Source organism: Pseudomonas sp. P5_B3 (assembly GCF_056400405.1).
On record NZ_JBFULI010000007.1, the window covers coordinates 57,672 to 114,305 of the forward strand.

54 protein-coding genes and 1 pseudogene (2 of these 55 running past the window's edge) are annotated in these 56,634 nt (G+C 59.0%); 28 read left to right on the plus strand and 27 right to left on the minus strand.

Annotation, left to right across the window (positions count from 1 at the left end; translation table 11 throughout):
* Together AC1DRN_RS06675 and AC1DRN_RS06680 are read right to left on the minus strand one after the other, a co-directional pair.
* Positions 1 to 8: the beginning of an FxsA family protein gene (locus AC1DRN_RS06675; RefSeq protein WP_223459973.1), read on the minus strand. Its footprint begins 469 nt before the window's first position; 8 of the gene's 477 nt are visible here — the first part of the coding sequence; its start codon is at positions 6 to 8; its stop codon lies beyond the left edge, outside the window.
* A 66-nt stretch (positions 9 to 74) separates the two neighbouring features.
* On the minus strand, positions 75 to 806 hold the full coding sequence (locus tag AC1DRN_RS06680) for a HugZ family pyridoxamine 5'-phosphate oxidase (RefSeq protein WP_223459971.1): 732 nt from the start codon (positions 804 to 806) through the stop codon (positions 75 to 77).
* 162 nt (positions 807 to 968) lie between these two features.
* Here AC1DRN_RS06680 and AC1DRN_RS06685 point away from each other — a divergent pair, with 162 nt between their 5' ends.
* Positions 969 to 1,727 carry an SDR family oxidoreductase gene (locus tag AC1DRN_RS06685; RefSeq protein ID WP_223459968.1) on the plus strand — a complete coding sequence of 253 codons (759 nt, stop codon included), beginning with the start codon at positions 969 to 971 and terminating at the stop codon, positions 1,725 to 1,727.
* A 121-nt stretch (positions 1,728 to 1,848) separates the two neighbouring features.
* Here AC1DRN_RS06685 and apbC read toward each other — a convergent pair whose 3' ends face one another.
* Entirely contained in the window at positions 1,849 to 2,943 is a 1,095-nt protein-coding gene (gene apbC, locus AC1DRN_RS06690; protein ID WP_223459966.1) for an iron-sulfur cluster carrier protein ApbC, read from the minus strand.
* A 184-nt stretch (positions 2,944 to 3,127) separates the two neighbouring features.
* On the opposite strand from apbC, the gene metG reads away from it, so the two are divergent.
* The 8 genes from metG to AC1DRN_RS06730 all read left to right on the plus strand — a co-directional run bounded on the left by metG (position 3,128) and on the right by AC1DRN_RS06730 (position 10,135).
* The gene (metG, locus tag AC1DRN_RS06695; RefSeq protein ID WP_223459964.1) at positions 3,128 to 5,179 is read left to right on the plus strand and encodes a methionine--tRNA ligase; all 2,052 of its coding nucleotides are present in this window, start codon (positions 3,128 to 3,130) and stop codon (positions 5,177 to 5,179) included.
* A 268-nt stretch (positions 5,180 to 5,447) separates the two neighbouring features.
* Complete coding sequence (locus tag AC1DRN_RS06700) at positions 5,448 to 6,017, plus strand: electron transport complex protein RnfA (RefSeq protein WP_223459962.1); 570 nt, start codon at positions 5,448 to 5,450, stop codon at positions 6,015 to 6,017.
* Positions 6,014 to 7,027, plus strand: coding sequence for an electron transport complex subunit RsxB (gene rsxB, locus AC1DRN_RS06705; protein ID WP_223459960.1), 1,014 nt, complete (start codon positions 6,014 to 6,016; stop codon positions 7,025 to 7,027). Before AC1DRN_RS06700 ends, rsxB begins: the two co-directional genes overlap by 4 nt.
* Entirely contained in the window at positions 7,014 to 8,000 is a 987-nt protein-coding gene (locus AC1DRN_RS06710; protein ID WP_223459958.1) for an RnfABCDGE type electron transport complex subunit D, read from the plus strand. The genes rsxB and AC1DRN_RS06710 overlap by 14 nt, the downstream gene beginning before the upstream one ends.
* Positions 7,997 to 8,608, plus strand: coding sequence for an RnfABCDGE type electron transport complex subunit G (locus tag AC1DRN_RS06715; protein ID WP_223459955.1), 612 nt, complete (start codon positions 7,997 to 7,999; stop codon positions 8,606 to 8,608). Before AC1DRN_RS06710 ends, AC1DRN_RS06715 begins: the two co-directional genes overlap by 4 nt.
* Positions 8,601 to 9,185 (plus strand): Rnf-Nqr domain containing protein, encoded by a 585-nt coding sequence (locus AC1DRN_RS06720; RefSeq protein ID WP_223459953.1) that lies wholly within the window; start codon positions 8,601 to 8,603, stop codon positions 9,183 to 9,185. The genes AC1DRN_RS06715 and AC1DRN_RS06720 overlap by 8 nt, the downstream gene beginning before the upstream one ends.
* 25 nt (positions 9,186 to 9,210) lie before the next feature.
* Entirely contained in the window at positions 9,211 to 9,849 is a 639-nt protein-coding gene (gene nth, locus AC1DRN_RS06725; protein WP_223459951.1) for an endonuclease III, read from the plus strand.
* A gap of 106 nt (positions 9,850 to 9,955) precedes the next feature.
* Positions 9,956 to 10,135: a PA3496 family putative envelope integrity protein gene (locus AC1DRN_RS06730; protein WP_223459949.1), complete on the plus strand. Its 180-nt coding sequence runs from the start codon at positions 9,956 to 9,958 to the stop codon at positions 10,133 to 10,135.
* Positions 10,136 to 10,215: 80 nt separating this feature from the next.
* Here AC1DRN_RS06730 and AC1DRN_RS06735 read toward each other — a convergent pair whose 3' ends face one another.
* Positions 10,216 to 10,842, minus strand: coding sequence for a response regulator transcription factor (locus AC1DRN_RS06735; RefSeq protein ID WP_008053528.1), 627 nt, complete (start codon positions 10,840 to 10,842; stop codon positions 10,216 to 10,218).
* Between the two features lie 471 nt (positions 10,843 to 11,313).
* Between AC1DRN_RS06735 and AC1DRN_RS06740 the strand changes: the two genes are divergently transcribed.
* The gene (locus AC1DRN_RS06740; RefSeq protein ID WP_223460065.1) at positions 11,314 to 12,018 is read left to right on the plus strand and encodes a hypothetical protein; all 705 of its coding nucleotides are present in this window, start codon (positions 11,314 to 11,316) and stop codon (positions 12,016 to 12,018) included.
* A gap of 149 nt (positions 12,019 to 12,167) precedes the next feature.
* Here AC1DRN_RS06740 and AC1DRN_RS06745 read toward each other — a convergent pair whose 3' ends face one another.
* Both AC1DRN_RS06745 and AC1DRN_RS06750 read right to left on the minus strand, forming a co-directional pair.
* Complete coding sequence (locus tag AC1DRN_RS06745; RefSeq protein ID WP_007985864.1) at positions 12,168 to 13,385, minus strand: argininosuccinate synthase; 1,218 nt, start codon at positions 13,383 to 13,385, stop codon at positions 12,168 to 12,170.
* A gap of 129 nt (positions 13,386 to 13,514) precedes the next feature.
* A complete protein-coding gene (locus AC1DRN_RS06750; protein ID WP_223459946.1) occupies positions 13,515 to 14,420 on the minus strand; it encodes a flagellar protein MotY in 906 nt (301 codons plus the stop codon).
* A gap of 159 nt (positions 14,421 to 14,579) precedes the next feature.
* On the opposite strand from AC1DRN_RS06750, the gene pyrC reads away from it, so the two are divergent.
* Positions 14,580 to 15,626: a dihydroorotase gene (pyrC, locus tag AC1DRN_RS06755; protein ID WP_223459944.1), complete on the plus strand. Its 1,047-nt coding sequence runs from the start codon at positions 14,580 to 14,582 to the stop codon at positions 15,624 to 15,626.
* The gene (gene rnt / locus AC1DRN_RS06760) at positions 15,623 to 16,300 is read left to right on the plus strand and encodes a ribonuclease T (RefSeq protein ID WP_046043606.1); all 678 of its coding nucleotides are present in this window, start codon (positions 15,623 to 15,625) and stop codon (positions 16,298 to 16,300) included. The genes pyrC and rnt overlap by 4 nt, the downstream gene beginning before the upstream one ends.
* A gap of 211 nt (positions 16,301 to 16,511) precedes the next feature.
* On the opposite strand, the gene AC1DRN_RS06765 is transcribed toward rnt, so the two are convergent.
* Positions 16,512 to 17,114, minus strand: coding sequence for a peroxiredoxin (locus AC1DRN_RS06765; protein WP_093226492.1), 603 nt, complete (start codon positions 17,112 to 17,114; stop codon positions 16,512 to 16,514).
* Between the two features lie 311 nt (positions 17,115 to 17,425).
* Here AC1DRN_RS06765 and AC1DRN_RS06770 point away from each other — a divergent pair, with 311 nt between their 5' ends.
* Both AC1DRN_RS06770 and bfr read left to right on the plus strand, forming a co-directional pair.
* Positions 17,426 to 17,644, plus strand: coding sequence for a bacterioferritin-associated ferredoxin (locus AC1DRN_RS06770; protein ID WP_008053520.1), 219 nt, complete (start codon positions 17,426 to 17,428; stop codon positions 17,642 to 17,644).
* 198 nt (positions 17,645 to 17,842) lie between these two features.
* Positions 17,843 to 18,319 carry a bacterioferritin gene (gene bfr / locus AC1DRN_RS06775; protein WP_223459941.1) on the plus strand — a complete coding sequence of 159 codons (477 nt, stop codon included), beginning with the start codon at positions 17,843 to 17,845 and terminating at the stop codon, positions 18,317 to 18,319.
* A gap of 181 nt (positions 18,320 to 18,500) precedes the next feature.
* On the opposite strand, the gene grxD is transcribed toward bfr, so the two are convergent.
* Together grxD and AC1DRN_RS06785 are read right to left on the minus strand one after the other, a co-directional pair.
* On the minus strand, positions 18,501 to 18,839 hold the full coding sequence (gene grxD / locus AC1DRN_RS06780; protein WP_223459939.1) for a Grx4 family monothiol glutaredoxin: 339 nt from the start codon (positions 18,837 to 18,839) through the stop codon (positions 18,501 to 18,503).
* Positions 18,840 to 18,936: 97 nt separating this feature from the next.
* Positions 18,937 to 21,045 (minus strand): molybdopterin oxidoreductase family protein, encoded by a 2,109-nt coding sequence (locus AC1DRN_RS06785; protein ID WP_223459936.1) that lies wholly within the window; start codon positions 21,043 to 21,045, stop codon positions 18,937 to 18,939.
* Positions 21,046 to 21,585: 540 nt separating this feature from the next.
* Here AC1DRN_RS06785 and argF point away from each other — a divergent pair.
* The gene (gene argF, locus AC1DRN_RS06790; protein ID WP_223459934.1) at positions 21,586 to 22,506 is read left to right on the plus strand and encodes an ornithine carbamoyltransferase; all 921 of its coding nucleotides are present in this window, start codon (positions 21,586 to 21,588) and stop codon (positions 22,504 to 22,506) included.
* Positions 22,503 to 23,612: an ABC transporter ATP-binding protein gene (locus AC1DRN_RS06795; RefSeq protein WP_223459932.1), complete on the plus strand. Its 1,110-nt coding sequence runs from the start codon at positions 22,503 to 22,505 to the stop codon at positions 23,610 to 23,612. Before argF ends, AC1DRN_RS06795 begins: the two co-directional genes overlap by 4 nt.
* A gap of 128 nt (positions 23,613 to 23,740) precedes the next feature.
* Here the strand turns inward: AC1DRN_RS06795 and AC1DRN_RS06800 are convergent, their stop codons facing one another.
* Positions 23,741 to 24,523, minus strand: a complete 783-nt coding sequence (locus AC1DRN_RS06800) for a PhzF family phenazine biosynthesis protein (RefSeq protein WP_223459929.1) — start codon at positions 24,521 to 24,523, stop codon at positions 23,741 to 23,743.
* 89 nt (positions 24,524 to 24,612) lie between these two features.
* Entirely contained in the window at positions 24,613 to 25,083 is a 471-nt protein-coding gene (gene ybaK, locus AC1DRN_RS06805) for a Cys-tRNA(Pro) deacylase (RefSeq protein WP_223459928.1), read from the minus strand.
* A gap of 348 nt (positions 25,084 to 25,431) precedes the next feature.
* Here ybaK and AC1DRN_RS06810 point away from each other — a divergent pair, with 348 nt between their 5' ends.
* The 4 genes from AC1DRN_RS06810 to glpD all read left to right on the plus strand — a co-directional run bounded on the left by AC1DRN_RS06810 (position 25,432) and on the right by glpD (position 30,452).
* On the plus strand, positions 25,432 to 26,283 hold the full coding sequence (locus AC1DRN_RS06810) for an MIP/aquaporin family protein (protein WP_108214995.1): 852 nt from the start codon (positions 25,432 to 25,434) through the stop codon (positions 26,281 to 26,283).
* A gap of 74 nt (positions 26,284 to 26,357) precedes the next feature.
* Positions 26,358 to 27,863: a glycerol kinase GlpK gene (gene glpK / locus AC1DRN_RS06815; RefSeq protein WP_223459925.1), complete on the plus strand. Its 1,506-nt coding sequence runs from the start codon at positions 26,358 to 26,360 to the stop codon at positions 27,861 to 27,863.
* Between the two features lie 95 nt (positions 27,864 to 27,958).
* Positions 27,959 to 28,714 (plus strand): DeoR/GlpR family transcriptional regulator, encoded by a 756-nt coding sequence (locus AC1DRN_RS06820; protein ID WP_007971301.1) that lies wholly within the window; start codon positions 27,959 to 27,961, stop codon positions 28,712 to 28,714.
* Between the two features lie 199 nt (positions 28,715 to 28,913).
* A complete protein-coding gene (gene glpD / locus AC1DRN_RS06825) occupies positions 28,914 to 30,452 on the plus strand; it encodes a glycerol-3-phosphate dehydrogenase (protein ID WP_223459923.1) in 1,539 nt (512 codons plus the stop codon).
* A 67-nt stretch (positions 30,453 to 30,519) separates the two neighbouring features.
* On the opposite strand, the gene AC1DRN_RS06830 is transcribed toward glpD, so the two are convergent.
* From AC1DRN_RS06830 to AC1DRN_RS06840, 3 genes are all read right to left on the minus strand, one after another.
* On the minus strand, positions 30,520 to 31,626 hold the full coding sequence (locus AC1DRN_RS06830) for an NADH:flavin oxidoreductase/NADH oxidase (RefSeq protein ID WP_223459920.1): 1,107 nt from the start codon (positions 31,624 to 31,626) through the stop codon (positions 30,520 to 30,522).
* 276 nt (positions 31,627 to 31,902) lie between these two features.
* On the minus strand, positions 31,903 to 33,612 hold the full coding sequence (recJ, locus tag AC1DRN_RS06835; protein ID WP_223459918.1) for a single-stranded-DNA-specific exonuclease RecJ: 1,710 nt from the start codon (positions 33,610 to 33,612) through the stop codon (positions 31,903 to 31,905).
* 66 nt (positions 33,613 to 33,678) lie between these two features.
* Positions 33,679 to 34,221, minus strand: coding sequence for a YaeQ family protein (locus AC1DRN_RS06840; RefSeq protein WP_223459916.1), 543 nt, complete (start codon positions 34,219 to 34,221; stop codon positions 33,679 to 33,681).
* A gap of 147 nt (positions 34,222 to 34,368) precedes the next feature.
* Between AC1DRN_RS06840 and AC1DRN_RS06845 the strand changes: the two genes are divergently transcribed.
* On the plus strand, positions 34,369 to 35,568 hold the full coding sequence (locus AC1DRN_RS06845; protein WP_223459914.1) for a CaiB/BaiF CoA transferase family protein: 1,200 nt from the start codon (positions 34,369 to 34,371) through the stop codon (positions 35,566 to 35,568).
* Between the two features lie 4 nt (positions 35,569 to 35,572).
* A pseudogene (locus AC1DRN_RS06850) lies at positions 35,573 to 35,767 on the plus strand (TIGR02285 family protein); the annotation flags it as partial.
* Positions 35,768 to 35,936: 169 nt separating this feature from the next.
* Here the strand turns inward: AC1DRN_RS06850 and AC1DRN_RS06855 are convergent.
* The 11 genes from AC1DRN_RS06855 to ffh all read right to left on the minus strand — a co-directional run bounded on the left by AC1DRN_RS06855 (position 35,937) and on the right by ffh (position 46,325).
* Complete coding sequence (locus AC1DRN_RS06855) at positions 35,937 to 36,224, minus strand: DUF3509 domain-containing protein (protein WP_223459912.1); 288 nt, start codon at positions 36,222 to 36,224, stop codon at positions 35,937 to 35,939.
* A gap of 160 nt (positions 36,225 to 36,384) precedes the next feature.
* Positions 36,385 to 37,740, minus strand: a complete 1,356-nt coding sequence (locus AC1DRN_RS06860; protein ID WP_223459910.1) for a transporter substrate-binding domain-containing protein — start codon at positions 37,738 to 37,740, stop codon at positions 36,385 to 36,387.
* Between the two features lie 119 nt (positions 37,741 to 37,859).
* Complete coding sequence (gene thrC / locus AC1DRN_RS06865) at positions 37,860 to 39,269, minus strand: threonine synthase (RefSeq protein ID WP_223459908.1); 1,410 nt, start codon at positions 39,267 to 39,269, stop codon at positions 37,860 to 37,862.
* Between the two features lie 66 nt (positions 39,270 to 39,335).
* Positions 39,336 to 40,640, minus strand: coding sequence for a homoserine dehydrogenase (locus AC1DRN_RS06870; protein WP_150672390.1), 1,305 nt, complete (start codon positions 40,638 to 40,640; stop codon positions 39,336 to 39,338).
* Positions 40,641 to 40,771: 131 nt separating this feature from the next.
* Positions 40,772 to 41,503, minus strand: coding sequence for a bifunctional protein-disulfide isomerase/oxidoreductase DsbC (gene dsbC, locus AC1DRN_RS06875; protein WP_007971283.1), 732 nt, complete (start codon positions 41,501 to 41,503; stop codon positions 40,772 to 40,774).
* A 255-nt stretch (positions 41,504 to 41,758) separates the two neighbouring features.
* Entirely contained in the window at positions 41,759 to 42,655 is an 897-nt protein-coding gene (gene xerD / locus AC1DRN_RS06880) for a site-specific tyrosine recombinase XerD (protein ID WP_223459906.1), read from the minus strand.
* Positions 42,656 to 42,754: 99 nt separating this feature from the next.
* Complete coding sequence (gene rplS, locus AC1DRN_RS06885; RefSeq protein ID WP_003175895.1) at positions 42,755 to 43,105, minus strand: 50S ribosomal protein L19; 351 nt, start codon at positions 43,103 to 43,105, stop codon at positions 42,755 to 42,757.
* Between the two features lie 45 nt (positions 43,106 to 43,150).
* Positions 43,151 to 43,903 carry a tRNA (guanosine(37)-N1)-methyltransferase TrmD gene (gene trmD, locus AC1DRN_RS06890; protein WP_149419047.1) on the minus strand — a complete coding sequence of 251 codons (753 nt, stop codon included), beginning with the start codon at positions 43,901 to 43,903 and terminating at the stop codon, positions 43,151 to 43,153.
* 1 nt (position 43,904) lies between these two features.
* Complete coding sequence (gene rimM, locus AC1DRN_RS06895) at positions 43,905 to 44,441, minus strand: ribosome maturation factor RimM (protein WP_150754524.1); 537 nt, start codon at positions 44,439 to 44,441, stop codon at positions 43,905 to 43,907.
* A gap of 5 nt (positions 44,442 to 44,446) precedes the next feature.
* The gene (gene rpsP / locus AC1DRN_RS06900) at positions 44,447 to 44,698 is read right to left on the minus strand and encodes a 30S ribosomal protein S16 (protein WP_007972721.1); all 252 of its coding nucleotides are present in this window, start codon (positions 44,696 to 44,698) and stop codon (positions 44,447 to 44,449) included.
* A gap of 250 nt (positions 44,699 to 44,948) precedes the next feature.
* Positions 44,949 to 46,325 carry a signal recognition particle protein gene (ffh, locus tag AC1DRN_RS06905; RefSeq protein ID WP_056726162.1) on the minus strand — a complete coding sequence of 459 codons (1,377 nt, stop codon included), beginning with the start codon at positions 46,323 to 46,325 and terminating at the stop codon, positions 44,949 to 44,951.
* Positions 46,326 to 46,535: 210 nt separating this feature from the next.
* Between ffh and AC1DRN_RS06910 the strand changes: the two genes are divergently transcribed.
* The 5 genes from AC1DRN_RS06910 (at position 46,536) to rlmF (ending at position 54,467) form a co-directional block, all read left to right on the plus strand.
* Positions 46,536 to 47,348, plus strand: a complete 813-nt coding sequence (locus tag AC1DRN_RS06910; protein WP_223459904.1) for a cytochrome C assembly family protein — start codon at positions 46,536 to 46,538, stop codon at positions 47,346 to 47,348.
* Between the two features lie 12 nt (positions 47,349 to 47,360).
* The gene (locus AC1DRN_RS06915) at positions 47,361 to 48,593 is read left to right on the plus strand and encodes a transporter associated domain-containing protein (protein ID WP_223459901.1); all 1,233 of its coding nucleotides are present in this window, start codon (positions 47,361 to 47,363) and stop codon (positions 48,591 to 48,593) included.
* A gap of 261 nt (positions 48,594 to 48,854) precedes the next feature.
* Positions 48,855 to 50,171, plus strand: a complete 1,317-nt coding sequence (locus AC1DRN_RS06920; protein WP_477786659.1) for an MFS transporter — start codon at positions 48,855 to 48,857, stop codon at positions 50,169 to 50,171.
* A gap of 239 nt (positions 50,172 to 50,410) precedes the next feature.
* Positions 50,411 to 53,257 carry a valine--tRNA ligase gene (locus AC1DRN_RS06925; protein WP_223459896.1) on the plus strand — a complete coding sequence of 949 codons (2,847 nt, stop codon included), beginning with the start codon at positions 50,411 to 50,413 and terminating at the stop codon, positions 53,255 to 53,257.
* A gap of 178 nt (positions 53,258 to 53,435) precedes the next feature.
* Positions 53,436 to 54,467: a 23S rRNA (adenine(1618)-N(6))-methyltransferase RlmF gene (gene rlmF / locus AC1DRN_RS06930; protein WP_223459893.1), complete on the plus strand. Its 1,032-nt coding sequence runs from the start codon at positions 53,436 to 53,438 to the stop codon at positions 54,465 to 54,467.
* 128 nt (positions 54,468 to 54,595) lie between these two features.
* On the opposite strand, the gene AC1DRN_RS06935 is transcribed toward rlmF, so the two are convergent.
* Entirely contained in the window at positions 54,596 to 55,045 is a 450-nt protein-coding gene (locus AC1DRN_RS06935; protein ID WP_223459891.1) for a DUF3757 domain-containing protein, read from the minus strand.
* Between the two features lie 213 nt (positions 55,046 to 55,258).
* Entirely contained in the window at positions 55,259 to 55,540 is a 282-nt protein-coding gene (locus AC1DRN_RS06940; RefSeq protein WP_007905514.1) for an HU family DNA-binding protein, read from the minus strand.
* A gap of 396 nt (positions 55,541 to 55,936) precedes the next feature.
* On the opposite strand from AC1DRN_RS06940, the gene yejK reads away from it, so the two are divergent.
* Positions 55,937 to 56,634 carry the 5' portion of a nucleoid-associated protein YejK gene (gene yejK / locus AC1DRN_RS06945; RefSeq protein ID WP_008018580.1) on the plus strand. Its footprint extends 307 nt past the window's final position, so only the first 698 of its 1,005 coding nucleotides appear in the window; the start codon lies at positions 55,937 to 55,939; the stop codon falls past the right edge of the window.

The following is a 56,634-nucleotide window of genomic DNA, read 5'->3' on the forward strand; positions in this document are numbered from 1 at the left end:
GGGCGCATCAAATGGTTCCTCAACGCAAGAATGCCTTGCCAGTTCACCTTAGATGACGTCGCCGTTTCGTGAATTCAAGCATCGGCCACTTCATTTTTCGGCCAATGATCGGCGTGAGCCAGAGAAACCAAGGCTTCGCGGACTTGTGTCGGGGTATTACAAGGCGCTTGAAACGGCAACCAGTACAGGCTTTGACCGATACGCAGGTGCATGCCTTCGCTGTCGATACCGGCCATTTGCGCTGGCACGTTTTTCGGCAGCCCGGCCAGATCGACGTAATGGGCGATGGCCTTGGCGTGATCGGCGTTCATGTGCTCGACCATGCTCACTTCGGCCTTGCCGGCGAACGGGTTGGCCAGTGTCAGGTCGTTGACCCAATGAATGGCGCCAAAACCGCCGATATAACGGTGGCGTACAGGCTTGAGCACCCATAAGTCGAAATCGTGAGCCTTGTGATAACCCTGCGACTCGGGAAAGTAGCGGTAGTAACGTTCGGAGCCGGCCTCGATAGCTGCTTCATCTTCAAGCTGCTGCGCCTCAGCCAGGTAAGTCAGTCGACCAACAGCCTGGACATCTTCGGCGCCACGTTCGCCGACAAAGAGCGAACACTTCGGATCTTTCTGCAGATTATGAGTGTGCTGGGCGATGCGGCTGATCAGGATCAGCGGCCGGCCCAGCTCGTCCAGGCAGTACGGAACCACGGAGCCGAACGGAAAACCGGGCATCGATTTGGAGTGCGTCGAGAGCACCCCACGGTATTCCTTGAGGAGCAATTCTCGTGCATGCTTAGCCGCTTCAACGCTCAATTTATGACTCCTTAAATAGAATCCGTCAGAAAAACGGACGAGCTGCTGGTGAAAGTCCCAGCACGCCATCGGGGCAGTTCTCATGTGCAGCCAAGCCAGGTCAGGCGCAGATCGAGAGGCTCTCTAAAGGAAACCACTCAGACCTGCTACCGGGGCATGCGAATGCAACTCACTGACAAAGTAATCATTATCACTGGCGGTTGCCAGGGTTTAGGCCGCTCCATGGCCGAGTATTTCGCAGGCCTGGGCGCGAAACTCGCGCTGGTGGACCTCAATCAGGAAAAACTCGACGATGCCGTCGCGGCCTGCAAGGCCCAGGGTATCGAGGCACGCGCCTACCTGTGCAACGTGGCCAATGAAGAGCAAGTGACCCACATGGTCGCCCAGGTCGCCGAAGACTTCGGCGCGATCCACGGCCTGATCAACAATGCCGGGATCCTGCGCGACGGCCTGCTGCTCAAGGTCAAGGATGGCGAAATGACCAAAATGAGCCTGGCCCAGTGGCAGGCGGTCATCGACGTCAACCTGACCGGCGTGTTCCTGTGCACCCGTGAAGTCGCGGCGAAAATGGTCGAGCTGAACAACAGCGGGGCGATCATCAATATCTCGTCGATTTCCCGCGCTGGCAACGTCGGTCAGACCAACTACTCCGCCGCCAAGGCCGGTGTCGCGGCGGCAACCGTGACCTGGGCCAAGGAACTCGCACGCTACGGCATTCGTGTCGCCGGCATTGCACCGGGCTTCATCGAAACCGAAATGACCCTGAGCATGAAGCCTGAAGCCCTGGAGAAGATGACCGCCGGGATCCCGCTCAAGCGCATGGGCAAGCCGGAAGAGATCGCCCATTCGGCGGCGTACATCTTCGAGAACGACTACTACACCGGTCGGATTCTGGAGATGGATGGCGGGTTGCGGATCTAAGACGCGACAAAGAACAACTGTAGGAGCGAGCCTGCTCGCGAWGGTGTATCAGTCGACACCGCGGTGCCTGACACACCWTCGCGAGCAGGCTCGCTCCTACAGGGATTCGTATTTCAGCTTATTAGTCGTCGCTGACGCTGATATTCGGCATCGCCGGCGTCAACGCTTCCTGCAATACGATCCGCGCACCGACATGGCGAGCCAGTTCCTGGTAGACCATGGCGATCTGGCTGTCAGGCTCGGCGATCACCGTTGGTTTGCCGCCATCGGCCTGTTCGCGGATGACCATCGACAGCGGCAACGAGGCCAGCAGCCCGACGCCATACTGGTTGGCCAGTTTCACGCCACCGCCTTCACCGAACAGATGCTCGGCATGTCCGCAATTGGAGCAGATGTGCACGGCCATGTTTTCCACCACGCCCAATACCGGGATGTTGACCTTGCGGAACATTTCCACGCCCTTGCGCGCGTCCAGCAATGCCAGGTCCTGCGGGGTGGTCACGATGACTGCACCGGCCACTGGCACTTTCTGCGCCAGGGTCAACTGGATGTCACCGGTGCCCGGCGGCATGTCGATGACCAGGTAGTCCAGGTCGCCCCACGCAGTCTGGGTCACCAATTGCAGCAAGGCGCCGGAGACCATCGGACCGCGCCAGACCATCGGCGTGTTGTCGTCTGTCAGGAACGCCATGGACATCACTTCGACGCCATGGGACTTGAGCGGAACGAACCATTTCTGATCCTTGACCTCAGGACGGGTGCGCTCGGGGATGCCGAACATGATGCCCTGGCTTGGGCCGTAGATGTCTGCATCGAGAATCCCGACCTTGGCACCTTCGCGGGCCAGGGCCAGGGCCAGGTTGGCCGCCGTGGTGGATTTGCCCACGCCGCCCTTGCCGGACGCCACAGCTACCACGTTCTTGACGTTGGCCAGCCCCGGAATCTGTGCCTGGGCCTTGTGTGCGGCGATGACGCTGCTGATGTCGACACGGGCGGATGCCACGCCGTCCAGGCCTTCGATGGCCATTTGCAACATCTGCGCCCAGCCGCTCTTGAACAGACCGGCGGCGTAGCCCAGTTCGAGCTGAACGCTGACGCGGTCGCCCTGGATCTCGATGTTGCGCACACACCCGGCGCTGACCGGGTCCTGGTTCAGGTATGGGTCGGTGTATTGGCGAAGGACGGCTTCCACCGCTGCGCGATTGACGGCGCTCATGGGCAACTCCGAAAACAGGACTTGGAAAAGATGGAGAGTATCGTACCTGTTCTAAGCGTCAGGCGGGATGCTCAAAAGATTGCATCGACCCGTTACTCATCCAATGAAACAGGCCCACAGGGTGAAAAATATGCGCCAGCGCTTTATAGTGGCCGACCTCCGTTTCATCAAGTAGCCGAGCCCCATGTCCGAGCCACGCAAGATCCTCGTCACCAGCGCCCTGCCCTATGCCAATGGTTCGATTCACCTCGGCCATATGCTGGAATACATCCAGACCGATATGTGGGTGCGCTTCCAGAAGCACCGCGGCAATCAATGCATCTATGTCTGCGCCGACGACGCCCACGGTTCGGCGATCATGCTGCGCGCGGAAAAGGAAGGCATCACCCCGGAACAACTGATCGCCAACGTCCAGGCTGAACACAGCGCCGACTTTGCCGACTTTCTGGTGGATTTCGATAACTTCCACTCCACTCACGCCGAAGAAAACCGTGAGCTGTCGAGCCAGATTTACCTGAAGCTGCGTGACGCCGGGCACATCGCCACGCGCTCGATCACCCAGTATTTCGACCCGGAAAAGAAAATGTTCCTGGCCGACCGCTTCATCAAGGGCACCTGCCCGAAATGCGGCACCGAAGACCAGTACGGCGACAACTGCGAAAAATGCGGCGCGACTTACGCGCCAACCGACCTGAAGGATCCGAAGTCGGCGATCTCCGGCGCCACCCCGGTGCTCAAGGATTCCCAGCACTTCTTCTTCAAGCTGCCAGACTTCCAGGCCATGCTGCAGACCTGGACCCGCAGCGGCACCCTGCAGGACGCCGTAGCCAACAAGATCGCCGAATGGCTGGACGCCGGCCTGCAACAGTGGGACATCTCCCGCGATGCGCCGTACTTTGGTTTTGAAATTCCCGACGAGCCGGGCAAATACTTTTACGTGTGGCTGGATGCACCGATCGGCTACATGGCCAGCTTCAAGAACCTGTGCAACCGTACGCCGGAGCTGGACTTCGATGCGTTCTGGGGCAAGGACTCGACCGCCGAGCTGTACCATTTCATCGGCAAGGACATCGTCAACTTCCACGCCCTGTTCTGGCCAGCCATGCTCGAAGGCGCAGGCTACCGCAAGCCGACCGGGATCAACGTGCACGGCTACCTGACCGTCAATGGCCAGAAAATGTCCAAGTCCCGTGGCACCTTCATCAAGGCCCGGACCTACCTGGACCACCTGTCGCCGGAATACCTGCGCTACTACTACGCGGCCAAGCTGGGCCGTGGCGTCGACGACCTCGACCTGAACCTCGAAGACTTCGTACAGAAGGTCAACTCCGACCTGGTGGGCAAAGTCGTCAACATCGCCAGCCGTTGCGCCGGCTTCATCAACAAGGGCAATGCCGGCGTGATGGTCGACACCAACGCCGCGCCGGAACTGACCGAAGCCTTCCTGGCCGCCGCGCCGAGCATCGCCGACGCCTATGAAGCCCGCGACTTCGCCCGCGCCATGCGCGAGATCATGGGCCTGGCCGACCGCGCCAACGCCTGGATCGCCGACAAGGCGCCGTGGTCGTTGAACAAACAGGAAGGCAAGCAGGATGAAGTCCAGGCCATCTGCGCCACAGGCGTCAACCTGTTCCGCCAGCTGGTGATCTTCCTCAAGCCTGTGCTGCCATTGCTGGCCGCCGATGCCGAGGCGTTCCTCAACGTCGCGCCGCTGACCTGGAACGACCACGCGACCTTGCTCAGCAATCACCAGTTGAACGAGTTCAAGCCGTTGATGACCCGAATCGACCCGGTCAAGGTGCAAGCCATGACCGACGCCTCGAAAGAAGACCTGACCGCCAGCCAGACCGACACCGGCGCAGCCGCACCTGCCGGCAATGGCGAACTGGCCAAGGATCCGCTGTCGCCGGAAATCGAGTTCGACACCTTTGCCGCCGTCGATTTGCGCGTCGCGCTGATCGTCAAGGCCGAACACGTGGAGGGCGCCGACAAGCTGTTGCGCCTGACCCTGGACATTGGTGACGAGCAACGCAACGTGTTCTCCGGGATCAAGAGTGCCTACCCGGACCCATCCAAGCTCAATGGTCGCCTGACCATGATGATCGCCAACCTCAAGCCACGGAAAATGAAGTTCGGCATCTCCGAAGGCATGGTGATGGCCGCCGGCCCTGGTGGCGAAGAAATCTACCTGCTCAGCCCTGACAGCGGCGCCAAGCCAGGTCAGCGCATCAAGTAAATTTCTGCGCTGAACCGATCCCACAGCCGTGCCTGACGCGACTGTGGGATTTTCATGTCTGGCCCACTCTCCCGCCTTGCCGGATAATGCCTAAGCTTTTCAGACCATCTCCTGTAGGAGCGAGCTKGSTCCGGGCGGCGTTCCGACGATGGTCGTTAACGATAATGCGTGCCCACAGGTTGAACGTGGCGCTCTTGAGTCCATCGTCGGAACGCCGCCCGGASCMAGCTCGCTCCTACAAAAACTACTGTTCCTGCCGGCACGAACAATGACCGAAATCCTGCTTACGCTCATCAGCGCTGCCCTGATCAACAACCTCGTGTTGCACTGGCCGTTGGCCGTCGATCCGTTGCTGGTCGGCCAGCACCGTCAGGTCCATGCCTTGGGCATTGCGACGACGTGCCTGATGCTGGTCGTGGGCATGCTCGGCTACGCGCTCTATCACTGGCTGTTGGTGCCGCTGCAATTGACGCCGTTGCGTCTGTTTGTGTTTCTGCCATTGAGCGTGCTGCTGATCAGCCCGTTGCTGAAGTTTCTGGCGCGGTTGTTTTCGACACTGCCGTTTGAAGGCCTCTGGCCGTTGCTGCTGGGCAATGCCGGCGTGCTCGGCGTAGCCTTGCTCAATGCTCAGGAAGACAAGGGTTTCTTTCACGCCACAGCCTTGGGCCTCGGTGCAGGGCTGGGCTTCTGGCTGGTGCTGAGCCTGTTCGTTGATTTGCGTGAACGTACGGCCGGCAACGATGTTCCCCTGCCCTTTCGCGGCCTGCCGATCGACCTGATTGGTGCCGGCCTGATTGCAGTGGCTTTTCTCGGATTCAGCGGACTGATCAAAACATGAGTCTGATTCAACGCATCGACGCACTCTTGCCGCAAACCCAATGTGGCAAATGCGGCCACCCCGGGTGCAAGCCGTACGCCGAAGGCATCGCCAGCGGTGAGCCGATCAACAAGTGTCCGCCCGGTGGCAAGGAAACCATCGCGGCCCTGGCCGAGTTGCTGAAGGTGCCGGTGCTGGAACTGGACATCACTCGCGGCTCGGCACCTGCGCAGATCGCCTATATCCGCGAAGCCGAGTGTATTGGTTGCACCAAGTGCATTCAGGCCTGTCCGGTCGATGCCATTGTCGGTGCAGCCAAACTGATGCACACGGTGATCATCGATGAGTGCACCGGTTGCGATCTTTGCGTGGCACCGTGCCCGGTGGACTGCATCGAAATGCGCCCGCTGCCAATGGACACCGTATTGCCGGTTGTCGGGGGCCTGGCCCTCACACCGCAAGCACGGCAGGCCCGCACCCTCAAGCGCGATCACGCACGGCGCAGCTTCGAACAACGCAATGCCCGCTTGCAGCGCGAAGAACAACAGAAAATCGCCGAACGCCAGGCCCGGCAACGTGCCGCGCAACCTGCCGAGGCGGCTGTCGACCCGGTGCAGTCCGCCCTCGAGCGTGTTCGCGCACAGAAAGCCGCCAATGCCGATGCCGCGCTGAAAAAGGCGAAAATCGATGTCGCGATGAGTCGGGCGCAGCTGCAAAAATCGCTGAAGGCGTTCGGGCATCCGCCAACCTTCGAACAGCAATCGCAGTTGATCGTCCTGCAACAGCAGTTCGAAGCCGCCGAACAAAACCTGGCGCAACTGGAAACCATCACCCCACCAGCCCCTGCGCCGGCGGTCGCAGCGGTGTCGTCAAATGACGCCGATCTGAAACGGGCCAAGATCCAGTTGGCCATGCGCCGCGCCGAACTCAAGAAGGCTCAGGCCAGTGCAGCACCGGCGGAACAAATCGAAGCCCTGGAGCGCGCACTCGGTGAAGCCGAACGCCAGGTGGACGCCCATGCCAGCCCTTGAAGCGGTTGATGATCGCCTGCAACAGGCGATGAAACTGGTGCTGCTGGCCACGCTGCCAGGAATACTGGCGGCGTTCTGGCTGTACGGCTGGGGCGTGTTGATCAATCTGGTTCTGGCGACCGCTGCTGCGCTGGCCGTCGAGGCCGCCGTCGTGCAATGGCGCAGGCGGCCGCTACAACCAACCCTGAGGGACGGTAGCGCGTTGGTCAGTGCCACCTTGCTGGCTCTGGCGCTACCGCCTTACTGCCCATGGTGGCTGACCCTCAGTGCTGCCGCTTTTGCCATGGTGTTTGGCAAGCACTTGTATGGCGGTGTCGGCTCGAATCCTTTCAACCCGGCGATGCTCGGTTTTGCTCTGGTGCTGGTGACCTTCCCCCAACCAATGACCCATTGGCCATCGTCCCATGGCATGGATCTGCCGAGTGGTTTGCAGCAAGTGTTCGGTGTCGGCCAGGCGCCGGATGCATGGGTGCAGGCCACGGCACTGGACAGTCTGCGGATCAACAAAAGCCTGACCATGGATGAACTGTTTGCCGGCAACCCGGCATTCGGCCACTTCGGCGGCCGGGGAGTGGAATGGATGAGCCTGGCGTTTCTGGCAGGTGGATTGTTTCTCCTGCAACGGCGGGTGATCAGTTGGCATGCCCCGGTCGGCATGCTGGCCAGCCTGTTCATCATCAGCTTGCTGTGCTGGAACGGGTCGGGCTCCGACTCCCATGGTTCACCGCTGTTTCATCTGCTTAGCGGCGCAACCATTCTGGGGGCGTTCTTCATCATCACCGAACCGGTGTCCGGCGCCAGAAGCCCAGGCGCGCGACTGCTGTTCGGCGCTGGCGTCGGACTGCTGACTTATCTGATCCGTACCTGGGGCGGCTATCCGGACGGCATCGCCTTTGCCGTGCTGTTGATGAACCTGTGCGTGCCGGCGCTGGAGAGGTTCGTGGCGGCCAGACAACAGCCGGAGGCACCATGAGCCGGACGTCAAGCATCGCGCTTCTAGTGCTTTTGACCGCACTGGGCCTTGGTGTGACGTACTTCGTGCAGCTCGGCAGCGCGCCGCGCATTGCAGCCGAACAGCGCCTGATCGACAGCCGTAATCTGCTGGACCTGATCGCGCCGGACAGCTACGACAATCAACCACTCGAACACCCCATCAGGGTCGAATCAACTGCCCTGACCAACAGCGCCTTGCTCGGTGGCTATCTGGCGACCCGGACCGATCAACCCGTCGCAGTGTTGCTGCGCAGTCAAACCCTTGGCTACGCGGGTGCCATCGACCTGTTGATCGCTGTCGACGCCAATGGCAGGTTGCTGGGCGTCAAAACCCTCAAACAGTCGGAAACCCCTGGACTGGGTGCGCGGATCGCCGACTGGCCCAATGTCTGGCTTCAGGTTTTTTCCGGCAAGTCTCGAACAGAACCGGGCGACAGTGGCTGGGCGTTGAAAAAGGATCAGGGGCAGTTCGATCAGATTGCAGGTGCGACTATCACCTCAAGGGCGGTGATCAATGCCGTCCACGATGCGTTGCGCTACTTCGATGAACACCGGCAACAACTGCTCGGAAACCCTGCCCATGGATAACTCATCGACTCCGCGCAACGCCTTGATGCTGACGCCGCTGATCGGCGCTAGCGAGTCGCTGATGGCCGCACTTGGCCTGTGCCTGATGTTCATGGTAGTGACCCAGTTGTTCAGCCTGGCCATGGGCGCCCTGCGATCCCGACTGGTCCCGGCGAACCGTTTGCTGGCCAGCATCCTGTTGGCAACCACGCTCACCAGTTGCGCGGAACTCATGGCACAGGCCTGGTCGCTGCAATGGCAGCAGCATCTGGGGTTTTATGGCGCTTTGATCGCCTTGCAATGCGTCGTACTGGAACACACGGGATTCTTTCAGAACAGCTGGCACACACGCCTGCGACTCAATGGACAGTTTGTCGTGCTGATGATCGCACTGGGCCTGCTGCGCGAACTCATCGGCAACGGGACACTCGGAAATCACCTGGCGTGGCTGATCGGCGCTACGCAAACTGACTGGCAAGGCTGGGTACTGATGGCCGATGGCGGGCTGCGCCTGGCCACATTGGTCCCTGGCGGGTTCATTCTGCTCGGATTGCTGATCGCCGCCTGGCAGGCCTGGCGACCCAGCTCCACACATTGATCGTCTTCGAGGAAACGCACTGCCCATGAATGCCGCAAAACGTCTGGAAATTTTCCGCAGGCTGCACGAGGACAACCCGGAACCAAAGACCGAACTGGCCTATTCCTCACCGTTCGAATTGCTGATTGCCGTGATTCTCTCGGCGCAGTCGACCGATGTCGGCGTCAACAAGGCCACAGCCAGGCTGTTCCCGGTCGCCAACACCCCGGCAGCGATCCATGCCCTGGGTGTCGAAGGACTGTCGGAGTACATCAAGACCATCGGTCTGTACAACAGCAAGGCAAAAAACGTGATCGAAACCTGCCGCCTGCTGGTCGAGCGCCACGCCGGTGAAGTGCCACAAACCCGCGAAGAGCTGGAAGCACTGCCCGGCGTCGGCCGCAAAACCGCCAATGTGGTACTCAATACGGCATTCCGTCAGCTGACCATGGCCGTCGACACGCATATCTTCAGGGTCAGCAACCGGACTGGCATTGCTCCCGGCAAGAATGTGATTGAAGTCGAGAAAAAGCTGATGAAATTCGTGCCCCGGGAGTACCTGCTCGACTCCCATCACTGGCTGATCCTTCACGGCCGCTACGTTTGCCTGGCCCGCAAGCCCCGATGCGGGAGCTGCCGGATCGAGGACTTGTGCGAATACAAGCACAAAACCTCCGACGATTGAGGCGCTATTAGGTTTATTGAATTGTCGATTGAAAAAATCTTTTTTACCCGCCGGGAGATTGTCGATATAAGGAGCGCCAAAGGCCTTCTTAGCCTGGAGTAACTAAATGAGTACTGGCAAAGAGCAATTGGACGTAGAAGACGACTTCACCACCGCCGAAACCGATGACGCTGAGCCGGTGGTTGAAGCAGCGAAAACTAATCTGAGCAAACGCCGCACCATCGACAATCTGCTGGAGGAGCGCCGACTGCAAAAGCAATTGGCCGATTACGATTTTGACTTATGACACCTGAGAGCCTCCCGAAACGGAGGCTTTTTTTCAAGTGCCATACTCTGGTGGACGCCCCTTGTCGCACAATTACGTCATCACACCAGACCATTGCGTTGTGCCAACTCGATCAAATCGACCAGAGACCTCGCATTCAGTTTGAGCAACAGGCGGGTCTTGTAAGTACTGACTGTTTTATTGCTGAGAAACATTCCATCGGCAATCTCTTTATTGGTCTTTCCTCGGGCCAACTGTTGCAGGACCATCATTTCCCGCCCCGACAATCGATCAACCATATCGGCCTCGCTGGCGTTCCCCAAACTGCAACGCACGGTATGCAAGGCTTGATTAGGAAAGTAACTGTAGCCTGACAACACGGCCTTTATCGCACTGAGCAACTCCGTCAGGTCTTGTTGCTTGCAGACATAACCGGCCGCACCGGATTGCATGCAACGCATTGAAAAATGCCCCGGCGCCTGGGAAGTCAGGATCAGAACTTTCATCGGCATTGAGGTCGAAGACAAACGCGCGATGACTTCCAACCCGTCCAGCTTCGGAATCCCGATATCCAGAATGACAATATCCGGCATAAGTTCACGGGCCAGTTGCAGTGCATCCACACCATTATCGGTTTCTGCAATAACTTCGTAGCCATGACGTTCCATTAGCATACGTACCGCAAGACGAATGACGGGGTGATCATCCACGATCAGCACTTTATTCATGGGCAAGTCCAATTTTCGCTGTTCGAATTTTTAGAGCCCGCACAATAGCCTAGTCGTTTCACCCATGGCATGTCGCCCCTCCCAGCCACCCACACCAAGAGACATCCCCTACAAACAACACGGATTCCTCCTACAAAAATCCCTCGAACGGAATGAGTTGAAAACTGTGTCAGCGTCAGTGTGTCGCACTTTCCAGCCGTCACCTCTATCGATTTACGACCAAAATTTTCCGAGAGCCCGCCTGAGCGGTCGCGCCCTGACAAACATAAGCCTCTACCCCCTGTTAAAACGTAACTGATATTTTCGCACTAAACATTCACACCAGAAATATCACACATCAGGCATCCAATTACTCTTACAGCAAATAATATTTTTTGAGCAATCATTAAAGCACCACCAACACCCAAAGAACCGAAGAAAACACAACGACCACTACATAAAACCATTCGAAAAAGACAATAGAGCATGAATATGGAACATAATAAAAAACGAATCACCAACCCGATGACAATTATCGCGATATTCGCAGCACTCTCTGAGACATCGGCAGCCATTTCTCTACCCTTCCTCGACCAAGAGGAAAGAGAACTCTATGTCTGGTTTCTGATCAGCTTTCCGTTTTATTTACTTTTGCTTTTTTTCGTGACACTCAACTTCAACTACAAATCCCTTTATGCGCCCTCCGACTTTGAAAAAGGAAAACACTTCATGAGGGTCATGGATGTTGCCGGGCGGCCGGAAAAAAAAACGTCCGGGAAGTCCTCTGGGAGTTCCGCTCTGGAAACGTCGACGAATGACCGGCGGTCAGCTCGGACGCCCTGCGGCGCACAGGGCCCGCCAACGGAAATTGGCCTGCAAAGCACCGTATTTGTTCAGCATCGACTTCAGTTACCGGAGTTTATAAAAGACCTGTACATCGTGGATGCACGCTGGATGAGCAAGGAGGTCGAGTTTGGAGCGCTGCTGGAAAACCTCCAGAGGCCACGGGAAAAGACGGCGTACGTGATTCTGTTTGTCACCTGTGCCGTTTCGGAGACTTTACTGAAAGCCAGTGCGCTTAAATATTCAAAGCAGGCCAGGAAGCGCTGTGCCGCCTTTTATGTTGCCTACAATCTGGACTCGCACAGGTTGTCGGTCATTGATCAGGCCGGGCAACCGGCAAACAACAATGTGTAGTACAGGTCAGACCATTGGAAGGAGAAAAACAGGAAATCATCAGGGCAAACGAAAACACCCGACAACGTAGCAACTGGCGTCACACCCCGTTTTCAGGTACCTGACCTCATCGAGGACGAGGTCAGGTATCCATCACGATCTCAAAGGTCTCAGAACAGCTTCCGGCCTTTATTCGCCGCAATGCGCATGCGCAAGGCGTTGAGCTTGATGAAGCCCGCCGCATCCGCCTGGTTGTACGCGCCGCCATCTTCTTCAAAGGTCGCGATGTTGGCGTCGAACAGCGAGTCGTCGGACTTGCGGCCAGTGACGATCACATTGCCCTTGTACAGTTTCAGGCGCACAACGCCGTTCACGTTGACCTGGGACGCATCGATCATTTGTTGCAGCATCAGACGCTCAGGGCTCCACCAGTAGCCGGTGTAGATCAGGCTGGCGTACTTGGGCATCAGCTCGTCTTTGAGGTGCGCCACTTCGCGGTCCAGGGTGATCGATTCGATCGCACGGTGGGCACGCAGCATGATGGTGCCGCCCGGGGTTTCGTAGCAGCCGCGGGACTTCATGCCCACATAGCGGTTCTCGACGATGTCGAGACGGCCGATACCATGTTCGCCACCGATACGGTTCAGCGTTGCCAACACGGTGGCCGGAGTCATTTCGACGCCGTCCAGCGCGACGATGTCGCCGTTGCGGTAGGTCAGTTCCAGGTACTGCGGCTTGTCTGGAGCGTTTTCCGGGGAAACGGTCCAGCGCCACATGTCTTCTTCGTGCTCGGTCCAGGTGTCTTCCAGCACGCCGCCTTCATAGGAGATGTGCAGCAGGTTGGCATCCATGGAGTACGGGGATTTCTTCTTGCCGTGGCGTTCGATCGGGATCGCGTGCTTATCGGCGTAATCCATCAGCTTTTCACGGGACAGCAGGTCCCATTCGCGCCAAGGGGCAATCACTTTCACACCTGGCTTCAAGGCGTAGGCACCGAGTTCGAATCGAACCTGGTCGTTACCCTTGCCGGTGGCGCCATGGGAAATGGCGTCAGCGCCGGTTTCGTTGGCGATTTCGATCAGGCGCTTGGCGATCAGCGGACGAGCGATGGAAGTACCCAGCAGGTACTCGCCCTCGTAAACGGTGTTGGCGCGGAACATCGGGAAAACGAAATCGCGCACGAACTCTTCGCGCAAGTCATCGATGTAGATCTCTTTGACGCCCATGGCCTGAGCCTTGGCGCGTGCCGGTTCGACCTCTTCGCCCTGACCCAGGTCAGCGGTGAAGGTCACCACTTCACAGTTATAAGTATCCTGCAGCCACTTGAGGATCACCGAAGTGTCCAGGCCGCCGGAATACGCCAGAACGACCTTGTTTACGTCCGCCATGCCATCACTCCACGGGATTCTACGGAAAGCCGGGAAGTCTACCGCTCATGCAGAATAATTTACAGTGGCGCGACAGCTTATGACGACGAAGCGACAGATTCTGTCGAGAGCGCGACGATGACCGGAGAGTCAGGAAGTTGCCGAGATGGCCGCTTTCGTCGCTTGTGGAGCGACTTGTTCCGTAGGTGCTCCGCGCTCCAGGCGTACCGCTACCCGACGGTTCTTCGCACGGTTGGTGTTGCTGGTATTAGGCGCCAACGGATAACGTTCGCCATGGAAACGCACAGTGATTTGCGACTCCTGGATGCCGTTGGCCTTGAAGAAATCCATCACTGCCAGGGCTCGGCGCCGCGACAGGTCGCGGTTGGTCAGGCGGTTGCCGCTGTTGTCGGAGTGACCGTCGAGTTCGATGTGATTGACCGTCGGATCGGCCTTCATGTACTCCAGCATCACCTGCAACTTGGCCTTCGCGGCGCTGTCGAGTTCGATTCCGCCGCCGGGGAAGCCGATTTCGGATCGCTTCACCTGTTCGAAGTTCTGCGGCAACAGTTTGGCCACGCAGCTTTGATAATCGGCAAACGCCTTGGTGAACCTGACCGGCAGCAAGCGCACTTCCGACACCCGGCCATCCCCCGAAGAATGGCGAACCACCGGGCTGCGACCGTCCATCAGTCCGCTGATCAGGCGCCCGGCCTGAACCTGTGAACTGTTGAACAACACGTTGCCGCTGCCGATTCTCACCGTTCCCAGGTTGATATCGTCACGCCCCGGTTGCCACGGTGCCGCAGCGGCCAGCAAGGTCGCCGAGCCCCCGCCCATCATCGGGTTATAGGCTTTCAGACGAAACGTTGCCTGCTCACCGGCCTTGCGCACGAACTCGCCCGAACCGAAGTCGGTAATCGGCTGAGCCAGGCGGCATTCGAACTTGTCACCTTCGACCGTCCACTCAATGCTCTCCAGACGAGTCTGGAAAGTGAGCGCCATCGCGGGAAGGCTGGCAAACACACTGAGCAAGGCTAAATAACGCTGGCGCACGGGAGGCTCCACTGGCTTCTACAACAAAAAGACCGACACACACATGTTTACGGCATACCTGTTGGATATCGGAAGCTTCCTGCAAAACTTGATAGCGAGTGCCTGCAAGAGTCTTTTCCGGTAGCATTCCCTTGAGTTTGACCMGCCTGGAATCCCCTCATGTCCGACCGCCTGACCCTGCTGCGTCCCGACGACTGGCACATTCATCTTCGAGATGGTGCCGTGTTGACCAATACCGTCGCGGATGTCGCGCGCACCTTTGGCCGCGCGATCATCATGCCCAACCTGGTTCCACCAGTGCGCAACGCGGCCGAAGCCGACGGCTATCGCCAGCGGATTCTCGCTGCCCGCCCGGCCGGCAGCCTGTTCGAGCCACTGATGGTCCTGTACCTGACCGACCGCACCCAGCCCGAAGAAATTCGCGAGGCCAAGGCCAGCGGATTCATTCACGCCGCCAAGCTGTACCCGGCCGGCGCGACTACCAACTCGGATTCTGGCGTCACCAGCATCGACAAGATCTTTCCTGCACTCGAGGCCATGGCCGAAGTCGGGATGCCGTTGTTGATCCACGGTGAAGTCACCCGAGGCGATGTCGACGTTTTCGATCGCGAAAAAATCTTCATCGACGAGCACATGCGTCGTGTGGTCGAGCGTTTCCCGACCCTCAAAGTGGTGTTCGAACACATCACCACCGCGGACGCCGTGCAGTTCGTCAACTCGGCTTCGGCCAACGTCGGCGCGACCATCACGGCTCACCACCTGCTGTACAACCGCAACCACATGCTGGTGGGCGGGATTCGGCCGCACTTTTATTGCCTGCCGATCCTCAAGCGCAATACGCACCAGGAAGCCCTGCTCGACGCCGCCACCAGCGGCAGCGACAAGTTCTTCCTCGGCACCGACTCGGCGCCCCACGCCCAGCACGCCAAGGAAGCGGCCTGCGGCTGCGCCGGTTGCTACACAGCCTTTGCTGCCATCGAGATGTATGCCGAAGCCTTTGAACAGCGCAACGCGCTGGACAAGCTCGAAGCCTTCGCCAGCCTCAACGGCCCGCGGTTCTATGGTCTGCCGGCCAACACCGATCGCATCACCCTGGTCCGCGAAGAATGGACCGCCCCGACCAGCCTGCCATTTGGCGAGCTGACCGTTATCCCGCTGCGCGCCGGTGAAAAACTGCGCTGGCGCCTGCTGGAGGAACACGCGTGAGTGAAGACCATTTCGACGACGAACTGGAAGGCAATGGCGGCGGAGGCGGTCCTCGTCATCCAATGGCTGCCAGGTTCCGTGGTTACCTGCCAGTTGTCGTCGACGTAGAAACCGGTGGCTTCAACTCAGCCACCGATGCCCTGCTGGAGATCGCCGCGACCACCATCGCCATGGATGAAAAGGGTTTTGTTTACCCGGATCACACCTACTTTTTCCGTGTCGAGCCGTTCGAAGGCGCGAACATCGAAGCGGCCGCCCTGGAGTTCACCGGGATCAAGCTCGATCACCCGCTGCGCATGGCCGTGAGTGAAGAGTCTGCCCTGAACGATATCTTCCGCGGCGTGCGCAAGGCCCTCAAGGCCAATGGTTGCAAACGGGCGATCCTGGTCGGGCATAACAGCAGCTTCGACCTGGGCTTCCTGAATGCAGCGGTTGCGCGCCTGGACATGAAGCGCAATCCGTTCCATCCGTTCTCCAGTTTCGATACCGCAACGCTCGCGGGCCTGGCCTACGGTCAAACCGTGCTGGCCAAGGCTTGCCAGGCAGCGGACATCGACTTCGATGGTCGCGAGGCTCACTCGGCCCGTTACGACACCGAGAAGACCGCTGAACTGTTCTGCGGCATCGTCAATCGCTGGAAGCAAATGGGCGGTTGGGAAGATTTCGACGATTGATGCTGTTGGCTCTTTGTGGGAGCGAGCCTGCTCGCGATGGACTAGAGAACACTGCGGGGTGTCAGGCTCCCAGCGTCATCGTTGACGACCATCGTCGGAACGCCGCCCGGAGCAGGCTCGCTCCTACAGTGACCAGAAATCCCGCCCATAAAAAAACCGGCCTCGAAGGCCGGTTTTTTTGTACCTGCTTTTTATAGCTGGAGCGTGCGCCTTACAGAGCAGCAGCGTGCTCGGTCAGGTAAGCCGCAACGCCTTCTGGCGAAGCGTTCATGCCTTTGTCGCCTTTTTTCCAGTTGGCAGGGCAGACTTCGCCGTGCTCTTCGTGGAATTGCAGAGCGTCGACCAGACGCAGCAGCTCTTCCATGTTACGGCCCAGCGGCAGGTCGTTGATGATCTGCGAACGGACAACGCCTTTGTTGTCGATCAGGAACGCGCCACGGAAAGCCACGCCGTCAGCGGACTGAACGTCATAGGCTTTCATGATTTCCTGCTTGATGTCGGCAGCCATGGTGTAGCGAACTTCGCCGATACCGCCATTGTTGACCGGGGTGTTGCGCCAGGCGTTGTGGGTGAAGTGCGAGTCGATCGACACAGCGACCACTTCAACGTTACGCGCCTTGAACTCGGACATGCGGTTGTCCAGAGCGATCAGCTCGGACGGGCAAACGAAGGTGAAGTCCAGTGGGTAGAAGAACACCAGGCCGTATTTGCCTTTGATCGCCGAAGACAGGGTGAAGCTGTCAACGATCTCGCCATTGCCGAGTACGGCCGGTACGGTGAAGTCAGGGGCTTGTTTGCCTACGAGTACGCTCATTGGATATCTCCTGGTGTAATAGCGTGAGAAACAGGGTTCGTATCAGCCTGCCACCCTGAGGCGACAGCCCTGTGACACGATCCCCGGTCGCAAAAGACCGGTCATCATACACCGCGTGTTTGAGCTGGATTAGCTGTTTTTTCCCGGTACGATGAAATCCTCATCGGTTTTGTATCACCGATTCGCCAGACAGACCGTTCGTCAGCCATCCCCGTTTATGACGGAAAGTGCACTGAAACCACTTTGACAATCATTCTCGTTAACATTAAGATCCATCGCAATTGAGTCACAATCAGCGACGGTCCTTCCTTATGTATGTTTGCCTCTGCACTGGCGTCACCGACGGTCAAATCCGCGATGCGATCTATGAAGGATGCTGCAGCTACAAGGAAGTCCGAGTGGCCACCGGCGTTGCCAGTCAATGCGGCAAATGTGCCTGCCTCGCCAAGGAAGTGGTCCGCGAGACCCTGACCAAACTGCAAACGGCTCAGGCTGCAATTCCTTTTCCAGCGGAATTTACCGCGGCTTAAATATCGAATTTCAAAGAACCGGACATATGTCCGGTTTTTTTATGTCTCAAAATCAACTAGTTATGCTCTAGACGCGGAACACAAACATTCTTATTCCGATTAATTTTCATTTAAGTTTCAATAACTTAGGTTTGACACTCTTAAATACGCAGCTCAAACTCTGCCCTATTGACAGCTAATAAAGGGCAGGACCCCATCATGAAAGGCGACGTTACAGTCATCCAGCATCTCAACAAGATCCTCGCCAATGAGCTGGTCGCGATCAATCAATACTTCCTGCATGCGCGCATGTATGAAGATTGGGGCCTGAACAAGCTCGGCAAGCACGAGTACCACGAATCCATCGACGAGATGAAGCACGCGGACAAGCTGATCAAGCGCATTCTGTTCCTTGAAGGCCTGCCGAACGTCCAGGACCTGGGCAAGCTGCACATCGGCGAACACACCAAGGAAATGCTCGAGTGCGACCTGCGTATCGAACGCATCGGTCACGCTGATCTCAAAGTGGCTATCGCTCATTGCGAAACAGTTGGCGACTTCGGTAGCCGTGAGCTGCTTGAAGATATCCTCGAGTCCGAAGAAGAACATATTGACTGGCTGGAAACCCAGTTGGGCCTGATCGAAAAAATCGGACTCGAGAACTATCTGCAATCGCAGATGGGCGACGACGAGTAAGTTCTACGTCGTTAATCTCGATGCATTAAAAAGCCCCGCCCTCTTTCGAGGAGCGGGGCTTTTTATTGCCCGGATGTAGGAGCGAGCTTGCTCGCGAGAATCGCGAACGTTAACGCGTAAAACCAGATACCCAGCGGGGCTTTGGTTTTTTCGCGAGCAAGCTCGCTCCTACAGGTGCCAGTCAGGCTTCAGTCTTGGCAGCGGCCTTGGCGGCGGCTTCCTTGATCAGTTTCTCCAGCGAACCGTCAGCAGCCATCTCAGTCATGATGTCGCTACCGCCGACCAGCTCACCGGCGACCCACAGCTGTGGGAAGGTTGGCCAGTTGGCGTATTTTGGCAGGTTGGCGCGGATTTCCGGGTTCTGCAGGATGTCCACGTACGCAAACTTTTCGCCACACGCCATCACGGCCTGCGCGGCCTTCGCAGAGAAGCCGCACTGCGGGGCATTCGGCGAGCCTTTCATGTAAAGCAGAATGGTGTTGTTGGCAATCTGCTCTTTAATCGTTTCGATGATATCCATGGAGCACCTCGGCTGAACTTTCCGACTCATGGGTCGGCACGGTGGCGCATTGTAACGGAAAGCCGAGCGCCCTGCTCGGTCTCTCCGTCAGTCTGATTCAAGCCGCCGAAACTGTCACCGGCACGCCATTGAGCGCGGCATTTCCCGACAGTTCGTCAAGCCGGCATTCGTCAGTCAGGTCGTTGGCGCTCGAGCCCGGCTGACTGCTGGCAATCGACATTTGCACGCCCGGCCGCGCATGGCCCCAGCCATGAGGCAGGCTGACCACGCCCTTCATCATGTCCAGACTGCCAAGCACTTCGACCTCAATCACACCCACCCGTGAACTGACTCGCACACGTTGCCCGTCACTGAGCCCGCGACTGGCCAGGTCGTCCGGATGCATCAGTAACTGATGACGCGGCTTGCCCTTCACCAACCGATGATAATTATGCATCCATGAGTTGTTGCTGCGCACATGCCGGCGGCCAATCATCAACAACTCATCGGCGGCCGGTGGCTGCAAGACTGCGAAGCGCGCCAGGTCCGCAAGAATCACCACAGGAGCAGCCTGGATGCGTTGATTGGCGGTCTTCAGGCGTGGTGCCAGGTTAGGCTTGAGCGCTCCCAGATCAACGCCATGGGGGTGATCGAACAAGGTCGCCAGCGACAGCTTGTGCTCTGACGTGTCGCCGTACATCCCCATGCGCAGGCCGCGATCGATCATTTGCGCCGGGGTGATGGTGGGCTTCAATTCTTTGCCGGTCCTGGCGGCAAATGCCTTGGCCAGCCCGACGAAAATCTCCCAGTCGTGCAATGCACCTTCGGGTTTGGCAAGGATTGCGCGGTTGAAACGGCTGACGTTGCGCACCGCAAACAGGTTGAAGGTGGTGTCGTAATGGTCGTTTTCCAGTGCCGATGTGGATGGCAGGATCAGGTCGGCGTAACGCGTGGTTTCATTGATGTACAGGTCGATACTGACCATGAACTCCAGTCCGTCCAGCGCCTGCTCGAGCTTTCGGCCATTGGGCGTGGACAGCACCGGATTGCCTGCCACAGTGATCAGCGCCCGGACTTGCCCTACCCCTTCGGTGAGCATCTCTTCGGCCAGCGCCGACACCGGTAACTCTCCGGCGTATTCCGGGCGCCCGGAAACCCGGCTCTGCCACAGATTGAAATGCCCGCCAGAGGTCGACGCCACCAGGTCCACCGCCGGCTCGGTGCACAAGGCGCCCCCCACGCGATCGAGGTTGCCGGTGACCAGGTTGATCAACTGCACCACCCAGTGGCACAGCGTACCGAAGGCCTGGGTCGAGACGCCCATGCGGCCATAGCAGACTGCACTCGGTGCCGCGGCAAAGTCCCGCGCCAATTGGCGGATCTGTTCGGCCGGTACGGCGCACAACGGGCTCATGGCTTCGGCGGTGAACCGCGCGACGGCATCCCGCACGTCCTCCAGACCGTCTACCGGCAGATGGCTGTCGCGGGTCAGACCTTCAGCGAACAAGGTATTGAGCAGCCCGAACAACAGCGCAGCATCACCGCCCGGGCGCACGAACAGATGCTGATCGGCAATTGCCGCCGTTTCACTACGGCGCGGGTCGACCACCACCACCTTGCCACCCCGGGCCTGTATCGCCTTCAAGCGTTTTTCCACATCCGGCACGGTCATGATGCTGCCGTTCGAAGCCAGTGGGTTGCCGCCCAGGATCAGCATGAAATCGGTGTGATCGATGTCCGCAATAGGCAGCAACAACCCGTGGCCGTACATCAAATGACTGGTCAGGTGATGGGGTAATTGATCGACCGAGGTGGCGGAAAACCGGTTGCGGGTTTTCAGCAGGCCGAGGAAGTAATTGCTGTGGGTCATCAGCCCGTAATTGTGCACGCTGGGGTTGCCTTGATAGACCGCCACGGCGTTTTGCCCGTGACGTTCCTGAATGGCGGCGAGGCGTTCGGCGACCAGATTGAATGCCGCTTCCCACTCGATGGGCTGCCACTCATTGCCCACCCGCTGCATCGGCTGGTGCAGGCGATCCGGATCGTTCTGAATGTCTTGCAACGCCACGGCCTTGGGGCAGATGTGCCCACGACTGAACGTGTCCTGGGGGTCGCCCTTGATCGAAGTGATCTGGACGTTTCCGCCTTCGACCTCGGTGGTTTCGATGGTCAGGCCACAGATGGCTTCACACAAATGGCACGCACGGTGATGGAGAGTCTTGGTCATGGCCAGTCTCTGTCTTGTTATGGGCGGGCAACGTTGGCCGCGGAAACAAAACTATGGCGCCAGACCCGCCGCCACGCCAGCGACGTGCGTCTTGTGAATCGGTGGATATCAGGCCAGCCGATGGCCACCGGAGTTCAGTTCGAAGGTAGCCCGGGTGGCGCCTGCAGCTGAATTTCCTGAAGAGTTTCAATCGGCTCGTGGGGGCCGTTCGTCGAGCCCGGTACTGATGAATGACAGGTCAGAAACCGACTGTCAGCGTACCATTGCCGCCCCGCTTGATTGCCAAGCCCCGAGAGGCCGGTGTACAAATGGGTCGCTGCTATCAGGAAACAGGCTTCAAAAGCGCTACCTCGGTGAACCCGTAGCACCTCTGAAACTCCCTAAAAACTGTAGCCCTATTGGTAAGACGCGACATTTAATTATAAGATCGCGCCTTCCCCTATTTCGTCGCCCCGTGCGGCTTACGCCGCAGGTCTCGCCCGTTGTTCCGTTAAACAAGGCTTTGAGCATCTGCGGTTTGTAGCAAAAAGGTAGTCAATGATGAGCGCAAGGCACTTTCTCTCCCTGATGGATTGCACGCCCGAAGAGCTGGTCAGCGTGATCCGTCGAGGCGTTGAGCTCAAGGACCTGCGTAACCGCGGCGTACTGTTCGAGCCTCTGAAAAACCGCGTCCTGGGGATGATTTTCGAGAAATCATCGACCCGCACCCGGATCTCCTTCGAGGCTGGCATGATCCAGCTCGGCGGCCAGGCGATCTTCCTGTCGCCACGCGACACCCAACTGGGCCGTGGCGAGCCGATCGGCGATTGCGCCATCGTCATGTCGAGCATGCTCGACGCAGTGATGATCCGTACCTTTGCCCACAGCAACCTGACCGAATTCGCCGCCAACTCCCGCGTACCGGTAATCAACGGTCTGTCCGATGACCTGCACCCGTGCCAGTTGCTGGCGGACATGCAGACCTTCCTCGAACACCGCGGCTCCATCCAGGGCAAGACCGTGGCCTGGATCGGCGACGGCAACAACATGTGCAACAGTTATATAGAAGCGGCGATCCAGTTCGACTTCCAGTTGCGCGTGGCCTGCCCGGAAGGCTACGAGCCCAATCCTGAATTCGTGGCCAAGGCCGGCGATCGGGTCTCCATCGTTCGCGACCCGAAAGAAGCCGTGCGCGGTGCACACCTGGTGAGCACCGACGTCTGGACCTCCATGGGTCAGGAAGAAGAAACCGCCAAGCGTCTGAAGCTGTTCGCACCGTACCAGGTCAACCGCGCCCTGCTTGACCTGGCCGCTGAAGACGTACTGTTCATGCATTGCCTGCCGGCGCACCGCGGCGAAGAAATCAGCGTCGACCTGCTCGACGACAAACGTTCGGTGGCCTGGGATCAAGCCGAAAACCGCCTGCACGCGCAAAAGGCCTTGCTCGAGTTTCTCGTCGAACCGGCGTACCACCACGCATGAGCCAGCCTTTACTGCTTAACCTGCGCAACCTCGCCTGCGGCTATCAGGACCAGCGTGTAGTACAGAACCTGAACCTGCATCTGAACGCTGGTGACATCGGTTGCCTGCTCGGCTCTTCGGGCTGCGGCAAGACCACCACACTACGGGCGATTGCCGGCTTTGAACCGGTACATGAAGGCGAAATCCAGCTGGCGGGCGAAACCATCTCCAGCGCCGGCTTCACCCTTGCTCCGGAGAAACGTCGCATTGGCATGGTGTTCCAGGACTACGCGCTGTTTCCGCATTTGAGCGTGGCCGACAACATCGCCTTCGGCATTCGCAAGCATCCGCAAAAGGATCGCGTTACCGAAGAACTGCTGGAACTGGTCAACCTGAAGAACCTCGGCAAGCGCTTCCCCCACGAGCTTTCAGGTGGCCAGCAGCAACGCGTCGCCCTGGCCCGCGCACTGGCGCCAGATCCGCAATTGCTGTTGCTCGACGAGCCGTTCTCCAACCTCGATGGTGAATTGCGCCGCAAGCTCAGCCACGAAGTACGCGACATCCTCAAGGCCCGAGGCACCAGCGCGATTCTGGTGACTCACGACCAGGAAGAAGCCTTCGCAGTCAGTGACCACGTTGGCGTGTTCAAGGAAGGTCGCCTGGAACAGTGGGATACGCCCTACAACCTGTATCACGAACCGCTGACACCCTTCGTGGCGAGTTTCATCGGCCAGGGCTATTTCATTCGCGGTCAGTTGAGCAGCCCGGAATCGGTGCAAACCGAGCTCGGCGAATTGCGCGGCAACCGGGCCTACACCTGGCCGGTAGGCGGTGCCGTGGACGTGCTGCTGCGTCCGGACGACATCGTGTACGCGCCGGACAGCGCACTGAAGGCGCGAATTGCCGGTAAGACGTTCCTGGGTGCGTCGACCCTGTATCGCTTGCAGCTGCCGACAGGCGCACAGCTGGAATCAATCTTCCCGAGCCATGTCGATCGCCAGGTTGGGGCGGATGTGGGTATTCGTGTCGCGGCTGAACACCTGGTGCTGTTCCAGGCGTCCGGCAGCACGGCGGCGCAGATTCCCGCTGTTGAACCAGGTGTCCGGCGTTACAGCACCGCTAGCTAAACAACACAATCCCTGTGGGAGCGAGCYTGCTCCGGGCGGCGTTCCGACGATGGCGTTGGATCAGTCAACACCTCTGTTGAATGTGATACCGCTATCGCGAGCAGGCTCGCTCCTACAGTGGTTTTGGATCAGCCCAACATCAGCGTCCCGCTCGCCACGAGCGTCGCATTTCCGCCGATCTTCACTCGATCGCCTTCCAGTCGACAGAACAATTCCCCACCCCGCGCCGAACGCTGAAAAGCCGTCAGGTTCGACTTGTCCAAGCGTTTCGACCAGTACGGGATCAGGAGGCAATGGGTCGATCCGGTCACCGGGTCTTCATTGATGCCGATTGCCGGTGCGAAATAGCGAGAGATGAAATCGTGCTGACTGCCTCGGGCCGTCACGATGGCGCCCAGCCATGGCAATTTCGCCAGGGCAACCATGTCCGGCTTGCAGTCGAGCACGTCCTGCTCGGATTCAAGCACCACGAACAGCTCGTTTGAGCCAAGTACCTCCAGGGCTTTCACACCCAGTGCACGTTCGGCAGCCAGAATGTCGCTCACTTGCGTCGGCACGATGGCCGGAAAGTCCAGCCACAACCGCCCACCTTCACGGGTCACGCTCAACGGTCCGGATTTGCAGGTGAAGTCCAGTCGCTCGACGGGCTCTTTATAGATCTCAAACAACACATAGGCGCTAGCCAGCGTCGCGTGACCACACAATGGCACCTCGGTGGTCGGCGTAAACCAGCGGATGTGCCAGCCCTGCCCTTCGCGCACGACAAACGCCGTTTCGGCGAGGTTGTGCTCGGCGGCAATCTTTTGCATCAATTCATCGGCGAGCCAGGTATCGAGCCGATAGACCATCGCCGGGTTACCACTGAACGGCTGATTGCTGAACGCGTCGACCTGATGAAACTCAAGCTGCATAACCTTCTCCCTTGGTTTGTCCGCTGAGCATGCAGCGCCGGCCGAACGAGCGCCAGTGACAGAGCGGGCAGATTTTCACCATACAGCGCTCACACCCGACCGATATCGGCAAACTTCGCCTGGGTGTGTTCGGCCAGCACCGCCGGTGCCAGCTCGACTTCCAGCCCACGTCGGCCCGCACTGACAAAAATGCTGGCGAAGGGCTGGGCCGAATTATCAATGAAGGTACGCAAACGCTTTTTCTGCCCCAGCGGACTGATCCCGCCCAACAGATAACCAGTAGAGCGCTGCGCTGCCGCCGGGTCGGCCATTTCGACCTTTTTCACGCCCGCGGCGTGGGCCAGCCCTTTCAAGTCCAGGCTGCCGACAACCGGCACCACGGCCACCAGCAACTCGCCTTTTTCGCTGGCAGCCAGCAAGGTCTTGAACACCTGCGCCGGATCGAGCCCGAGTTTTTCCGCCGCTTCCAGCCCGTAGGAGGCGGCCTTGGGATCATGTTCGTAACTGTGTACGCGATGTTCGGCCCGAACCTTTTTCAACAAATCCAATGCGGGGGTCATGACAGCTCCAGACTGGGCGGCAGAAGAAAAATACTGCGCCCGATTCTAGGACATTGATCATTAAAAGGCTCTACAGCGGCGCATCCATAACGCCATTGCCTGGCCATCCCATTCCCCAATGACTCACCCATTCATGCAACAAATAGTTTTTTTGTGACCGACGGTTCACTTTCGACCTTTGACAGCAGCGTTTCTTGTCTATATTTTTTCGTTTCTGAAACTGCACGAAACGTCCTACCGCTGCACCCAGCAGTAAACCGCGACTAGGATGGGGATCCTGTCTCGCTGAAAACCGCGCTCCGACCATGATGGAAAAGAGCGCCAGACAACAAAAAAAATGAGGTTTCAATGACAACTGCTTTACAACAACCGTCGCTCTCGAGCCAATGCATGGCCGAGTTTCTGGGTACGGCGCTACTGATTTTTTTTGGTACAGGTTGTGTTGCCGCGCTCAAAGTCGCGGGTGCCAGTTTTGGTTTGTGGGAAATCAGCATTATCTGGGGCGTCGGCGTCAGCATGGCGATCTACCTCACCGCCGGGGTTTCCGGAGCTCATCTGAACCCTGCCGTCAGCATTGCCCTGAGCATTTTCGCGGACTTCGAAAAACGTAAATTGCCTTTCTATGTACTCGCCCAGGTGGCGGGTGCCTTCTGTGGAGCGTTGCTGGTCTACACCCTCTACAGCAATCTATTCTTCGAATTCGAACAAACGCACCACATGGTTCGCGGCACTCAAGCCAGCCTCGAATTGGCCTCTGTGTTCTCCACCTTCCCGAATCCTGTGCTGACCACCGCCCAGGCATTTCTGGTCGAGGTGATCATCACGGCCATCCTGATGGGCGTGATCATGTCCCTGACCGATGACAACAATGGCCTGCCCAAAGGCCCGTTGGCACCGCTGCTGATCGGCCTGCTGATTGCGGTGATCGGTAGCTCGATGGGACCGCTGACCGGTTTTGCCATGAACCCTGCGCGGGACTTCGGCCCTAAACTGATGACTTTCTTCGCTGGCTGGGGTGAAATTTCCTTCACCGGCGGACGCGATATTCCGTATTTCCTGATTCCTGTTTTTGCACCGATTGTCGGTGCCTGCCTCGGCGCCGCCGCCTATCGCGGGCTGATTGCCCGCCATCTGCACGGCGCCGTACCTGCTACAAAGGATGCAACAGCTGCCATTGACGGCAAACCCAGAACTTCTTGATACCGTTGGCGCGTGCCCCTGCCCTTTGATCACGCGCCAGACCTCACTCCCTTATTTCGTCCAAGGCAATCGACATGACCGACACACAGAATAAGAACTACATCATTGCCCTCGATCAGGGTACGACCAGCTCCCGCGCGATCATTTTCGACCGCGACGCGAACGTGGTCTGCACCGCCCAACGGGAGTTCGCTCAGCACTACCCGCAAGCAGGCTGGGTCGAACACGATCCGATGGAAATCTTCGCCACCCAGAGCGCAGTGATGGTCGAGGCCCTGGCACAAGCCGGCCTGCACCACGACCAGGTGGCGGCCATCGGCATCACCAACCAGCGCGAAACCACCGTGGTCTGGGACAAGAACACCGGCCGCCCGATCTACAACGCCATCGTCTGGCAGTGCCGACGCAGCACCGAGATCTGCCAGCAACTCAAACGCGATGGCCACGAGCAATACATCAGCGACACCACAGGCCTGGTCACCGACCCGTATTTCTCCGGCACCAAGCTCAAGTGGATCCTCGACAACGTCGAAGGCAGCCGCGAACGCGCGCGCAACGGTGAGCTGCTGTTCGGCACCGTCGACAGCTGGTTGATCTGGAAGTTTACCGGCGGCAAGGTGCATGTCACCGACTACACCAATGCTTCGCGTACCATGCTCTTCAACATCCACACCCTGGAGTGGGACGCGAAGATGCTGGAAGTCCTCGACATCCCGCGTGAGATGCTCCCGCAAGTCAAATCGTCGTCCGAGATCTACGGCCACACCAAAAGCGGCATCGCCATCGGCGGCATTGCCGGTGACCAGCAAGCCGCTCTGTTCGGCCAGATGTGTGTCGAGCCAGGCCAGGCGAAAAACACCTACGGCACTGGTTGCTTCTTGCTGATGAACACTGGCGACAAAGCCGTGAAATCCCAACACGGCATGCTGACCACCATCGCCTGCGGCCCGCGTGGCGAAGTGGCCTATGCCCTGGAAGGTGCGGTGTTCAACGGCGGCTCCACCGTGCAATGGCTGCGTGACGAACTGAAGATCATCAACGACGCCCACGACACCGAATACTTCGCCAACAAGGTCAAGGACAGCAACGGCGTGTACCTGGTGCCGGCCTTCACCGGTCTTGGCGCTCCCTACTGGGATCCGTACGCCCGTGGCGCATTGTTCGGCCTGACCCGCGGCGTACGCGTGGATCACATCATTCGTGCCGCACTGGAGTCGATTGCCTACCAGACCCGAGACGTGCTCGACGCCATGCAACAGGACTCCGGCGAACGCCTCAAGGCCCTGCGTGTGGATGGCGGCGCGGTGGCCAACAACTTCCTCATGCAGTTCCAGGCCGACATCCTCGGCACACAGGTCGAGCGTCCGCAAATGCGCGAAACCACGGCACTGGGTGCGGCTTACCTGGCAGGCCTGGCCTGTGGCTTCTGGGGTAGCCTGGAAGAGTTGCGCGGCAAGGCAGTGATCGAGCGCAAGTTCGATCCGACGCTGGATGAAAAGGCGAAGGAAAAACTCTACGCCGGGTGGAAAAAAGCGGTCAGTCGCACCCGCGACTGGGCGGCTGAAGACGAGGCTGAATAAGCGAACTTCAGCCCCCGTATCTGTATGTAACTGGTCGGGAGCAGATTCCTGCGGCATCATGGGCAAATTTTGCACGGCAGCCCAAAGGACGCCCCATGAATCTGCCTCCCCGTCAGCAGCAAATCCTCGAACTGGTCCGCGAACGCGGCTATGTCAGCATCGAGGAAATGGCCACTCTGTTCGTAGTTACCCCGCAGACCATTCGCCGCGACATCAATCAGCTCGCGGAAGCCAATTTGTTGCGTCGCTACCATGGCGGCGCGGCTTACGACTCCAGTGTCGAAAACACTGCCTATGCCATGCGCGCCGATCAGATGCGCGATGAAAAACAGCGTATCGGCGAAGCCATTGCCGCACAGATTCCCGACCATGCCTCGTTGTTCATCAACATCGGCACGACCACCGAATCCATTGCCCGGGCACTGCTCAACCACAGTCACCTGAAAATCATCACCAACAACCTGCATGTGGCATCGATGCTCAGCGCCAAGGACGACTTCGACGTGCTGCTGACCGGTGGCAATGTACGGCGTGACGGCGGYGTGGTCGGTCAGGCAAGTGTCGACTTCATCAACCAGTTCAAGGTCGATTTCGCCCTGGTCGGCATCAGTGGTATCGATGAGGACGGCAGCCTGCTGGACTTCGATTATCAGGAAGTGCGGGTATCCCAGGCGATTATCGCCAATGCCCGACAAGTGATCCTCGCGGCCGACTCCAGCAAGTTCGGGCGCAACGCCATGATTCGCCTGGGACCGATCAGCCTGGTCGATTGCCTGGTCACCGATCAGCAGCCTTCCCCGGCGCTGGCGCAACTGTTGAACCAGCACAAGGTTCGGCTGGAAGTCGTTTAAGCCCACCCTCCTTCTTCGGCGTCTGTATTGACGCCAATGCACAACAAAATGTTCGTAAATTTTCCTTTAACGGCCCCTCGATGAGTATTTTCAATCGAAGCTGACTGGCCGTACGGGTCTTTATGGGCTAGTATTTTCGAAAATGAACATTAATGTTCGAATTCAAATACAGAACATAAAGAATTCCGAGGCCGAGCCGATGCCCAATTCCACCTTGCCTACGCCCCCTCTCGCCGAGGTCTACGATATCGCCGTCATCGGTGGCGGGATCAATGGCGTGGGAATTGCCGCGGATGCCGCCGGTCGCGGTCTCTCGGTGTTCCTTTGCGAAAAGGATGACCTGGCCAGCCATACCTCGTCGGCCAGCAGCAAGCTGATTCACGGTGGCCTGCGCTACCTCGAACATTACGAATTCCGCCTGGTGCGTGAAGCCTTGGCCGAACGTGAAGTACTGCTGGCCAAGGCTCCGCACATCGTCAAGCAAATGCGTTTCGTGTTGCCGCACCGCCCGCACCTGCGCCCGGCGTGGATGATTCGCGCCGGTCTGTTCCTCTATGACAACCTGGGCAAGCGCGAGCAACTGCAAGGTTCGAAAAGCCTGAAGTTCGGCCCCGACAGCGCGCTCAAAAACGAGATCACCAAGGGCTTCGAATACTCCGATTGCTGGGTCGACGACGCGCGCCTGGTGGTGTTGAACGCCATGGCCGCCCGGGAAAAAGGCGCCCACGTCCACACCCAGACCCGCTGTGTCAGCGCGCGCCGTACCAAGGGTTTGTGGCACCTGCATCTGGAACGCGCCGATGGCAGCCTGTTTTCGATCCGCGCCAAGGCGTTGGTCAATGCGGCCGGGCCATGGGTCGCCAAGTTCATTCGTGATGACTTGAAAATGGAGTCGCCTTACGGCATCCGCCTGATCCAGGGCAGCCACCTGATCGTGCCGAAACTGTACGAAGGCGAACACGCGCACATCCTGCAAAACGAAGATCAGCGCATCGTGTTCACCATTCCGTACCTGAATCACTTCACCCTGATCGGCACCACCGATCGCGAGTACACCGGCGATCCGGCGAAAGTGGCAATTACCGATGGCGAAACCGATTACCTGTTGAACGTGGTCAATGCCCATTTCAAAAAACAAATCAGCCGCGACGACATCCTGCACAGCTATTCCGGTGTGCGGCCTCTGTGCAACGACGAATCCGACAACCCGTCGGCCGTGACCCGCGATTACACCCTGGCGCTGTCTGGCACTGGCGAAGAGGCTCCGTTGCTGTCGGTGTTCGGTGGCAAGCTCACTACTTATCGCAAGCTGGCCGAGTCGGCGCTGGCGCAACTGGCACCTTACTTCAAGCACATCCAGCCAAGCTGGACCGCCAGCGCCACGCTGCCGGGCGGTGAAGGCATGACCACCCCGCAAGCCTTGAGCTCGCGTATCCGCGACCAATTCGACTGGCTACCGAGCGAGATCGCGCGCCGCTGGGCCACCTCCTACGGCAGCCGCACCTGGCGCATGCTCGAAGGCGTACAGGACCTCAGCGATATGGGCGAGCACATCGGCGGCGGTCTCTACACCCGTGAAGTCGACTATCTGTGCAGCGAAGAATGGGCAACCAGCGCCCACGACATCCTCTGGCGTCGCAGCAAGCTCGGCTTGTTCACGACGGTGGCCGAGCAGGAAAAGCTCAAGGACTACCTGAACAAGGTCGAACAGAACCGCAGCAAGATCGAAGCGGCCTGATCGGTCACCGGCATAAACAAAAGCCCCTGAATCTCGCGATTCAGGGGCTTTTTCGTATCGATGGATTTCAGTCACGCAAATCCGATTCGTGAATCGGCTGCTCACGGTGAGTCGCCCGCTGATACTGCGCCGGCCACACGGCCTTGTGCCCGCCCAGATCGTCATCTGCATGCAACGCCCAGTAGGGGTCACGCAACAACTCACGGGCCAGGAAGATGATGTCCGCCTGACAGGTGCGCAGGATGTGCTCGGCCTGTGCCGGCTCGGTGATCATGCCAACCGTGCCGGTGGCCATGCCCGACTCCTTGCGCACACGTTCGGCGAAGCGGGTCTGGTAACCAGGGCCTGTGGGAATTTCGGCATTCACCGCCGTCCCGCCCGACGAGACGTCGATCAGGTCGACCCCCAGGGCTTTGAGGCGGCGTGCCAGTTCCACGGTTTCATCAGGGTTCCAGCCGTCTTCCACCCAGTCGGTGGCCGAGACCCTGACAAACACCGGCAACTCCTCAGGCCACACCGCGCGCACCGCTTCGGTGACCTGCAGCACCAGCCGAATGCGATTTTCGAACGAACCGCCATATTGATCACGACGCTGGTTGCTCAACGGCGACAGGAACTGATGCAGCAGGTAACCATGGGCCGCATGCACTTCGACCACCTTGAAACCGGCCGTCAGTGAGCGCTTTGCCGCATCGACAAAGGCCTGGATCACCTTGGCGATCTCGCCGTCATCGAGTTGTCTGGGTTGGGTGTGCTGTGGGTCGAACGCAATCGGTGAAGGGCCGACCGGCACCCAGCCGCCCTCATCGGGCTTGACGCTGCCATGCTTGCCGAGCCACGGCCGGTAGGTGCTGGCCTTGCGCCCGGCATGGGCCAGTTGAATGCCGGCAACGGCGCCCTGGGCGGTGATGAAGCGGGTGATGCGTTGCAGGGGTTCGATCTGTTCGTCATTCCACAGACCGAGGTCCTCGGCCGTGATGCGCCCGTCGGCGGTGACCGCCGTGGCTTCGGTAAACACTAGCCCGGCCCCGCCGACAGCGCGGCTGCCGAGGTGGACCAGGTGCCAGTCATTGGCCAGGCCTTCGGCGCTGGAGTACTGGCACATCGGCGATACCGCGATGCGGTTGGGCAGGGTCAATTGGCGAAGGGTAAAGGGTTCAAGCAGCAGACTCATGGGGCACCTCTCGAATCAGTGGGCAGGCTCCAGGTTCTGTTTGAATAGTCGACGAGTGACAGGAAAAAGGTACAGCACCCGCCCCCGCGGGCAAAAAATTCGACAAGACGTCACAAGGCCAAAATCAAGCAGTGTTTAGAGCCTAGTCGACATCGAGGGATGTCGCCCCTTTGTAGGAGCGAGCTCGCTCGCGATGGACGACAGGACACCGCGGGGTATCAGGTCCCCAGCGCCATCGTTCACGCCCATCGCGAGCTCGCTCCTACAGGTGTCGGTTCAACGCGGTTCGATGTGGGCAATCATCAGCTGGACCGTCTCGTTGCCACGAAACTCGTTGAGGTCGAGCTTGTAGGCCAGTTCCACCCACTTGATGGTCGGATTTGGCCAGATGTCGCGGTCGATCCCAAAGGCAATGCCGTCGAGTTTCACCGAACCACATTCACTTTTCAGCACGACTTTAAGGTGCCGTTCGCCAACGACGCGCTGCTCGACCAACTGGAACACCCCATGAAACAACGGTTCCGGAAAGTGCTGCCCCCACGGGCCGGCATGCCGCAGGGCTCGGGCCAGCTCCAGGTGAAACTCTTCCACCGCCAGGGTGCCGTCCGACAGCAGCCGGCCAGTCAGGTCCTCTTCGCGCAATTGCCGGCGCACTTCAGCGTCAAAGGCTTCGGCGAACAAGGGAAAATTCGCTTCCGGCAGCGTCAGGCCGGCCGCCATCGCGTGGCCGCCATACTTGGTGATCAGATTCGGGTGCTGCGCCGCCACCACGCTCAAGGCGTCGCGGATATGAAAGCCCTGGACCGAACGCCCCGAGCCCTTGAGCAGGCCATCTCCGGCATCGGCAAAGGCGATGGTCGGGCGGAAATAGCGCTCTTTCATCCGTGACGCGAGAATACCTATGACGCCCTGATGCCACTCGGGATCGAACAGGCACAAGCCGAACGGCATCGACTCCACCGGCAGATCCTTGAGCTGCGCCAGCGCTTCACGCTGCATGCCTTGCTCGATGGATTTGCGATCCTGGTTCATGCCGTCCAATTGAGCAGCCATCTCACGGGCCAGACCTGCGTCTTCGGTCAGCAGGCACTCAATACCCAGGCTCATGTCATCCAGCCGTCCCGCCGCGTTCAGGCGCGGGCCGACAATGAAACCCAGATCGGTGGAGGTGATGCGCGCATGATCGCGCTTGGCCACTTCGAGGATCGCCTTGATCCCCGGCCGGGCACGTCCGGCACGAATCCGCTCGAGGCCCTGATGCACCAGAATCCGGTTGTTGGCATCCAGCGGCACCACGTCGGCCACGCTGCCCAAGGCCACCAGATCGAGCAGTTCGCCGATGTTCGGCTGCGGCTTGCTTGTGTACCAGCCGAGCTCGCGCAACCGCGCACGCAAGGCCATCAGCACATAGAAAATCACCCCGACACCGGCCAGTGCCTTGCTCGGAAACTCGCAACCAGACTGGTTCGGATTCACGATCGCATCGGCGAAGGGCAGTTCGTCGCCGGGCAAGTGGTGGTCGGTGACGAGCACCTTGAGCCCGACCTTTTTCGCCGCGGCCACGCCTTCGACGCTGGAGATGCCATTGTCGACGGTAATCAGCAAATGCGGCTGACGCTCAAGCGCCACCGCGACGATTTCCGGTGTCAGGCCGTAGCCGTAGTCGAATCGGTTGGGCACCAGGTAATCGACATGTGCCGCCCCCAACAGACGCAGACCCAGGGTGCCCACGGTGCTGGCCGTCGCGCCGTCGGCATCGAAGTCGCCGACGATCAGAATGCGCTGGCGCTGTTCGAGTGCCGTCACCAGCAGATCCACGGCAGCATCGATGCCCTTGAGCTGCTGGAACGGAATCAACCGCGCCAGGCTCTTGTCCAGTTCTGCCTCGGATTGCACACCCCGCGCCGCGTACAGGCGGGTCAGCAGCGGCGGAATATCACCGAGGAATGGCAGGGTGTCGGGCAGCAGGCGAGGTTCGATGCGCATGGGGTGAATGATGCTTCTCTTCGATACGTAGGATAAAACCGGGTGACGCGGTGCAATGGCGAATAATCAGCCGCGCTCACCGGCCAGCCACTGCAACTGGACTTCGTGCTGACCACGGTCGTCGGTGACGAAAATCGTTCCTTCGCTGATCATCACGTCCCACTTGATAACGCGCGGCATGTCTTTGGCCAGGGTTTCCAGGACTTCCTGCGGAACAGCCGCGATATGTACGTTTTTCAGATTTTTGATCGCCGGGATCACTTTGGTTTCCCAGACGCGCAGGCTGCCATAGGCCAGCAGGCTGGTGCGCTCGGTGCGGCGCGAGCACCAGGTCAGGCGCTCGGCATCGGGCTGGCCGACTTCGATCCAGTGCAGGACGCGGTCATCCAGACTTTTTTCCCACAAGGCCGGTTCATCCACTTCCGACAGACCACGGCCAAAAGACAGTTGCTCGTTGTACCAGAGGGCGTAGGCCAGCAGGCGCACGGTCATGCGCTCTTCGGTTTCCGAAGGGTGACGGGCGATGGTCTGCTTCACGCTCTCGTAGACGCTGCGGTCAAGGTCGGTGAGGTTCAGTTCAAACTTGTAGGTCGTGGACGGCTGGGCCATGAACGGGCTTCTTGATACGAGGAAAGGCGGCAAGTCTAACCGATGCGCAAGGCAATCCACGAATTGAAGGTGATCAACCTGAAGCGCCTGACCGTCGGCTATGTTAAAACGCTGTATTCGCTCATCCTTTGTCCTGCAGGATCCCGCATGCCGCTCACCGCCAAACCGCTTTCCGGTCTGAAAGTCATCGAATTGGGTACCTTGATTGCCGGCCCGTTTGCTTCGCGCATTTGCGCTGAATTCGGTGCCGATGTGATCAAGGTCGAGTCCCCGGACGGCGGTGATCCATTGCGCAAATGGCGCAAGTTGTATGAAGGCACTTCGTTGTGGTGGTTCGTCCAGGCCCGCAATAAAAAGTCCCTGACCCTCAATCTCAAGCACCCTGACGGTCAGGCGATCCTGAAACAGCTGCTGGGTGAAGCAGACATTCTGATCGAAAACTTTCGTCCCGGCGTCCTGGAGAAACTCGGCCTGGGCTGGGACGTCCTGCACACCTTGAACCCGAAACTGGTCATGGTGCGGCTGTCGGGTTTCGGCCAGACCGGCCCGATGAAAGATCAGCCCGGCTTTGGCGCAGTTGGTGAATCCATGGGGGGCCTGCGCTACATCACCGGCTTCGAAGACCGGCCACCGGTGCGCACCGGCATTTCCATCGGCGACTCGATTGCCGCGCTCTGGGGCGTGATCGGCGCACTGATGGCCCTGCGTCATCGCGAGGTCAACGGTGGCCAGGGGCAAGTGGTGGACGTGGCGCTGTACGAAGCCATCTTCGCGATGATGGAAAGCATGGTCCCGGAGTTCGATGTGTTCGGCTTCATTCGCGAACGCACGGGCAACATCATGCCGGGCATCACCCCGTCCTCGATCCACACCAGCGCCGATGGCAAGCACGTGCAGATCGGCGCCAATGGCGACGCGATTTTCAAACGTTTCATGCTGATCATTGACCGGGAAGACCTGGCCAACGATCCTCTGCTTGCCAGCAACGATGGCCGCGATGCCCGACGCGACGAGATTTATGGCGTCATCGATCGCTGGGTCAACTCGTTGCCGCTGGACACGGTGCTGGCGCGACTCAATCAGGCCGAGGTGCCGGTCAGTCGGATCTTCAGCGCCGAAGACATGTTCAATGATCCTCAATACCTGGCACGGGAAATGTTCCTGCAGGCCAAGCTGCCGGACGGCAAAGACTTCAAGATGCCGGGCATTGTGCCGAAACTTTCAGAGACACCCGGAGAATGTGAATGGGTCGGGCCACAACTGGGTGAGCACAACGCACAGGTACTCCAGGAACTTGGCTATGACGCGACGCAGATCGCAGAGTTGCGCAAAGACGGTGCCATCTGAACTGCAATACCTGTCCGGTTATATCGGCTGCACCGACACGCCAAAGGGCCGGCAGGCCATTGTCGAGATCAACCAGGTGCTGCGCACCCTTCCCCGCGAACGCCTTGATGAGGCCTACGCCGCCTGGCTGGATCCTGAGAGCCGCAGCGATTACCTGAAAGACACCAAGGCGTTTTTCGACAACCTGGTGCAACCCTGACAAATCCCGGGCAAAAGAAACCCCGGGAAGTGGGGAGACGACCCGGGGTTAAACGTGGTCTGCCTGGAGACCAGTAGCAGCAAGCTACAAGCACCGGAGCACAATGCTTGATCCTGCTGTTACAAAGTCTGACTGACCTGGGCGCGGGAAGGTTCCCACAAAAATCCCTTCAATTGCGGCTGGCCAGCAGCTTGTCCTGCGCCGCATTACGCAATGCCGCGATGACACAAGGCTCAAGGCGTCCTTCAGCGATCAGCACGTCGCGATGCAAACCGTCGACCACATCCGTCAGCAGGCGTTTGTCATTCAACTGGAGCTGATTGAACTCGCGCTCGACCACGGTCGCGCCGATAGCATTCTTCAGGGTTACCCGGCATTCGCCACGAATGCCTGACGAGGTCAATGTGACCTGATACGGGCTCATCGCCTCACCCAGCAACAGACTGATACTTTCCATCCCTATCACCCCTCAATAGTCCGAAACAACGTGCCTGGGGCATGCCTACAACAGATGACCGCTGGCCCGAGAAGAAAGTTCTGGATACTGACTGCAGGTGAACCTGCCGCTCAGTCAAGTGAGCATGCACGGCGAACATGACAGAGAAAAAACGCAACCATCACGTCTGTCGGGTACGCCGGGCGATATCGGCCCAGCCCCCCAACAATCCTCGTAGCTGGCCATCGGCCGTGTAAAACGGCACCGTCCACTGGTAGATATCCCTGACACCGTCCTTGAACATCAATTGACGCTCGAAGAAGCGCGTCCTGCGTGTACTCAACTGCGCCAGAAACTCGGCGTGCAGCAGTTCCGCGGTTTGTCTGGGCATGACATCGACCTCGATCAACTGTCGCCCCTGCATCCGGTCAAAACGCGTCGACAAGGCGTCCTCATAACTCTTGTTGCACATGATCAAACGCCCTTGAAGATCACGGACAAACATCGGGTCAGGCATGGCATCCATCAGGGCATGCTGGAAGGCGAGCTGATCGCGCAGGCTGCTTTGGGCCTCGACCCGTTGCCTGACCACCACCGCCAACCGCCGATTCCAGAGCAGGGACAACAGGCCGAACAGGCTGAGCACAAGCATGCCCCAGCAGACCCACTGGTCAATCCGCTGCCAGAGGCCAGGCGGCTGTGGCACGGTAGCGCCGCCGAACCACTTCAGGCGAAGGTCGCGCAGCTCCTGCGCAGGAAACGCCTCAAGCGCCTTGTTGAGGATACTCAGCAACTGCGGCTGACCTTTGCGCAACGTCAGATAATCCGCATCCCATTTGCCCGGCACCACAGCCCCGATCTGCAGCCGACCCGACGGAAAATGCTGGGCGCCGATTTCATTTTCGATGGTGACGTAGGCTTCGTCGCTTTCAACCCAGGCACGGGCTTCTGTGTAGGTTTTGACCGAACGCAATTCGATGGACGGATAATCACGACGGATCACCGTTTCCAGTGCATGCCGGGTCGGCAGCACCAGTACCCGCTTCGCCATATCCTCCAGCGACTGCACCGGCGGAGCCCCAGCCTGCCCGACAAAGACCCATCCGGCACCGCCGAACGCATGGCTGAAATCGAGAAATACCTTGCGTTCGTCATTCATCGCCAGGGTCGTACTCAAATTCGCCGCGCCGCTTTCCAGATGGGCCAGCATCTGATCGGTGGAAAAAGACTGTTCGTAAACGAACTGCAACCCCGTCATGTCACTGATGCGCTTGAGCAGGTCACTGTTCAAGCCCGTCCATTGGCCATGTTCATCCTTGAACAGGTATAACGGATATTCCAGTGCCGTGACCACGACCCGTGGATGGCTGGCCATCCACTGCAACTCCTGTTCATCCAGCACGACCATTGAGCGTGCGTCAGACTTCCCACGATCCTGAAGCGATGCAGAGCTCGCCCCTCCCCATTCGGCGATTCCCAGCATGCCGAATAAAAACAGCCAGCGCGCGACTGGCTTGAACACACTTGTAAACAGCATTCCCATGTCCTTGGTGATCCATTCGCCTGTCCTTTCACGGCGATGACACGACAAGTGTGCATGCAGAAATGAAAAAGCCCGTCAGGAGACGGGCTTCAAAATGTTACAGCGCTGACCGGTTACAGCGGCTTGCCGCGGTTGCCATGCTGACTGACAAAGGCCTGCACGGCCTTCAGGTCATTTGGCAATACGGTGCAACGTTCGTCTCGTTCAAACAAATCAGAAAGATGTGCAGGCAGTTCGAGTGCTTTTCCTACGCCGGCTTTTTCCACGGCGTCCGGGAATTTGACCGGGTGGGCAGTGCCCAGGATCACCATTGGAATGTCCAGGCTGCGACGGCATTCCCGCGCAGCTTTCACGCCGATGGCAGTGTGCGGATCCAGCACTTCACCGGTCTGCTCGTAGACTTCAGCAATGGTTTCGCAGGTTTGCGCGTCATCCACGGCCAGCGAGTCGAACAACTTGCGGGCTTCGGTCCAGCGCTCTTGCTCGACGCTGAAACCGCCGCCCTGCTTGAACGAATCCATCAGCCCGGCGATGGCCGCGCCGTTGCGACCGTGCAGGTCGAACAGCAGGCGTTCGAAGTTCGACGACACCATGATGTCCATGGACGGCGACAGCGTGGCGTGCAGGGTTTCCTTGACGTACTGGTTGCCGCTCATGAAGCGGTGCAGGATATCGTTGCGGTTGGTGGCGACGATCAACTGGTTGATCGGCAGCCCCATGTTGCGCGCCAGGTAACCGGCGAAGATGTCGCCGAAGTTGCCAGTCGGCACCGAGAACGCCACCGAACGCGCCGGGCCGCCCAGTTGCAGGGCCGCATGGAAGTAGTAAACGATCTGGGCCATGATCCGCGCCCAGTTGATCGAGTTCACGGCGACCAGGCGAGTGCCCTTGAGGAAGCCCTGGTCGGCGAAGCTCGCCTTGACCATTTCCTGGCAGTCATCGAAGTTGCCTTCGATGGCGATGTTGTGGATGTTCTCACCGAAGATGGTGGTCATCTGCCGACGCTGCACTTCGGACACACGGTTGTGCGGGTGCAGGATGAAGATGTCGACGTTTTCGCAGTGCTTGCAGCCTTCGATGGCGGCCGAGCCGGTGTCACCGGAGGTGGCGCCGACGATCACCACGCGCTCGCCGCGTTTTTCCAGCACGTAGTCGAGCAAACGACCGAGCAATTGCAGGGCGAAGTCCTTGAACGCCAGGGTCGGGCCGTGGAACAGCTCCAGCACCCATTCGTTGCCGTTCAGCTGACGTAGCGGCGCAACGGCGCTGTGGGCGAACACACCGTAGGTTTCTTCAAGGATTTTCTTGAAATCGGCATCCGGGATGCTGCCGGTGACGAACGGGCGCATCACCCGAAAAGCCAGCTCGTGATACGGCAGGCCGGCCCACGAAGCGATTTCTTCCTGGGTGAAACGTGGCAGGTTTTCCGGGACGTACAGACCGCCGTCGGTGGCAAGGCCTGCCAGCAGGACGTCTTCGAAATTCAGGGCCGGTGCCTGGCCGCGGGTACTGATGTAACGCATGACTGACTCCAATGGACAGTGTTCGTAGTGCCGGGCCCGCAAGCGAGCCCGGTCAACGATATCGGCTTAGTTCAGGTGCTCGACGCGGATCCGTACAACCGGACCGACCACACCCGCCAGGGCTTCCAAAGCAGCGATGGCATCGTTGATGCGCTGTTCCAGCACACGGTGGGTCAGCAGGATCATCGGCACCAGGCCGTCGTGCTCCTCGGCTTCCTTCTGCATGATCGACTCGATGTTGATGCCGCGCTCCGAGAGGATGCTCGCGACCTGAGCCAGTACGCCCGGATGGTCCTTGGCCTGAATACGCAGGTAGTAGGCGCTTTCGCAGGCTTCGATCGGCAGGATCGGGTGAGCCGACAGCGAATCCGGCTGGAACGCCAGGTGCGGTACGCGGTTTTCCGGGTCGGAAGTCATGGCGCGAACCACGTCCACCAGGTCGGCGATCACCGACGAAGCGGTCGGTTCCATTCCGGCGCCAGCGCCGTAGAACAGGGTCGAACCGGCAGCATCGCCGTTGACCATCACCGCATTCATCACGCCGTTGACGTTGGCGATCAGGCGATCGGCCGGGATCAGCGTCGGGTGCACGCGCAGTTCGATACCGGCCGCGGTGCTGCGCGCCACGCCCAGGTGCTTGATGCGGTAGCCCAGCGCTTCGGCGTAGTTGACGTCGGCGGTGGTCAGCCTGGTGATGCCTTCGGTGTAGGCCTTGTCGAATTGCAGCGGGATACCGAACGCAATGGACGCCAGGATCGTCAGCTTGTGAGCGGCGTCGATACCCTCGACGTCGAAGGTCGGATCGGCTTCGGCGTAACCCAGTGCCTGGGCTTCGGCCAATACGTCTTCGAAGGTGCGACCCTTCTCGCGCATTTCCGTCAGGATGAAGTTGCCGGTGCCATTGATGATCCCGGCTACCCAGTTGATACGGTTGGCGGACAGGCCTTCGCGGATCGCCTTGATTACCGGGATGCCACCGGCCACCGCTGCTTCGAACGCAACGATCACGCCCTTCTCGCGGGCCTTGGCGAAAATTTCATTACCGTGAACGGCGATAAGCGCCTTGTTCGCGGTGACCACATGCTTGCCATTCTCGATGGCCTTGAGTACCAGCTCGCGGGCAACGGTGTAGCCGCCCATCAGCTCTATAACGATGTCGATCTCAGGGTTCGTGGCCACTTCGAAGACATCGTTGGTAATCGCAATACCGGTCGTTTGGAACTGAGGCTTTGGCGTGCGCATGGCAATTTGTGCCACTTCGATCCCACGCCCGGCACGACGAGCAATTTCCTCGGCGTTGCGCTGAAGTACGTTGAAGGTACCGCCACCGACGGTTCCTAACCCACAGATGCCTACTTTGACCGGTTTCACTGTGAACTCCCCATAAAACGGCCGACTCGAGGCCGGCCGTGAAAACAACCGCATACTCGCGGCTCTCTATTGATGGCCCGGCGATGTCGCTGCCGGACCATGATCGTCAAGGCTTGCCGTGACGATGCGAATTACTTCGCGCCCAGCGCCAGTTTGGCGACTTGTGGCGCAGGCTGGTAGCCCGGAATGACCTGACCGTCGGCCAAAACGATGGCCGGTGTGCCGTTCACGCCAATCGACTGGCCGAGTGCGAACTGTTTGGAAACCGGGTTATCGCACTTGGCGGCCTTGATTTCCTTGCCGTCGACCATTTTGTCCATGGCCGCTTTCTTGTCTTTCGAGCACCACACCGCTTGCAGCTGCTCGTCACCCGGCGAACCAAGGCCCTGACGCGGGAACGCCACGTAACGCACTTCGATGCCGCGCTTGTTCAGCTCGGGCACTTCGGCGTGCAGCTTGTGGCAGTACGGGCAGGTGGTGTCGGTGAATACGGTGATGTGCGACTTGGTTTCGCCAATGGCCGGGTAGACAACGGTTTCGGCAACAGGAATATCGTTGATCAGCTTGGAGATGCCCAGGCGTTCGGTCTTCTCGGTCAGGTTGACCGGCTTGCCGTCCTTGAGATCGAACAGGTAGCCCTGAACCACGTACTGGCCGTCGGCACTGGCATACAGCACGCGGCTGCCTTTGAGCTTGACTTCGTACAGGCCGGGCAACGGGCTGGCGGTGATGGTCTCTACCGGCACTTCGAGCTGGAGGTTTTCCAGGCTTTTACGAATGGCCTTGTCGGCCGCGTCATCGGCGACGGCAAAGGTGCTGACCAACGCAATGGCTGCGGCGGCGAAAATCTGGGTCAGACGCATGAGAACTCCTGAAGGCGAACATATGGGACGATCAGAACGCCCGTGCCGAAACACCGGGTCATAACCGCCCATCGTGCAAACTGGCCCAGCCTATCACATAAGGTTCGCATGGCCGAATGCACCTGATGCAAGACATTGTGATCACCACAACCCCCTGTGGGAGCGAGCTTGCTCGCGATGACGGCATCACATCCAAAACATGTATCGACTGTCCGGCCGCTATCGCGAGCAAGCTCGCTCCCACAGGTTTTTCGGTTACCCCCGCGGATGGTGTTTGGCATGCAGATCCTGCAACCGTGCACGGGCAACATGGGTGTATATCTGCGTGGTCGACAGATCACTGTGCCCCAGCAGCATCTGCACCACCCGCAGGTCTGCACCGTGGTTGAGCAGGTGCGTGGCGAAGGCATGACGCAAGGTGTGTGGCGACAGTGACTTGCCGATCCCCGCCACCTTGGCCTGATGCTTGATCCGGTGCCAGAAGGTCTGGCGGGTCATCTGCTCGCCACGCTGACTGGGAAACAACACATCGCTGGGACGCCCGCCCAGCAGTTCACTGCGCGCATCACGCATGTAGCGCTCGACCCAGACAATCGCCTCCTCACCCATTGGCACCAGTCGCTCCTTGCTGCCCTTACCCATCACCCGCAACACGCCCTGGCGCAAATTGACCTGTTCCAGGGTGAGGCTGATCAGCTCGGTCACCCGCAAGCCGCAAGCGTAAAGCACTTCGAGCATGGCGCGGTCGCGCTGACCGATGGCTTCACTCAGATCCGGCGCCTTCAGCAGCGCTTCCACGTCTGCTTCCGACAAGGATTTTGGCAACGGCCTGCCAAGTTGCGGCATATCGACGCGTAACGTCGGATCGACTGTAATCAACTTTTCCCGTAGCAAGTAGCGATAAAAGCCACGCACACCCGAGAGAAATCGAGCAGTGGAACGGGGCTTGTAGTTTTGCTCCAGACGCCAGGCCAGATGATCAAGGATCAACTCGCGCCCGGCGTTGATCAACTCCAGCCCATTCTCCTGCAACCAACCGTTGAACAGCGCGAGGTCACTGCGATAGGCGTCTCGAGTGTTTTCGGAGAGACCTTTCTCCAGCCAAAGAGCGTCGAGAAACTGGTCAATCAGGGGATGATCAATGGCAGGCATAAAGGCTCAGGCAAGACCGGCAATACGGCCAGGGAAGATAAATCGCAGACAACAAAAAAGCAGCCCGCAGGCTGCTTTTTTTTGCATCGGAAGCTGGACTTAAGCCAGTTTTTCCTTGATGCGAGCTGCTTTACCCGACAGGTCGCGCAGGTAGTACAGCTTGGCTTTACGTACGTCACCGCGACGCTTGACAGCCATGCTGTCGATTTGCGGGGAGTAGGTCTGGAAAGTACGCTCTACGCCAACACCGTTGGAGATTTTACGAACGGTGAATGCACTGTTTACGCCGCGGTTACGCTTGGCGATAACAACACCTTCGAACGCTTGCAGACGCGAACGGTCGCCTTCCTTCACTTTCACCTGAACGACAATGGTGTCGCCCGGGGCAAAGGTAGGGATCTCTTTGGTCATCTGCTCTGCTTCGAGTGCAAGGATGATTTTGTTAGTCATGCTGTGCTCCTAAGGTAAATCGTCGGATCTACCATCGATACGTTGTTAACTATCGTCCCGCTCGCGGATGTATTCCTCGAGCAGCTTCTTCTCTTCTCCAGAAAGCGAGCGGCTTTCCAGAAGATCGGCGCGTCGTTCAAAGGTCCGACCAAGGGACTGCTGTAAACGCCAACGCCGGATGTGCGCGTGATTGCCACTTAGCAATACGTCGGGAACACGCTGATCCGCATACACCTCCGGTCGGGTGTAGTGCGGGCAATCCAGCAAACCATCCGTAAAGGAATCTTCCTCGGCGGAGTCCGCATGCCCTAAAGCTCCAGGCAGCAGTCGTGTAACCGCATCGATCAGGACCATCGCCGGCAGCTCGCCGCCAGACAGTACATAGTCGCCAATCGACCACTCTTCATCGACATGAGCATCAATAAAACGCTCGTCAATGCCTTCATAGCGGCCGGCAATCAGGATCAATGCATCCAGATTCGCCAACTCGCGTACCGCCGACTGAGTCAGTTGACGGCCTTGGGGGGACAGGTAAATTACCTTCGCCGCCTCCCCGGCTGCTGCCTTGGCCTGAACCAGAGCATCTTCCAGGGGCTTGATCTTCATCACCATGCCCGGACCACCGCCAAACGGGCGATCGTCCACAGTGTGATGTCGATCCGTCGTGTAGTCTCGCGGATTCCAACAGGTGAGCTGCAAGAGCCCCTGTTTCACCGCCCGACTGGTGATGCCGTAATCGCTGATGGCGGAAAACATCTCGGGAAACAGACTGATCACTTCTACGCGCAAGTTAGCCACGTTAGAAATCCGCGTCCCAATCCACCTTCATCTCGCCTGCTGCCAGGTCGATGGCCAACACGCATTGCTCCGTATAGGGCAACAGGCGTTCGCGATCATCCAGGCTGCCAGCGCAAGGCTTGACCACCATGACATCGTTCGAGCCGGTCTCCAGCAGGTGATCGATTTTCCCGAACAGTTGCCCGAGAGTGTCGATGACCTTGAGACCTTCCAGCTGGTACCAGTAGTACTCGCCGTCGGTCAGTTCAGGGAACAGGTTGCGCGGCACGCAGATCTCATAACCGGCCAGAAGACGAGCTTCTTCGCGATCATCGAGACCCTTGAGCTTTGCGACCAGGAATTTGTCGTTCCCGCGTCCGCTGACCAGCTCTACCTGCTTTACATTACCGTCACGCTTGAGCGTCCAGGTTTTGTAGTCCAGCAGGTTTTTAATCGGATCAGTAAAGGAGTACACCTTCACTTCGCCGCGAACGCCGTGAACAGAATAAATCTTGCCGATAACGATCAAATCATCAGCAATGGCTGGCGTCGCGTTCATATTGCTCAGGCCGCAGCCTTAGCAGATTCCTTCAACAACTGAGCAACGCGCTCAGAAGGTTGTGCACCAACGCTCAGCCAGTAGGCTACGCGCTCTTGGTTCACGGACAGACGAACTTCCTGACCACGGGCAACAGGGTTGAAGTAGCCAACCTGTTCCTTGTGCGAACCGTCGCGCGGGTTGCGGCTGTCGGTTACGGTCAAGTGGTAAAACGGGCGCTTTTTGGAGCCGCCAAGGGCAAGACGGATTGTTAGCATGTGAACATCGTTCCTGTAGTCGGTGCTGCAAATCTAAAGGCACAGCGGGCATGGGTGCCCGAAAGGCCGCATATTCTAAGGAATATCCGGACTTTTGCAAATGACTTTTTCCGGCGGTCTATCGGCCGCCATGCAGATTTGCTATAGAGCCGTCGTTGAAAACGGCCGATCAGCTCCCGCCAAGTGCGGGTTTGCTGTGTATCCCACGTCCGTGTGGGGCAGCGCCGACCTGATGGCCGGCGCGGATTCTTTACATTTTCGGCATACCGCCGCCGGGCAACATTCCGCCCATGCCGCGCATCATCTTGGCCATTCCGCCTTTCGCGGAGAATTTCTTCATCATCTTCTGCATCTGCTTGTGCTGCTTGATCAAGCGGCCGATGTCCTGCACCTGGGTGCCGGAACCCATGGCGATCCGACGCTTGCGCGAACCGCTGATCATCTCAGGGTCGCGGCGCTCGGCCGGGGTCATGGAGTTGATGATGGCTTCCATCTGCTTGAATTGCTTTTCTGCCGCGCCCTGGGCGTTGCCCATTTGCGCCAGGTTCACGCCACCCATGTTCGGCAGCTTGTCCATGAGCCCGCCGAGGCCGCCCATGTTTTTCATCTGTTGCAGCTGATCGCGGAAGTCTTCGAGGTCGAAGCCCTTGCCCTTCTTCAACTTTTTAGCAAGCTTGTCGGCTTTGTCCTTGTCGAGCGTCGCCTCCGCCTGCTCGATCAGGCTGAGCACGTCGCCCATGCCGAGGATGCGCGAGGCGATACGTTCAGGATGGAACGGATCGAGCGCTTCGCTCTTCTCGCCCATACCGATGAACTTGATCGGCTTGCCGGTGATGGCACGCACCGACAGCGCGGCACCGCCACGGGCGTCGCCGTCGACCTTGGTCAGGATCACACCGGTCAGCGGCAATGCATCGCCGAAGGCCTTGGCCGTGTTGGCGGCGTCCTGGCCGGTCATGGCGTCGACCACGAACAAGGTTTCGACCGGGTTGATCGCGGCATGCAGTGCCTTGATCTCGCCCATCATCTCTTCATCGATGTGCAGGCGACCGGCGGTATCGACGATGACCACGTCGATGAATTTTAGCTTTGCTTCCTTAATAGCCGCTTGCGCGATCTCGACCGGCTTCTGGCTCAGGTCGGACGGGAAGAAGGTAACGCCGACTTCACCGGCGAGCATTTCCAGCTGCTTGATCGCCGCGGGACGGTAAACGTCGGCGGACACGACCATGACCGACTTCTTCTTGCGCTCTTTAAGGAAGCGCGCGAGTTTGCCGGCGGTAGTGGTTTTACCGGCGCCCTGCAAACCGGCCATCAGGATGACCGCTGGCGGCACGGCGCTCAGGTTCAAATCTTCGTTGGCCGCGCCCATCAGGCTTTCAAGTTCGGCCTGGACGATCTTCACGAAGGCCTGGCCCGGCGTCAGGCTGCGCGACACCTCGGTGCCTACGGCACGTTCCTTGACCGAATTGACGAAGTCCTTGACCACCGGCAGGGCGACGTCGGCTTCGAGCAACGCCATGCGCACTTCGCGCAGGGTGTCTTTGATGTTGTCTTCAGTCAGCTTGGCCTTGCCGGTGACATGGCGCAGCGTCTGCGAGAGACGGTCGGTTAAGTTTTCAAACATTGCGCGATCCTTTCAGGCCCTGTGTAGACCGGGATAATGGCGGCCCGGACCGGACTAAACGTGTGCTCGGCGAGCCTGCGGCGTGGGCAGGTCGCGGATTATAGCGAAGACTGTGGCTGGCGGACACCTCGCTGTCGGCTTGCGCGGTCTTTCGTGTGGCAGGGGTTCTATGCCAAACTCAGCGACTTTCGGGCTTGCCTAACAGGATTTATGCTCCCCTTGTCACCCAGCTTGCTTACTACCCTCGCCGCCGCCTGCTTGTATGCCGCTGCGACCATATATCAGGGCACTCGCCTGGCTTCCGGCGCCAAGGTCAACAAACGCCTGCTGGTCATGCTCGGCGTGCTCGCCGTATTGGCCCACAGCGCCAGCCTGCTCACCCACCTGCTGACCCCGGGCGGCCTGGCCCTGGACTTCTTCAGTGCCGCCAGCCTGATTGCCGTAGCGGTCATCGCATTGACCCTGCTGGCCTGCTCGCGGATTCCTGTGGAGAACCTGCTGGTCCTGCTGTTCCCGCTTGGCGCCCTTACCGTGATGCTGGCGCATTTTGCTCCCGCCGGCACGGTACAGGTCATCGATGAGGAGCCGGGCATCCTCGCCCACATCCTGCTTTCGATTCTGGCCTACGGCATGTTCACTATCGCGGTGTTCCAGGCCTTGCTGCTGCTGGTTCAAGACCATCAGCTCAAGCACAAGCACCCATCCGGGCTGATCAAGAACTTCCCGCCACTGCAAACCATGGAAAGCCTGCTGTTCGGTTTCCTCTGGGCCGGCTGGACGCTGTTGTCGCTGTCGCTGATTTCCGGCTGGCTGTTCGTCGAAAACCTGTTCGCCCAGCATCTGGTGCACAAAACCCTGCTGGCCTGCCTGGCCTGGGTCGTTTTCAGCGTGCTGCTGTGGGGACGCAATCGCCTCGGCTGGCGCGGGCACAAAGCGATTCGCTGGACCCTGGCCGGTTTTTGCCTGCTGATGCTGGCGTATTTCGGCAGCAAACTGGTTCGTGAATACATCCTGCATATCTGACGGGCGGCATTAATGGACGACTTGCCCATAGGGCCGATGCTCGCGGTAGTGACCCTGCTGATTTTATGGTCGGGACTGTTTACCGCCATCGAAGCGGCGCACCAGCATTTACTGGCCCAGCGCACCGCAACGCGTTCCAGCGACAAACCGGTGGCGAAACTCAGCTTCCCCTTGGCCAGCCTGATTTTTTGCAACACCCTCTGCCGTGCACTCGTGGTAGTCATCAGCACCTTGCTGGCAATTTTTACCTGGGCCGAGAACGGCCCGTGGGTCGCTTGCCTTGGGGCGGGCGCCATTTTGCTGGTGTTTTCCGACTATTTGCCCCGAGCGCTCGCCACCCGCTATCCGGATGCGATCCTGGCCCAGGGCAACAATCTGTTGCGCGTGCCGCTGAAAATCATCTATCCCGCGGCATGGTTGCTCAACAGCATCAGTCAATTGCTGATGCGACCGTTCGCCCGTAAAGCCAAAGTAGTACAGCAGAGTGACGACGAAACGCTGAAGGAGCGGCATGCGCCCTCCGAAACCGTAAGCCGCCCTCACCCGCTGCCAGGCATCCACGCGCTGGACAACATTACCGTCAATGACATCCTGGTACCGCGCAGCGACGTGGACGGCATCAATCTCGATGACCCCATCGAAGAAATCATCGAGCAATTGCGCCACAACAGACGTACTCGCCTGCCGGTGTTCCACAGTGATATCAACCAGGTCGAAGCCGTCCTCAACACCCGACACATCCTGCACTTGCTGCCCGATGCGAGCCTGACCCGGGAAGCGTTGCTGGCGGCCAGTCACGAGCCGTACTTCGTGCCGGAAAGTACCCCGTTGCAGTTGCAACTGCTCAATTTCCATAAGCAGCAGCGGCGCCTGGGCATGGTGGTCGACGAATACGGCGAAGTGCTGGGCATTGTCACCCTGGAAGACATTCTCGAAGAAATCGTCGGTGAGTTCGAAAGCCAGCACAGCGTGGACAATCCGCACATTCATCCGCAAGCCGACGGACGCCTGGTGATCGACGGTGCCGCCTCCATTCGCGAGCTGAACAAGAGCCTCGGCTGGCACCTGCCCAGCGATGGCCCGAAAACCCTGAACGGCTTGGTCACCGAGGCCCTGGAAACCATTCCCGAAAGCGCGGTGTGCCTGAAGATCGGCCGCTACCGCCTGGAAATTCTCGAGACCGAGGACAATCGTGTCACGCGGGTGCTGATCTGGCAGACCAGCTCGATGCCTGTGGTTATCTAAAGGTCAACGCAGCTTTCCGTGGCGACTCAAGCCTCTTGTTCGATCGTTAGCCACCTTTCTATAATCGAAGCGCTTACCCAAGCCTCGCCGGCCCCGTGCTTACCCCGCACTTCGCAGCTTCCGGCCCGACCATCAACAAGAACCGCAGCAAACCGACGACTGTTCCTACCTGAAACAGCGACCGCGCCCTCACCCACATCCCTGGGTTCTCGACCATAATAATTCGCTCCACCGGAGCACATGACTGTCAGGGATAACCGCATGACGACCAGCACGACTTACAGCGACTCCACGCCTGCGCAACCGACGAACTCAGCCACCCGCGTGGCCACCGCGAGTTTTATCGGCACAGCCATCGAGTTCTATGACTTCTACGTTTACGCCACCGCCGCTGCGCTGGTGATCGGCCCGGTGTTCTTTCCACAGACATCCGGCACCGCCCAGATGCTTTCGGCGTTTCTCACGTTCGGTATCGCCTTCCTTGCACGCCCCTTGGGTTCAGCCCTTTTCGGTCACTTCGGTGACCGTATCGGTCGCAAATCGACCCTGGTCGCATCGCTGCTGCTGATGGGCGTATGCACCACGCTGATCGGCGTGCTGCCAGGTTACGACAGCATTGGCGCCTGGGCACCGATCCTGCTTTGCGTCCTGCGCTTCGGACAAGGCCTTGGATTGGGCGGTGAATGGGGTGGCGCGGCATTGCTGGCCACGGAGAACGCGCCGAAAGGCAAACGCGCATGGTTCGGCATGTTCCCGCAGCTGGGTCCATCCATCGGCTTTCTGGCGGCCAACGGCTTGTTCCTGACCCTGGCCGTGGTGCTGGACGATGACCAGTTCCGCTCGTGGGGCTGGCGTATTCCGTTCCTGCTCAGCGCGGCGCTGGTGATGGTCGGCCTGTACGTGCGCCTCAAGCTGCATGAGACCCCGGTATTCGCCAACGCCATGGCGCGCCAGGAACGAGTGAAGATCCCGCTGTTCGAGCTGTTCGGCCAATACTGGGCGCCCGTCTTGCTGGGCGCCGGCGCGATGGTGGTGTGCTACGCGCTGTTTTACATCTCCACCGTGTTTTCCCTGAGTTACGGCGTGGCAACGCTCGRCTACAGCCGTGAAACCTTCCTCGGGCTGCTGTGCTTCGCCGTGCTGTTCATGGCTGCCGCCACCCCGCTGTCGGCCTGGGCCAGCGACCGCTACGGGCGCAAACCGGTGCTGATCATCGGTGGCGTGCTGGCGATCCTGTCCGGCTTCCTCATGGAGCCACTACTGACCCAAGGCTCGACCTGGGGTGTGGCGTTGTTCCTGTGCATCGAACTGTTTCTGATGGGCGTGACATTTGCGCCGATGGGTGCGCTGCTGCCGGAACTGTTCCCCACCCACGTGCGCTACACCGGCGCCTCAGCGGCCTACAATCTGGGCGGTATCGTCGGCGCTTCCGCGGCGCCGTTCTTCGCCCAGAAACTGGTGGCGATGGGCGGGTTGAGTTACGTCGGCGGTTATGTGTCCGGGGCGGCGGTACTGAGTTTGATTGCGGTGCTGTGCCTGAAGGAAACACGGCATAACGATTTGAATCAGGTCGCCTGATAGATTGCAATCGCGAGCAAGCTCGCTCCCACAAGTTAAGCGTCGCCCACAAAATGGTGGTGCGGCACATATCTCTGTGGGAGCGAGCTTGCTCGCGATGGGGCCTTCACTGACTAAATAGATCTCGATTTGCCACAGCTTTTCCCCCACCCACCGTCACCTCGCTCTACGCGCATCGGCTCATCCCCGCTATACTTCCCGGCTTTTCCTGAATAAATGCCAATAGGGTCCCGCCGCGCATGGATAAGACCTACCAGCCGCACGCCATTGAAACTTCCTGGTACAACACCTGGGAGTCAGAGAATTACTTCGCCCCGCAAGGCGCGGGCGAGTCCTACACCATCATGATCCCGCCGCCGAACGTCACCGGCAGCCTGCACATGGGTCACGGCTTCAACAACGCGATCATGGACGCCCTGATCCGTTTCCGCCGCATGCAGGGCCGTAACACCCTGTGGCAGCCGGGTACCGACCACGCCGGTATCGCCACGCAGATGCTGGTAGAGCGTCAGCTCGAAGCCAAGGGCCAGAGCCGCCATGACCTGGGCCGCGAGAAATTCCTCGAGAAAGTCTGGGAGTGGAAGGATGAGTCCGGCGGCAATATCAGCCGTCAGATCCGTCGCCTCGGTTCGTCCGTAGATTGGAGCCGCGAGCGCTTCACCATGGACGACGGCCTCTCGGAAGCCGTTAAAGAAGCTTTCGTTCGCCTGCACGAAGATGGCCTGATCTACCGCGGCAAGCGCCTGGTCAACTGGGACACCAAGCTGCACACGGCGATTTCCGACCTGGAAGTTGAGAACCATGACGAGAAAGGTTTCCTGTGGAACCTGAAATACCCGCTGGCCGACGGCGCCAGGACCGCTGAAGGCAACGACTTCCTGATCGTCGCGACCACTCGCCCGGAAACCATGCTCGGCGACTCCGCCGTGGCCGTTAACCCGAACGATGAACGCTACAAAGCCCTGATCGGCAAATTTGTCGAGCTGCCGCTGGTTGGCCGCCGCATCCCGATCGTCGCCGACGATTACTGCGACCCTGAATTCGGCACCGGCTGCGTGAAAATCACCCCGGCCCACGACTTCAACGACTATGAAGTCGGCAAGCGTCACAACCTGCCGCTGCTGAACATCTTCGACAAAAACGCAGCCGTCCTGCCGGCTTGCCAGGTGTTCAACCTCGACGGCACGCTGAACGAAACCATCGACGGCAAGATCCCGGCTGAATACGCCGGCCTCGACCGCTTCGAAGCCCGCAAGCAGATCGTGGCCGCGTTCGACGCTGCCGGTCTGTTGGTCAGTGTTGACGATCACGCCCTGAAAGTACCGAAAGGCGACCGCTCCGGCACCGTCATCGAGCCATGGCTGACCGACCAGTGGTATGTGTCCACCAAGCCTTTGGCCGAGCCTGCGATTGCCGCCGTTGAAGACGGTCGCATCCAGTTCGTGCCGAAACAGTACGAAAACATGTACTTCTCGTGGATGCGCGACATCCAGGACTGGTGCATCAGTCGTCAGCTGTGGTGGGGCCACCGGATTCCGGCCTGGTACGACGAGTCGGGCAAAGTCTACGTCGGTCGCGACGAAGCCGAAGTGCGTGCCAAGCACAACCTCGGCCCGGACGTTGCGCTGCAACAGGACAACGACGTTCTCGACACCTGGTTCAGCTCGGGCCTGTGGACGTTCTCCACCCTCGGCTGGCCGGAAAAAACCGAGTTCCTGAAGAAATTCCACTCCACCGACGTCCTGGTGACTGGCTTCGACATCATTTTCTTCTGGGTTGCCCGGATGATCATGCTCACCATGCATTTGGTGAAAAACGAAGACGGCACGCCGCAGGTTCCGTTCAAGACTGTGTACGTGCATGGCCTGGTGCGTGACGGCCAGGGCCAGAAGATGTCCAAGTCCAAGGGCAACGTCCTGGACCCGCTGGACATCATCGACGGCATCGAGCTGGAAGCACTGGTGCAGAAACGCACCTCTGGCATGATGCAGCCGAAACTGGCGAAGAAGATCGAGAAGCAGACCCGCGACGAGTTCGCCGAAGGCATCGCCAGCTACGGCACCGACGCCCTGCGCTTCACCTTCTGCTCGCTGGCATCCACCGGCCGTGACATCAAGTTCGACATGGGCCGCGTCGAAGGCTATCGCAACTTCTGCAACAAGATCTGGAACGCGGCGCGCTACGTGCTGGACAAGGGCGAAGACTGTGGCCAGAACGGCGAAGCCTACGAACTGTCGCTGGCCGATCGCTGGATCATTTCGCAGCTGCAACGCACCGAAGCCGAAGTGACCCGCCAGCTCGATCAGTTCCGTTTCGACCTGGCGGCACAAGCCTTGTACGAGTTCATCTGGAACCAGTATTGCGACTGGTACCTGGAGCTGTCCAAGCCGGTGCTGTGGGACGAAAACGCGCCGGTCGAACGCCAGCGCGGCACCCGTCGCACCCTGGTGCGTGTACTGGAAGTCGCCCTGCGTCTGGCGCATCCGTTCATGCCGTTCATCACCGAAGAAATCTGGCAGCGCATCGCGCCGCTGGCCAGTATCGAAGGCAAGACGATCATGCTGCAACCTTGGCCAGTGGCCAACGAAACACGCATCGATCAGGCGGCCGAAGATGACATCGAATGGCTCAAGGGCCTGATGCTCGGAACCCGTAACATCCGTGGCGAAATGAACATCGGCCCGGGCAAACCGCTGCCGCTGTTCCTGAAGAACGTAAGCGCCGAGGATCAGCGTCGTCTGACCGAGAACGAAGCCCTGCTGAAGAAGCTGGCGCGCCTCGAATCGATCACCGTACTGGCTGCCGGCGACGAAGCTCCGCTGTCCGCCACCGCGCTGGTCGGCGAGATGGAGGTGCTGGTGCCAATGGCTGGCCTGATCGACAAAGGTGCGGAACTGGCGCGTCTGGACAAGGAAATCCAGCGTTTGCAGGGTGAAGTGCAACGTGTCGGCGGCAAGCTGTCCAATGCCGGTTTCGTTGACAAGGCGCCAGCCGAAGTCATCGACAAAGAACGCGCCAAACTGGCCGAGGCCGAACAGGCCCTGGGCAAGCTGGCCGAGCAGCATGCGCGGATTGCCAGTTTGTAACGGCAGATCGCAATGAAAGAGGGAGGCCTGCAATGGTCTCCCTTTTTTGTGCCTGCCATGTTTTCACAACTCAGGAAGATCCCACAGGGTTATGTGCTGATTACCACAATTGGGTTCACATCGGCCGGATGTGGGACAATGCCCGCCACTTTCAGCCATACCCGAATCGACCACACCCATGACCGCCCCCCGCTCCCCCAAGCCTGCGCGCCAAAAACCTGCTCCGAAGACTCCGGCCACGGCCGTCGCCCCGAAGGAAAAGGCCAGCCTGCACCCGCGCAATCGCCATCAGGGTCGCTACGACTTTCCGGCGCTGATCAAAAGCGCCCCGGAACTGAAGAAGTTCGTGATCATCAATCCGTACGGCAAGGAAAGCATCGACTTCGCCAGCCCGGAAGCCGTGCGGGTGTTCAACCGGGCGCTGCTCAAGTCGTTCTATGGCATCGCTCACTGGGACATTCCGGCCGACTACCTGTGCCCACCGGTGCCAGGCCGTGCCGATTACGTGCACTTCCTCGCCGACCTGCTGGCCAGCAGCAATGACGGTGTGATCCCCCGGGGCGCCGCCGTGAAGGTGCTGGACATCGGCATGGGCGCCAACTGCGTGTATCCGCTGATCGGTTACAGCGACTATCGCTGGCAGTTCCTTGGCTCCGATATCGATGCGACCGCCGTTGCCGCGGCGAAGGCCATCATTCAATCCAATGGCCTGAACAAAGCGATCCAGGTACGCCAGCAGAGTAATCCCAAGCAGATCCTCACAGGCCTGCTGGAGAGCGCAGAGCGGTTCGACCTGACCATGTGCAACCCGCCATTCCACGCCTCGCTGGACGAGGCCACACGGGGCAGCACGCGCAAATGGCGAGCCTTGGGCAAAGCCGATCCGAAACGCAAGCTGCCGGTGTTGAACTTTGGCGGGCAAGCGGCGGAATTGTGGTGTGAGGGCGGAGAGGTGCGTTTCGTCACGCAACTGGTCAGCGAGAGCGTGCAGGTGGCACAACAAGTACTGTGGTTCAGCACGCTGGTGTCAAAGGCGTCGAACCTGCCGGCGATCCAGACCGCCTTGAAAAGGGCCGGCGCGCTGGACAGCCAGGTGGTCGAAATGGGCCAGGGACAAAAGCAGAGCCGCTTCGTCGCCTGGACCTTCCAGACCAACGCGCAGCAACAGGCCTGGCGCCAGGCGCGATGGACCAAGGCTTCAGCGGAGTAGTTGTAGCGGACAAAAAAACCGTGCCCGGATTGTTCCAGTGCACGGCTTTTAACAAGTCTACTTGTGAACAACTTCGACCAGACCTTGATCAACAACCAGTTCAGCAACTTTTACTAATAAGTTTCGCATCAGCGTTTCGCCGGGCGAATTAGCTCGTTGAATTTACACGCACGCGGTTCCTTGCTCTCGCAATAGTACTGGGAATACCACTGCGTCCACGGATCCTTGATATCAATACTTACCAAAGTTTCTTTTTCTTTTTCTTTGCCCTGAAATCTCATATCCACCGCATCACCCTTTTGCAACAGGTAACCACAGCGCAGGATTTCGCCAATGACAGTGCTACCCTCGACATCCGTGTGAGATTTGAATACTGCTACGTCGAACTCACCCACCGGCCCACGGCCCTTTTGGGACACGCCGTACCACTCACCATCGCCGCTGACGATAGAGGCTATATAAACACCTGGAGCCTCCTCCTTGATGTCGGAAGGGTTTGGGCAGTACTCCGTGACATTTGCCCAGGCATGACCGGACGAAAGAATAGATATACACATCACTAGCTGTTTAAATTTCATAGAACCTTCCTGTAACTAACAACTGGAATTTAGTTTTTAGCTTTTACGCAAAGCCGAGCGCCACACCTGTTCGATACTACCGACTCAAGGCATACACTCAACTATCAGTGGCGTAGGAAAGTTCTCTATATATACGTGGAAAAAATGATCGTTGCGACAGACACAAAAAAACCGTGCCCGGATCGCTCCGGCGCACGGTTTTTTTAACAAGTCTTACTTGTTGACAGCGTCGGTCAGGCCTTTGGCCACAACCAGCTTGATCACTTTCTTGGCAGCGATTTCGATGGCAGCGCCAGTCGAAGGGTTACGGCCAGTACGGGCAGGGCGTTCAGTCACTTTCAGTTTGCCGATGCCTGGAAGAGTGATTTCGCCGCCGTTTTCCAGCTGATCGGCAACGATTTGGCCCAGTTGGTCCAGAGCGTTACGCGCGGTGGTTTTCGGCGCGTCGATAGCTTCAGCGATGTCGGCGATCAGTTGGTCTTTAGTAAGAGCCATTTAGTGTTCCTTCCCTATCAAATTCATATGGATTGCAGAGTGCAATGTCAGCCATCGAGCCCGATCTTCTGGATCTGGCACCCTCGGCCAAATAACCTCGGGATCGGGGTTATAGATACCGAAATCAGGGTTTGGTTCGACCTGACAAATGCTGACTGCACGCTTAACGCAGTGACTTCGCGCAAGACCGGGCAAAGCTAGCACACAGACGTGGAAATATCCGCCTCTAGCTACCCATTTGGTCAGCTTTATTGCGCTAAAACAGGAAAAAAACGCATAAGCGCCGTCGGTCGCCCGTCAATTGCCCTTCGCACCGCGCCAAAACCAGTGGTTGCGGTACACTGGGCGCTTTTTCGGGGGAGCACGCCCTCCTCTCTTCATTCAGCCGAGAAGCCCATGCCGATCCGTCATTGCATCGTCCACCTGATCGACAAAAAACCCGACGGCACACCCGCAGTTCTCCACGCCCGTGACTCTGAGCTGGCTGAGTCCGCGGCCATCGAGAACATGCTCGCCGACCTCAACGAAAGCTATAACGCCAAACAGGGTAAAGCCTGGGGCCTGTTCCATCCGGAATCCGGCGCGTTCCCGTTCAGCGGCTGGCTGAAGGAGTACCTCGAGGGCGGCCAGGATTTCACTGCATTCAGCCGTGTGGCAGTCGAGCATCTGCAAAAGCTGATGGAAGAGTCGAACCTGTCGGTCGGCGGCCACGTGCTGTTCGCGCACTACCAACAAGGCATGACCGACTACCTGGCCATCGCCCTGCTGCACCACAGTGAAGGCGTGGCCGTGACCGACGAGCTGGACGTGACCCCGTCCCGTCACCTGGACCTTGGCCAGTTGCACCTGGCCGCGCGGATCAACGTTTCCGAGTGGCAGAACAACAAACAATCCAAGCAGTACATTTCGTTCATAAAAGGCAAGAACGGCAAAAAGGTTTCGGAGTATTTCCGCGACTTCATCGGCTGTCAGGAAGGCGTCGACGGTCCGGGTGAAACCCGCACCCTGCTCAAAGCCTTCAGCGATTTCGTCGAAAGCGAAGACCTGCCGGAAGACGACGCCCGCGAGAAGACCAAGACCCTGGTGGATTACGC

Bases quoted from the DNA above. Each gene is read 5' to 3' on its own strand.
- rplS (WP_003175895.1), bottom strand. From the start codon at position 43,105: ATGACTAACAAAATCATCCTTGCACTCGAAGCAGAGCAGATGACCAAA.
- ybaK (WP_223459928.1), bottom strand. From the start codon at position 25,083: ATGACCCCCGCATTGGATTTGTTGAAAAAGGTTCGGGCCGAACATCGC.
- AC1DRN_RS06910 (WP_223459904.1), top strand. From the start codon at position 46,536: ATGCTCCCCTTGTCACCCAGCTTGCTTACTACCCTCGCCGCCGCCTGC.
- AC1DRN_RS06735 (WP_008053528.1), bottom strand. From the start codon at position 10,842: ATGAATAAAGTGCTGATCGTGGATGATCACCCCGTCATTCGTCTTGCG.
- AC1DRN_RS06745 (WP_007985864.1), bottom strand. From the start codon at position 13,385: ATGGCGGACGTAAACAAGGTCGTTCTGGCGTATTCCGGCGGCCTGGAC.
- AC1DRN_RS06845 (WP_223459914.1), top strand. From the start codon at position 34,369: ATGCCGCTCACCGCCAAACCGCTTTCCGGTCTGAAAGTCATCGAATTG.
- grxD (WP_223459939.1), bottom strand. From the start codon at position 18,839: ATGGATATCATCGAAACGATTAAAGAGCAGATTGCCAACAACACCATT.
- AC1DRN_RS06710 (WP_223459958.1), top strand. From the start codon at position 7,014: ATGCCAGCCCTTGAAGCGGTTGATGATCGCCTGCAACAGGCGATGAAA.
- thrC (WP_223459908.1), bottom strand. From the start codon at position 39,269: ATGCGTTACATCAGTACCCGCGGCCAGGCACCGGCCCTGAATTTCGAA.
- glpD (WP_223459923.1), top strand. From the start codon at position 28,914: ATGCCCAATTCCACCTTGCCTACGCCCCCTCTCGCCGAGGTCTACGAT.
- AC1DRN_RS06810 (WP_108214995.1), top strand. From the start codon at position 25,432: ATGACAACTGCTTTACAACAACCGTCGCTCTCGAGCCAATGCATGGCC.
- AC1DRN_RS06765 (WP_093226492.1), bottom strand. From the start codon at position 17,114: ATGAGCGTACTCGTAGGCAAACAAGCCCCTGACTTCACCGTACCGGCC.
- pyrC (WP_223459944.1), top strand. From the start codon at position 14,580: ATGTCCGACCGCCTGACCCTGCTGCGTCCCGACGACTGGCACATTCAT.
- rlmF (WP_223459893.1), top strand. From the start codon at position 53,436: ATGACCGCCCCCCGCTCCCCCAAGCCTGCGCGCCAAAAACCTGCTCCG.
- AC1DRN_RS06925 (WP_223459896.1), top strand. From the start codon at position 50,411: ATGGATAAGACCTACCAGCCGCACGCCATTGAAACTTCCTGGTACAAC.
- glpK (WP_223459925.1), top strand. From the start codon at position 26,358: ATGACCGACACACAGAATAAGAACTACATCATTGCCCTCGATCAGGGT.
- AC1DRN_RS06840 (WP_223459916.1), bottom strand. From the start codon at position 34,221: ATGGCCCAGCCGTCCACGACCTACAAGTTTGAACTGAACCTCACCGAC.
- AC1DRN_RS06770 (WP_008053520.1), top strand. From the start codon at position 17,426: ATGTATGTTTGCCTCTGCACTGGCGTCACCGACGGTCAAATCCGCGAT.
- AC1DRN_RS06860 (WP_223459910.1), bottom strand. From the start codon at position 37,740: ATGCTGTTTACAAGTGTGTTCAAGCCAGTCGCGCGCTGGCTGTTTTTA.
- bfr (WP_223459941.1), top strand. From the start codon at position 17,843: ATGAAAGGCGACGTTACAGTCATCCAGCATCTCAACAAGATCCTCGCC.
- AC1DRN_RS06915 (WP_223459901.1), top strand. From the start codon at position 47,361: ATGGACGACTTGCCCATAGGGCCGATGCTCGCGGTAGTGACCCTGCTG.
- AC1DRN_RS06935 (WP_223459891.1), bottom strand. From the start codon at position 55,045: ATGAAATTTAAACAGCTAGTGATGTGTATATCTATTCTTTCGTCCGGT.
- dsbC (WP_007971283.1), bottom strand. From the start codon at position 41,503: ATGCGTCTGACCCAGATTTTCGCCGCCGCAGCCATTGCGTTGGTCAGC.
- AC1DRN_RS06715 (WP_223459955.1), top strand. From the start codon at position 7,997: ATGAGCCGGACGTCAAGCATCGCGCTTCTAGTGCTTTTGACCGCACTG.
- nth (WP_223459951.1), top strand. From the start codon at position 9,211: ATGAATGCCGCAAAACGTCTGGAAATTTTCCGCAGGCTGCACGAGGAC.
- rpsP (WP_007972721.1), bottom strand. From the start codon at position 44,698: ATGCTAACAATCCGTCTTGCCCTTGGCGGCTCCAAAAAGCGCCCGTTT.
- rsxB (WP_223459960.1), top strand. From the start codon at position 6,014: ATGAGTCTGATTCAACGCATCGACGCACTCTTGCCGCAAACCCAATGT.
- AC1DRN_RS06855 (WP_223459912.1), bottom strand. From the start codon at position 36,224: ATGGAAAGTATCAGTCTGTTGCTGGGTGAGGCGATGAGCCCGTATCAG.
- xerD (WP_223459906.1), bottom strand. From the start codon at position 42,655: ATGCCTGCCATTGATCATCCCCTGATTGACCAGTTTCTCGACGCTCTT.
- apbC (WP_223459966.1), bottom strand. From the start codon at position 2,943: ATGAGCGCCGTCAATCGCGCAGCGGTGGAAGCCGTCCTTCGCCAATAC.
- argF (WP_223459934.1), top strand. From the start codon at position 21,586: ATGAGCGCAAGGCACTTTCTCTCCCTGATGGATTGCACGCCCGAAGAG.
- AC1DRN_RS06730 (WP_223459949.1), top strand. From the start codon at position 9,956: ATGAGTACTGGCAAAGAGCAATTGGACGTAGAAGACGACTTCACCACC.
- recJ (WP_223459918.1), bottom strand. From the start codon at position 33,612: ATGCGCATCGAACCTCGCCTGCTGCCCGACACCCTGCCATTCCTCGGT.
- ffh (WP_056726162.1), bottom strand. From the start codon at position 46,325: ATGTTTGAAAACTTAACCGACCGTCTCTCGCAGACGCTGCGCCATGTC.
- AC1DRN_RS06720 (WP_223459953.1), top strand. From the start codon at position 8,601: ATGGATAACTCATCGACTCCGCGCAACGCCTTGATGCTGACGCCGCTG.
- AC1DRN_RS06740 (WP_223460065.1), top strand. From the start codon at position 11,314: ATGGAACATAATAAAAAACGAATCACCAACCCGATGACAATTATCGCG.
- AC1DRN_RS06685 (WP_223459968.1), top strand. From the start codon at position 969: ATGCAACTCACTGACAAAGTAATCATTATCACTGGCGGTTGCCAGGGT.
- AC1DRN_RS06830 (WP_223459920.1), bottom strand. From the start codon at position 31,626: ATGAGTCTGCTGCTTGAACCCTTTACCCTTCGCCAATTGACCCTGCCC.
- metG (WP_223459964.1), top strand. From the start codon at position 3,128: ATGTCCGAGCCACGCAAGATCCTCGTCACCAGCGCCCTGCCCTATGCC.
- rimM (WP_150754524.1), bottom strand. From the start codon at position 44,441: ATGAACGCGACGCCAGCCATTGCTGATGATTTGATCGTTATCGGCAAG.
- AC1DRN_RS06800 (WP_223459929.1), bottom strand. From the start codon at position 24,523: ATGCAGCTTGAGTTTCATCAGGTCGACGCGTTCAGCAATCAGCCGTTC.
- AC1DRN_RS06700 (WP_223459962.1), top strand. From the start codon at position 5,448: ATGACCGAAATCCTGCTTACGCTCATCAGCGCTGCCCTGATCAACAAC.
- AC1DRN_RS06785 (WP_223459936.1), bottom strand. From the start codon at position 21,045: ATGACCAAGACTCTCCATCACCGTGCGTGCCATTTGTGTGAAGCCATC.
- AC1DRN_RS06795 (WP_223459932.1), top strand. From the start codon at position 22,503: ATGAGCCAGCCTTTACTGCTTAACCTGCGCAACCTCGCCTGCGGCTAT.
- AC1DRN_RS06940 (WP_007905514.1), bottom strand. From the start codon at position 55,540: ATGGCTCTTACTAAAGACCAACTGATCGCCGACATCGCTGAAGCTATC.